At 63.6% G+C, this 44,239-nt stretch carries 42 protein-coding genes and 2 pseudogenes; 18 read left to right on the top strand and 26 right to left on the bottom strand.

The window, feature by feature from the left end; all coding sequences use genetic code 11:
- Window positions 1-132 precede the first annotated feature (132 nt).
- On the top strand, window positions 133-780 hold the full coding sequence (locus ACTWP6_RS24310; protein WP_270720512.1) for a YHS domain-containing protein: 648 nt from the start codon (window positions 133-135) through the stop codon (window positions 778-780).
- A gap of 103 nt (window positions 781-883) precedes the next feature.
- On the opposite strand, the gene ACTWP6_RS24305 is transcribed toward ACTWP6_RS24310, so the two are convergent.
- The gene (locus tag ACTWP6_RS24305; protein WP_443189001.1) at window positions 884-2,263 is read right to left on the bottom strand and encodes an MBL fold metallo-hydrolase; all 1,380 of its coding nucleotides are present in this window, start codon (window positions 2,261-2,263) and stop codon (window positions 884-886) included.
- A gap of 240 nt (window positions 2,264-2,503) precedes the next feature.
- Here ACTWP6_RS24305 and ACTWP6_RS24300 point away from each other — a divergent pair, with 240 nt between their 5' ends.
- Together ACTWP6_RS24300 and ACTWP6_RS24295 are read left to right on the top strand one after the other, a co-directional pair.
- Entirely contained in the window at window positions 2,504-3,376 is an 873-nt protein-coding gene (locus tag ACTWP6_RS24300; protein ID WP_443189000.1) for a sulfite exporter TauE/SafE family protein, read from the top strand.
- A 75-nt stretch (window positions 3,377-3,451) separates the two neighbouring features.
- The gene (locus tag ACTWP6_RS24295) at window positions 3,452-3,721 is read left to right on the top strand and encodes a metal-sensitive transcriptional regulator (protein WP_112744675.1); all 270 of its coding nucleotides are present in this window, start codon (window positions 3,452-3,454) and stop codon (window positions 3,719-3,721) included.
- A 14-nt stretch (window positions 3,722-3,735) separates the two neighbouring features.
- Here ACTWP6_RS24295 and ACTWP6_RS24290 read toward each other — a convergent pair whose 3' ends face one another.
- Complete coding sequence (locus tag ACTWP6_RS24290; RefSeq protein WP_112744676.1) at window positions 3,736-4,698, bottom strand: sterol desaturase family protein; 963 nt, start codon at window positions 4,696-4,698, stop codon at window positions 3,736-3,738.
- A gap of 48 nt (window positions 4,699-4,746) precedes the next feature.
- Complete coding sequence (locus ACTWP6_RS24285; RefSeq protein ID WP_237674051.1) at window positions 4,747-5,520, bottom strand: helix-turn-helix domain-containing protein; 774 nt, start codon at window positions 5,518-5,520, stop codon at window positions 4,747-4,749.
- A gap of 532 nt (window positions 5,521-6,052) precedes the next feature.
- On the opposite strand from ACTWP6_RS24285, the pseudogene ACTWP6_RS24280 reads away from it, so the two are divergent.
- Both ACTWP6_RS24280 and ripB read left to right on the top strand, forming a co-directional pair.
- Window positions 6,053-7,275 (top strand): annotated as a pseudogene (locus ACTWP6_RS24280) (L,D-transpeptidase).
- A gap of 479 nt (window positions 7,276-7,754) precedes the next feature.
- Entirely contained in the window at window positions 7,755-8,501 is a 747-nt protein-coding gene (ripB, locus tag ACTWP6_RS24275; protein WP_024444601.1) for an NlpC/P60 family peptidoglycan endopeptidase RipB, read from the top strand.
- Window positions 8,502-8,559: 58 nt separating this feature from the next.
- Here the strand turns inward: ripB and ACTWP6_RS24270 are convergent, their stop codons facing one another.
- From ACTWP6_RS24270 to ACTWP6_RS24245, 6 genes are all read right to left on the bottom strand, one after another.
- Window positions 8,560-9,174, bottom strand: coding sequence for a winged helix-turn-helix domain-containing protein (locus ACTWP6_RS24270; protein ID WP_051226468.1), 615 nt, complete (start codon window positions 9,172-9,174; stop codon window positions 8,560-8,562).
- Between the two features lie 242 nt (window positions 9,175-9,416).
- Window positions 9,417-10,682: an MDR family MFS transporter gene (locus tag ACTWP6_RS24265; protein WP_024444603.1), complete on the bottom strand. Its 1,266-nt coding sequence runs from the start codon at window positions 10,680-10,682 to the stop codon at window positions 9,417-9,419.
- Window positions 10,679-11,797, bottom strand: coding sequence for a PLP-dependent cysteine synthase family protein (locus tag ACTWP6_RS24260; RefSeq protein WP_024444604.1), 1,119 nt, complete (start codon window positions 11,795-11,797; stop codon window positions 10,679-10,681). Before ACTWP6_RS24260 ends, ACTWP6_RS24265 begins: the two co-directional genes overlap by 4 nt.
- 102 nt (window positions 11,798-11,899) lie before the next feature.
- Window positions 11,900-12,316, bottom strand: coding sequence for a hypothetical protein (locus tag ACTWP6_RS24255; RefSeq protein WP_024444605.1), 417 nt, complete (start codon window positions 12,314-12,316; stop codon window positions 11,900-11,902).
- Between the two features lie 332 nt (window positions 12,317-12,648).
- Window positions 12,649-13,569, bottom strand: a complete 921-nt coding sequence (locus tag ACTWP6_RS24250) for a M56 family metallopeptidase (RefSeq protein WP_024444606.1) — start codon at window positions 13,567-13,569, stop codon at window positions 12,649-12,651.
- Window positions 13,569-13,931 (bottom strand): BlaI/MecI/CopY family transcriptional regulator, encoded by a 363-nt coding sequence (locus ACTWP6_RS24245; RefSeq protein WP_024444607.1) that lies wholly within the window; start codon window positions 13,929-13,931, stop codon window positions 13,569-13,571. Before ACTWP6_RS24245 ends, ACTWP6_RS24250 begins: the two co-directional genes overlap by 1 nt.
- 342 nt (window positions 13,932-14,273) lie before the next feature.
- On the opposite strand from ACTWP6_RS24245, the gene ripA reads away from it, so the two are divergent.
- The 3 genes from ripA to ACTWP6_RS24230 all read left to right on the top strand — a co-directional run bounded on the left by ripA (window position 14,274) and on the right by ACTWP6_RS24230 (window position 17,974).
- Window positions 14,274-15,677: an NlpC/P60 family peptidoglycan endopeptidase RipA gene (ripA, locus tag ACTWP6_RS24240; RefSeq protein ID WP_024444608.1), complete on the top strand. Its 1,404-nt coding sequence runs from the start codon at window positions 14,274-14,276 to the stop codon at window positions 15,675-15,677.
- Window positions 15,678-16,046: 369 nt separating this feature from the next.
- Window positions 16,047-16,793, top strand: coding sequence for a response regulator transcription factor (locus ACTWP6_RS24235; protein WP_011856861.1), 747 nt, complete (start codon window positions 16,047-16,049; stop codon window positions 16,791-16,793).
- Window positions 16,790-17,974 carry a sensor histidine kinase gene (locus tag ACTWP6_RS24230; protein WP_024444610.1) on the top strand — a complete coding sequence of 395 codons (1,185 nt, stop codon included), beginning with the start codon at window positions 16,790-16,792 and terminating at the stop codon, window positions 17,972-17,974. The genes ACTWP6_RS24235 and ACTWP6_RS24230 overlap by 4 nt, the downstream gene beginning before the upstream one ends.
- 17 nt (window positions 17,975-17,991) lie before the next feature.
- On the opposite strand, the gene ACTWP6_RS24225 is transcribed toward ACTWP6_RS24230, so the two are convergent.
- From ACTWP6_RS24225 to ACTWP6_RS24195, 7 genes are all read right to left on the bottom strand, one after another.
- Window positions 17,992-18,684, bottom strand: a complete 693-nt coding sequence (locus tag ACTWP6_RS24225; protein WP_024444611.1) for a DUF305 domain-containing protein — start codon at window positions 18,682-18,684, stop codon at window positions 17,992-17,994.
- Window positions 18,685-19,216: 532 nt separating this feature from the next.
- The gene (locus tag ACTWP6_RS24220) at window positions 19,217-19,870 is read right to left on the bottom strand and encodes a DsbA family protein (RefSeq protein WP_024444612.1); all 654 of its coding nucleotides are present in this window, start codon (window positions 19,868-19,870) and stop codon (window positions 19,217-19,219) included.
- 84 nt (window positions 19,871-19,954) lie between these two features.
- Window positions 19,955-20,416: an HXXEE domain-containing protein gene (locus ACTWP6_RS24215; RefSeq protein WP_051226470.1), complete on the bottom strand. Its 462-nt coding sequence runs from the start codon at window positions 20,414-20,416 to the stop codon at window positions 19,955-19,957.
- Window positions 20,417-20,505: 89 nt separating this feature from the next.
- Window positions 20,506-20,898, bottom strand: a complete 393-nt coding sequence (locus tag ACTWP6_RS24210; protein ID WP_024444614.1) for a DUF3703 domain-containing protein — start codon at window positions 20,896-20,898, stop codon at window positions 20,506-20,508.
- A gap of 53 nt (window positions 20,899-20,951) precedes the next feature.
- Window positions 20,952-21,638, bottom strand: coding sequence for a class I SAM-dependent methyltransferase (locus ACTWP6_RS24205; RefSeq protein WP_234788711.1), 687 nt, complete (start codon window positions 21,636-21,638; stop codon window positions 20,952-20,954).
- Between the two features lie 37 nt (window positions 21,639-21,675).
- A complete protein-coding gene (gene resB / locus ACTWP6_RS24200; protein WP_024444616.1) occupies window positions 21,676-23,265 on the bottom strand; it encodes a cytochrome c biogenesis protein ResB in 1,590 nt (529 codons plus the stop codon).
- Entirely contained in the window at window positions 23,262-24,032 is a 771-nt protein-coding gene (locus ACTWP6_RS24195) for a cytochrome c biogenesis CcdA family protein (protein ID WP_024444617.1), read from the bottom strand. The genes resB and ACTWP6_RS24195 overlap by 4 nt, the downstream gene beginning before the upstream one ends.
- 236 nt (window positions 24,033-24,268) lie before the next feature.
- Here ACTWP6_RS24195 and ACTWP6_RS24190 point away from each other — a divergent pair, with 236 nt between their 5' ends.
- Genes ACTWP6_RS24190 through ACTWP6_RS24175 form a run of 4 tightly spaced genes read left to right on the top strand, consistent with a single transcriptional unit; the run spans window position 24,269 to window position 29,350 of the window.
- The gene (locus tag ACTWP6_RS24190; protein WP_024444618.1) at window positions 24,269-25,246 is read left to right on the top strand and encodes a cytochrome c oxidase assembly protein; all 978 of its coding nucleotides are present in this window, start codon (window positions 24,269-24,271) and stop codon (window positions 25,244-25,246) included.
- 32 nt (window positions 25,247-25,278) lie between these two features.
- Window positions 25,279-25,653, top strand: a complete 375-nt coding sequence (locus tag ACTWP6_RS24185; protein ID WP_024444619.1) for an ArsR/SmtB family transcription factor — start codon at window positions 25,279-25,281, stop codon at window positions 25,651-25,653.
- Complete coding sequence (locus tag ACTWP6_RS24180) at window positions 25,646-27,781, top strand: heavy metal translocating P-type ATPase (RefSeq protein ID WP_024444620.1); 2,136 nt, start codon at window positions 25,646-25,648, stop codon at window positions 27,779-27,781. Before ACTWP6_RS24185 ends, ACTWP6_RS24180 begins: the two co-directional genes overlap by 8 nt.
- A 24-nt stretch (window positions 27,782-27,805) precedes the next feature.
- Window positions 27,806-29,350 carry a fused MFS/spermidine synthase gene (locus tag ACTWP6_RS24175; RefSeq protein WP_064280687.1) on the top strand — a complete coding sequence of 515 codons (1,545 nt, stop codon included), beginning with the start codon at window positions 27,806-27,808 and terminating at the stop codon, window positions 29,348-29,350.
- Window positions 29,351-29,381: 31 nt separating this feature from the next.
- On the opposite strand, the gene ACTWP6_RS24170 is transcribed toward ACTWP6_RS24175, so the two are convergent.
- The gene (locus ACTWP6_RS24170) at window positions 29,382-30,179 is read right to left on the bottom strand and encodes a serine hydrolase (protein ID WP_370476083.1); all 798 of its coding nucleotides are present in this window, start codon (window positions 30,177-30,179) and stop codon (window positions 29,382-29,384) included.
- 509 nt (window positions 30,180-30,688) lie between these two features.
- Between ACTWP6_RS24170 and ACTWP6_RS24165 the strand changes: the two genes are divergently transcribed.
- Entirely contained in the window at window positions 30,689-31,000 is a 312-nt protein-coding gene (locus ACTWP6_RS24165) for a hypothetical protein (RefSeq protein ID WP_234814211.1), read from the top strand.
- Between the two features lie 171 nt (window positions 31,001-31,171).
- On the opposite strand, the gene ctaD is transcribed toward ACTWP6_RS24165, so the two are convergent.
- Window positions 31,172-32,917 (bottom strand): aa3-type cytochrome oxidase subunit I, encoded by a 1,746-nt coding sequence (gene ctaD, locus ACTWP6_RS24160; RefSeq protein ID WP_024444624.1) that lies wholly within the window; start codon window positions 32,915-32,917, stop codon window positions 31,172-31,174.
- Between the two features lie 114 nt (window positions 32,918-33,031).
- On the opposite strand from ctaD, the gene ACTWP6_RS24155 reads away from it, so the two are divergent.
- On the top strand, window positions 33,032-33,628 hold the full coding sequence (locus tag ACTWP6_RS24155; protein WP_024444625.1) for a TlpA family protein disulfide reductase: 597 nt from the start codon (window positions 33,032-33,034) through the stop codon (window positions 33,626-33,628).
- Here the strand turns inward: ACTWP6_RS24155 and ACTWP6_RS24150 are convergent.
- A complete protein-coding gene (locus ACTWP6_RS24150; protein ID WP_064280689.1) occupies window positions 33,599-34,129 on the bottom strand; it encodes a hypothetical protein in 531 nt (176 codons plus the stop codon). The genes ACTWP6_RS24155 and ACTWP6_RS24150 overlap by 30 nt on opposite strands.
- A 94-nt stretch (window positions 34,130-34,223) precedes the next feature.
- On the opposite strand from ACTWP6_RS24150, the gene ctaE reads away from it, so the two are divergent.
- A complete protein-coding gene (gene ctaE / locus ACTWP6_RS24145) occupies window positions 34,224-34,817 on the top strand; it encodes an aa3-type cytochrome oxidase subunit III (RefSeq protein WP_024444627.1) in 594 nt (197 codons plus the stop codon).
- Between the two features lie 250 nt (window positions 34,818-35,067).
- Here ctaE and ACTWP6_RS24140 read toward each other — a convergent pair whose 3' ends face one another.
- Together ACTWP6_RS24140 and ACTWP6_RS24135 are read right to left on the bottom strand one after the other, a co-directional pair.
- Entirely contained in the window at window positions 35,068-35,985 is a 918-nt protein-coding gene (locus ACTWP6_RS24140; protein WP_024444629.1) for a M56 family metallopeptidase, read from the bottom strand.
- Window positions 35,982-36,359, bottom strand: coding sequence for a BlaI/MecI/CopY family transcriptional regulator (locus ACTWP6_RS24135; RefSeq protein ID WP_024444630.1), 378 nt, complete (start codon window positions 36,357-36,359; stop codon window positions 35,982-35,984). The genes ACTWP6_RS24140 and ACTWP6_RS24135 overlap by 4 nt, the downstream gene beginning before the upstream one ends.
- Window positions 36,360-36,723: 364 nt before the next feature.
- Between ACTWP6_RS24135 and ACTWP6_RS24130 the strand changes: the two genes are divergently transcribed.
- Window positions 36,724-37,299 (top strand): class I SAM-dependent methyltransferase, encoded by a 576-nt coding sequence (locus tag ACTWP6_RS24130; RefSeq protein ID WP_443188999.1) that lies wholly within the window; start codon window positions 36,724-36,726, stop codon window positions 37,297-37,299.
- 33 nt (window positions 37,300-37,332) lie between these two features.
- On the opposite strand, the gene ACTWP6_RS24125 is transcribed toward ACTWP6_RS24130, so the two are convergent.
- Entirely contained in the window at window positions 37,333-38,253 is a 921-nt protein-coding gene (locus ACTWP6_RS24125; protein ID WP_024444632.1) for a M56 family metallopeptidase, read from the bottom strand.
- A complete protein-coding gene (locus ACTWP6_RS24120; protein ID WP_024444633.1) occupies window positions 38,250-38,624 on the bottom strand; it encodes a BlaI/MecI/CopY family transcriptional regulator in 375 nt (124 codons plus the stop codon). Before ACTWP6_RS24120 ends, ACTWP6_RS24125 begins: the two co-directional genes overlap by 4 nt.
- A gap of 802 nt (window positions 38,625-39,426) precedes the next feature.
- Between ACTWP6_RS24120 and ACTWP6_RS24115 the strand changes: the two genes are divergently transcribed.
- The gene (locus ACTWP6_RS24115; protein WP_064280690.1) at window positions 39,427-40,197 is read left to right on the top strand and encodes an NlpC/P60 family protein; all 771 of its coding nucleotides are present in this window, start codon (window positions 39,427-39,429) and stop codon (window positions 40,195-40,197) included.
- A 7-nt stretch (window positions 40,198-40,204) separates the two neighbouring features.
- Here the strand turns inward: ACTWP6_RS24115 and ACTWP6_RS24110 are convergent, their stop codons facing one another.
- The 3 genes and pseudogenes from ACTWP6_RS24110 to ACTWP6_RS24100 all read right to left on the bottom strand — a co-directional run.
- Window positions 40,205-41,473, bottom strand: coding sequence for a L,D-transpeptidase (locus tag ACTWP6_RS24110; protein ID WP_112744673.1), 1,269 nt, complete (start codon window positions 41,471-41,473; stop codon window positions 40,205-40,207).
- Between the two features lie 114 nt (window positions 41,474-41,587).
- Window positions 41,588-42,682 carry a peptidoglycan hydrolase RipC gene (gene ripC, locus ACTWP6_RS24105; RefSeq protein ID WP_207548301.1) on the bottom strand — a complete coding sequence of 365 codons (1,095 nt, stop codon included), beginning with the start codon at window positions 42,680-42,682 and terminating at the stop codon, window positions 41,588-41,590.
- Window positions 42,683-42,951: 269 nt separating this feature from the next.
- Window positions 42,952-43,803: pseudogene (locus tag ACTWP6_RS24100) on the bottom strand (hypothetical protein); the annotation flags it as partial.
- A 102-nt stretch (window positions 43,804-43,905) separates the two neighbouring features.
- Between ACTWP6_RS24100 and ACTWP6_RS24095 the strand changes: the two are divergent.
- The coding region (locus ACTWP6_RS24095) for a helix-turn-helix domain-containing protein (protein WP_443188998.1) at window positions 43,906-44,239 on the top strand (334 nt) is incomplete at its 3' end.

The following is a 44,239-nucleotide window of genomic DNA, read 5'->3' as shown; positions in this document are numbered from 1 at the left end:
CCGGGCGGCCAGTCCTTTCAAGCCGCACCACCAGGGCCGGCTACGACCATGCAGCCTCACCCGACCCACCCGGGTCACAGCCCAACGTAACAACACGAAGTAACTGCAACTACGAACTTAAGGACGATCAAAGTGACCGAATGTGAAAGTTTCCAAGCGACGTTCGCGTTCGTCGACCTGTCCGGATTCAGCGTCCTGACGGAAATGTGCGGGGATGAACAAGCCGCCAGTATGGCGGGCCGTCTGCTTGCCGTGGCCCGTGAGTCGCTCGGACCGGACGTCACCATCGTCAAGACGATGGGTGATGCGGTCATGCTGCGAGCCAGCGAGACCGAGCCGATGGTGGCGACCATCCTACGACTCGCTGACCGCGCCGCCGAGGAGGACGGATTTCTTGCGCTGCGGGCCGGCATTCACCGCGGCAGTGCGGTCCAGCGCGACACCGACTACTTCGGACACGGTGTGAATGTGGCCGCGCGCCTCACAGCGCTGGCCGGCGCCGGGCAGGCTCTCTTCACCGAAGAAGTTCGCCGGGCCTGCGCGCAGCGCGGCCTCTCGCTAGAGCCATTAGGAGTCAAGCGACTTCGCAACATTGCGACACCGATAAAGGTCTACGCGGTGGGACTGGCGGCGGCCCGCTATCCCACCGACCCGGTGTGCCGGGTGCGCGTCGATCCCGCCACGGCGGCCAGCCATCTGCGTCACTCAGGTCATGACTGGTATTTCTGCTCACCGCAGTGCGCTCAACGATTCGTCGCCGCACCAACGCAGTACGCGTAGGCAAAAGCAATCAGCACTCGCCACCCGCGGGGAATCACTCAAGGACTGAGCACAGATCGGGGTCGTCTGCGGGCGGGCTCAAATCGATCGGCGCTGTAGTCCTTCACGCAGCGTCCTGGGCCTGCGCCCATGCGGTGTAACCGCCGATCAGATCACTAACGTTGGCGAATCCGTCGGCCCGCATCATTGAGGCGGCCACGCTGGAGCGCCAGCCGCCTGCGCAATGCACCACGATCGGCTTGCCCCTAGGAACTTCTGCGCACTGGGTGCGCAGCTGGGCCAGTGGGATGTGCACCGCGCCGGGAATCGTGCCGACGTCGCGTTCGCCGGGATTGCGGATGTCGATCACGGTGACCGCATTCTCGGCCCGCAGCCGGTCGAGCTCAGCGGCGCTGACCCGTGGCGCCGGTTGAACGAGATCGGTCAGCTCAGCCGGGAAGGCACCGTCAGTGCCGACGGTGAGATAACCCACCACGTTGTCCGAGCCGATGCGGGCCAGCCGCATGGCCGCGGTCTGCTCGTCACCGGGGTAGGTGATCAGCGCGATGTTGGCGCCCACCTCGGCGACCATGCCGACGGTTTCAGCGAAGCGGCCGTCGAAGCCGACGTTGACCGATCCGCGGAGATGACCGGCCGCGAAGTCGTCGACCGACCGCGCATCCACGACCCGAACGCTGGTCTGCAGACCGGCCCGTAGCTGAGCCGCGGCCATTGGGGGAATCCTGCGGCGCTGATCCAGCAGTGGGTGAACCCGCTTGTTCATCGCCGCGTCCATCGAGAAGTACGCGGGTGCCGCGGGCTGGCCGTGGGTGACCAGCTCGACGAAGTCGGCCTCGGTCATCGGCTGCACCGACGGGTTGGTGCGGCGCTGCTCGCCGATCGTGGAGGTCAGCTCGGCCGAGAGGTTTTTTCCGCACGATGAACCCGCGCCGTGGGCGGGCATCACCGTGACATCATCGGGCAGCGCCAGCAGCTTGTCGTGGATGCTGTAATACATCGCCCGAGCTAGGTCGGCAGTCGAACCGTCACCCAGATTGGCCAGGTCCGGACGACCCACATCGCCGATGAACAATGCGTCACCGGTCAGCACCGCGACGGGCTCTACGTCGGGACGTTCACGCACCAGGACGCTGATCGATTCCCAGGTGTGCCCCGGGGTCGAGAGGATCTCCAGATCGACCTCGCCGAGCGAGAGGTGCTGCCCGTCAGACAACCGGCGGATCGGATAGTCAGTCTGGGCGGCCGCGCCGAAGCCGATCCACCCGCCGGTGGCCTCCACCAGCTCCAGGTGGCCCGAGACGAAGTCCGCGTGAAAGTGGGTGTTAATGACGCCTTCGATCGTCAACCCGTGCCTGGCGGTGTCGTCGAGGTATTCGGTGATGTCGCGGCGCGGGTCGACAACCACTGCGCGCCCGCTGCTTTCGTCTCCAATCAGATACGACGCGTGCGACAGGCACTCGATGTAGTACTGCTCCAGAATCATCGTCTTTCCTTCTCTAGATAGGCCCTGCTGCCTCCACTTCGGGCCCTCACATCCCAACACAACAATACCCCCGTGGGTATATTATTCCGTGATCGCAATACCTAGTGGGGTATTTCTAGTATGGTTCTAATATACCCCCGGTGGTATCGCGCGCACAGGCGGCGGCTACGACGTCAACTGGGAGGACGACATGACGGTGTCGAACACCGCGATGTGCGGTTTCGCTGCGAGGCCGCCGACGTGACGGCCTTGACCGTCGTCCTGGCCGTGGTCGTGGGAGTCTCGCTGGGACTGTTGGGCGGGGGTGGCTCAATCCTGACCGTCCCGCTACTGACCTACGTCGCAGGACTGGACGTCAAGGAGGCGATCGCAAGTTCGCTTCTGGTCGTCGGCGTCACCAGCATGGTCGGCGTCATCGCTCATATGCGGGCCGGGCGCGTGCGGTGGCGCGTCGCACTACGGTTCGGCGCAGCGGCTATGACCGGGGCTTTCTGCGGCGGCCTACTGGCCGGCGTCATCCCCGAAACGGTGCTGCTAGTCACCTTCGCAGTGATCATGATCGCCTCCGGGATCGCGATGCTGCGCGACCGCAAGACAACTTCCGGCGACGAGGCCCCGCAGGTTCAGGTGGCCAAGGTGGCCGTAATCGGTGGCGTCGTCGGTGCGTTGGGCGGTCTCGTCGGCGCGGGTGGCGGCTTCCTGCTGGTACCTGCGCTGGTCCTGCTGGCCGGACTTCCGATGCCCGCCGCGATCGGTACCTCGTTAGTGGTGGTCGCAATGCAATCGTTGGCCGGTCTAGCCGGACACCTGACCGGTGTACGGATCGACTGGAGCCTGGCAGCGATGGTCACGGCCGCTGCAGTGGTGGGCGGTTTGATCGGCGGACGGCTAACTGGCAGGGTCGACCCCGAAACGCTGCGCAAGCTGTTCGGCTGGTTCGTTTTGCTGATGGCGGCGGTGATCCTCGCGCTGGAGACAACACCAGTGGTCGGTGCCGCGTCGTTAGCCCTGACCGTCATCGGCGTAGGCGTCTATTTCACCTGCAGCCGTACCAGGTACTGCCCGTTGCGTTGGATCCTCCTCGCTCACATGAAGCCGGCTGCGGCGCGGTGACCGCTATGAGCGCGCGGGAAGCATACCCCCACGGGTACTGTTGAAATTGGTGAAACCGCAGGAAAGGAAGCCACGATGGTTGGCGACGAAGACAGCATCGCCGCAGTATTAAATCGGCTGCGACGCGCTCAAGGACAGCTCGCCGGCGTGATTGCGATGATCGAGCAGGGACGCGACTGCAAAGACGTTGTTACCCAACTCGCCGCTGTCTCGCGAGCCCTCGACCGGGCGGGATTCAAGATTGTTGCGACCGGCCTGCGCGAATGCATCACCGGCGACGGCAGCGAGAGCGCCAAGCCGATGACCGAAGCCGAACTCGAGAAGCTCTTCTTGGCACTCGCCTGACCTCCCAAGTCCACTTACGTCACCGATCCCTTAATGCTGCTTGCCGAACCACGGTGGGGGTCAGATTGGGCCGATCCGAGGTGGCAGCCGCCGGAACCGGTGAACGGGTAGAGCAGTTGGGCAAGGTATCCGGTGGGATAGTCGGGTTTGGCGGCCATGCCGAGCTGGGTGGAGTCGAAGCGGCGGGCGGGGTCATAGGAGAAGGTACGCATCAGGTGGTCCCACACCAGGGTGAACAACCCGAAGTTGACGTCACCGATGCCGGCCCATTTGAGGTGGTGGAAGCGGTGTCCTTCATTGAGGGCCAGGACGTATTTGGCGGGGCCGATGCGGTAGTCGGCGTTGGAGTGCTGCAGCAGCAGCTGTATCGCCACCGCCAGGGCCAGCGCTGAGGCCACGTTGACGGGCAGCCCGATCAGGATCAGGGGTGCGACCCCGGCGGCCATCTCCACGGTTTGGTGCAGCGGGTGTTTCATCAGGCCGTTGAGGCCATAGAAGCGGCTGATGCTGTGGTGCACCGCGTGAAAGCGCCAGAGCACCCCGATCTTGTGACTGGCCAAATGAACCACGGTGATCCCGAAGTCCGCGACCAGGATCGCGGCGAGGACCTGTGCGACGAATGGCCAGCTGTGCGGCCACAACTGGGGCGCGGGGACGATCGCGGCCAGCAGCGGGATGGCGGCGACGCTGGCCAGGATGAGGGTTTCGTTGACCGCGACGTGGATGCGGTCGCGGGTGCTGTCGGCGCGGTCGTGGTTCCACTGCGGGTCATAGGGGATGATCCGCTCCACCACGAACGCCGTCGCGATCGCGGCCGCCAGAATGATCAGCAGCCAGTACTTGGGTGCGCCTGCGGCGGCGACGGCGATGCCCGCACCGTTGAGGCCGATCAGCATGAACGGCACGTAGCCGTAGCGGGCCACCGCCTGGACCGCAGTTATCACCCTCGTCGAAGGCGGAGAAGAAGTCGTACTCATGCCCTGAATCGTCGCGGTCACCGCCGCGACGAGGCTTGAATGATTCGGCTACCCGCTGTCGAGATCCCAGGAGACGTGGCGGCTGAGCACCGAGGGTGGCAGGCCGAACATCTCACGGGTGGTACGGGTCAGGTGAGCGCTATCGGCGAACCCCGCACCGTGCGCCGCGCCGGTCAGATCATCTCCGGCCTGCACCCGGGTGATCGCGGCCCGCAGCCGTGACCACAACACGTACCGCCGCAGCGGGATGCCTACCTGCTCGGTGAACAGATGCGTCAGTCGGCTCGCCGAAAGGCCGACCAGCCCCGCGAGTTCGGTGCCGCTGACCGGTCCCGCCGCCACCAGGTCGGGCAGCAGCCGCAGTGCGTCATCGATGGCGGGATGCCGCCCCCCGGTGGCGTTGTCGGCCGTGGCGGGCGCCAGGTGCGCGATCAGCTCGTCGACCACCGCGGCCAAGGCTCGTCGCCGGGTGAAGGTCAGGACTGGGGAGACGGTCCACCCGGAGCGGACGGCGCGGGAGTGTGCGGCGTGCCCCGGCGCGGATTCCGGCTCCAGGAACACCACCGTGCCCTCCTGGGCGCCGACCTCGATCCGGTGCGGCGCGTCGGCGGGCACGACGACCTTCGTGCCCCGATGCCGGTCGCCGTGCTCGTCGAGCACCGTCAAGGCCGTCGTCGCGGTGACGATCTGAACGGCGTGATGCGCGTGGACATCAGTGGGGCCGATCGATCCGGTGAAGGCCAACACCCCCGGCCGCAGCAGCGCCGCCCCGCCCCAGCGCGACGCGGCAGCGGCATCGCCGCCAGGACTATCGTTCGCCACAAGCGATGATAGCGTTTGGCATCGATCGTTGCCTGGTGCTGCCTCCCCGGAACACGCTGCACTGGTCACCGCGCGCCTGTTTGGGTGGGTGCGCAAACCCATCTTCTCCGCGAGGCTGGTGGCTTGCCTCGCCCCTAGCGCTCATGGTCCCCAATCTCCTCGCTCTCATCGGCTGGGGCCGCCCGTAGCCAGCATCCAGACGTAGACACGGCTGACCGAAGAGCCCACCTGTGCAGTGTTCACGGCGAACCAAAGACCGCTCCGTCGCTACGATCGGACGCTTACCGCTTGGGACGACTGCGCGCCCTGGCGCCCCACGAGCGCGAAGACGTGCCATCGACCAAGCCGGTGAAACTCACCCAGTCGGGCTTTATCGAATCTTCATAGAAGGACTACGAAAGCCAAACGACTGACGAGAAGACTTCACGTCGTGAACGGTCCACCGTCGCCCGCGTCCGGCCGGTGCGGCGCGCACACCGCGGTGCTCAGCCCGTTAGCCGGTCACAACAAACCGATTCGGAGAATCTCATACATGCCGCAGACAGGCCGCCTACCCATGTTTCGAGCCACGGCGCAGTGGCTGCGGACGGCCGTCCTGGCGATGGCGGTGCTGCTGATCGCGGCCGCGTGCAGCTCGTCGCCGGCCGCCGCGCCCCAGCCCGAGGTCATCACTGATAAAGGCACCCCATTCGCCGACCTGCTAGTCCCCAAATTGCAGGCGTCGGTGACCGACGGAGCGATCGGCGTCGCGGTGGACTCCCCTGTTACCGTGTCCGCCGGTGACGGCGTTCTCGGCCAAGTCTCGTTGACCAACGAAGCCGGCGAACTCGTCGACGGACAGCTCAGCCCCGATGGCGTGTCCTGGTCGTCTGCCGAGCCGCTGGGCTACAACAAGCAGTACACCCTTGATGCCCAGGCCCTTGGACTGGGCGGCGCGACCACTACGACAGCGACCTTCGAAACCCACTCGCCCGACAACTTAACGATGCCCTACGTCCTGCCCAACGACGGGGAGACGGTTGGCGTCGGCCAACCCATCGCGATCCGCTTCGATGAAAACATCACCGACCGGATTGCGGCGCAGCAAGCGATCAACGTGACCACCAACCCCCCGGTCGAGGGAGCCTTCTACTGGCTCACAATCGCGAAGTACGTTGGCGCCCAGCCGAATACTGGAAACCGGGAACAACAGTAGAGGTGTCGGTCAACGCCTACGGCGTCAACTTCGGTGACGGGCTATTCGGTCAGGATGACGTCACTACCCAGTTCACCATCGGTGACGAGGTCATCGCCACCGCCGATGACGCCACCAAAACGATGACTGTGCGGCGCAATGGTCAGACCGTCAAGACCATGCCCATCTCCATGGGCAAAGCCAAGACCCCGACCGATAACGGCGCCTACATCATCGGAGATCGTTACTCGTTTCTGGTGATGGATTCGTCCACCTACGGAGTTCCAGTCAACTCTCCCGACGGATACCGCACCGAGGTGGAGTGGGCGACCCAGATGTCCTACAGCGGGATCTACGTGCACTCTGCACCGTGGTCGGTGGGCAGCCAAGGCATCGCCAATGTCAGCCACGGATGCCTCAACGTCAATCCGGCCAACGCCCGATGGTTCTACGACAACACCCGACGCGGCGACATCGTTGAGGTCATCAACACCACCGGCCCCACGCTGTCGGGAACAGACGGTTTAGGTGACTGGAACATCCCTTGGGATCAGTGGAAAGTCGGCAACGCCAACCTCTGAAATCAGATCAGAAGCGGAGACTCACAACCGCCGCCTCCCAGTCACCTCGTGGCACCAGTTACGCGTGTCAGCAGGACGTTCGCATCCACCGAACCGGGTTTCGCATGCCGAGTGTCACCCAAGCATCGCGCGCCGTGGGGCCCACGCCGCACAGGTAGCGCAGCCCTTTCCGCTACGACACCTTTGGTTTGCCGCCCCCAGGTAACGGCGTTTTCACATGTCCGGACCACCGCTACTTCGTAGTCCCGCCATCGACGATCGACTCTTTCAGGCACCCATCGCAAAACACCATTCGCAATTTCAGCCGAAATTCCAGCATTGTAATTATGTTGCTGATGTTACTAATGAGGCATATGTGAGTTAGGCTGATCTACGTATTTGCTACGTATATCGTTGCTGCGCAGTATGGAACGCTCTGTTTCGCCTTTGTTGGCGAAACCAATCACCGGCGCTCCGACAGCCGAAAGAAAGAACGCCATATGGAACCGATGGCCCGATGCGTCCGCCCGGAGGAAGGCCGCGTATCTGCGTTCGGCTTTCGCCTGACTGGGGTGATCGTTGCCGTCGTCGCGACGGTACTTCTGGCGTGCACGCCAGCAGCCTCCGCCGAGCCGACAGGCGGTCCGTGGGATCCACTCCTGCCCAAGATCCCGAGTGCGGGAGCGCCCGGCGATCCGGTTGCCATCGCCAACGCGTCCTTGCAGGCGACGGCCGTTGCCACCCAGACTGCGATGGATTTGGGGCGTAGCTTCCTGAGCAGTCTCGGACTCGTCAGTCCCGCGGCAAGCCCCCAAACGAGCGTCCGCGGCAACCGCCTCTACGGTGCCCAGGCGATCGAATACGTTATCCGCAGGGCAGGAACGCAGATCGGCGTTCCCTACTCCTGGGGAGGGGGCAGCCTCACCGGCCCTAGTCGCGGTGTCGACCAAGGCGCAGGCACCGTCGGTTTCGACTGCTCAGGACTGACACGATTCGCCTTCGCCGGCGTCGGAGTACTGTTGCCGCGATGGTCCGGCGACCAGTACAACGCTGGCCGCAAGGTACCTCCCGCGCAAGCTAAACGCGGTGACCTCCTGTTCTGGGGGCCCGGCGGAAGCCAACACGAAGCGATCTACCTGGGCAACGGAAAAATGATCGAAGCGCAACAAACCGGCGTTCCCATCAAGGTTTCACCGGTGCGTACCGCCGGGATGACACCCTACGTCGTACGGATTATCGAGACCTGACCGAACGCTTTCGCCACAGCTCCTCCCACCAAAAGCCTTGTCCGCACCGGGTAACGGTTCAGCCGGCCAGACAGTAGCCGATGCCGCGGACCGTCCGGACATAGCGCGGACAAGACGGGGCGTCACCGAGCTTGCGACGAAGATTGCCGATGTGCACACCCAGTGCCGACCGCCCGCCGGGCTGCGTTGCCCCCCAAAGGGCTTCCTGAAGTCGTCGGCACGTAACGGGCTCCCCTGGATCATCGGACAAAACCCGGAGGATCGCGAACTCCGTTCGAGTCAGCGATATGACGTTGCCGCGCTGATAGACCCGCCGGACCCCCACGTCGATCACCAGATCGTCGACGTGGCGTCGCTGCGCGCCGCCGTCCTCGCTGCGTTGGTGAGAATGCCTGAGTGTCCGCCGTATTCGCGTGCTGAGCATGTCGCGGGAGCCGATGGGAACCACTCCGACGCGCGATACCAGAGGCGCCACCTCTGTGTCGGCGAGCGCGACGACGCCGCACTGGGCAGCCTGGCGAACACGGTCAAGGACGACGGCGCCGTGCGCGGATGATCCCAGGCACACCACCACCACGTCGGGGTCATCGTCGCGCACCGCGGTGAGCGCTGCAGCGTGTGAGCGTGCGACGTCGACGGCGAACTCTTCGGCGCGCAGGGTGCGGGCCAACATGTCGGCGTAGATGCGCCGAGGTTCAACCAGCAGAACGCGAATGCGCCCAGCAGCTATCGCCGGAGAGGCAACGCTGCCCGAAGCGGGGTGCGGCTCGATGGTCGTGGCAGTCTCCTTGCCAGCGTGGGCCATTCACGGCGTGAAGGTGTTCGCGCGGATGCTGGAACCAGCATATCGCCATCTACGTAGTTATTACGTAGATGGCGATATGGGGTGTCGGGCATGTTCGCGTCTTCGGGTGTTCAGCGGGGGGTTTGCGGGCCAGAGGATGTCAGCTGTTCGGGTTGAAGTCGGCCGCGTCGGTCCAGCCGGAACAAGGCCGCTGCGGAGGCCAGCCCGATTGCCGACAGCAGAACCCACAGCAGCCAGGGTTGCCCGAGATCTCGGGCGGCCTGCATCAGCGAGCCGGTGGCCAGATTGCCGACAAGAATGCCGACTCCGACGATAGTGTTGTAGAAGCCATAGTGCGTTCCGATGAGACGGTTGTTGGCCAATGAGACGACGGTGTCCATCTCGAACGGGAAGACGGCCGCCGACCCGACCGCCAGCACCGCCGTGGCGACGAGTAGCGCGGTCGCGGCGGCGACTCTGCCTGCCCTGGTGTCATCGGGCAGCACGATCAGCGGCAAAAACGACGCCGCGAGGATCAGCATGCCGATCACCAGGGAGCGGCCGGCGCCCCAGCGGTGGGCGAACCATCGGGTGATCCGCATCTGGCCGAGGACGGCAACCAGACCCGAGACCACGAAGATCATGGCGGTGACAACGGAATCGTTGCGCGGAAACAGGTCTCGCGCCTGAAGCGGCAATGCCAGATAGACCTGGAATGACAAAACATACGACCCGATCATGGCCGCGGCGAAGAGCAGAAAGGAGCGGTTGGCCGCTACTGTTCGCCAGTCCTGCAGCACCGATGTCTTCTCATCAGGCGTCCCCGCGGCGCGGTGGGGCAATGCTAAGAGTTGGGCCACGGTCAGCGCTGCGAACACGACCGCTGCGGCGGCTGCTGTCATTCGGAAATCGACGAACATCAAGGCCAGCCCGACAAGGGGTCCGGCCAGGATGCCCGCCTGATAGAACACGTTGAACACCGCGAAGGCTTCCACGCGCCGTGGGCCCGCGTCGGCCGCCAGATAGGCGCGCACCGCAGGATTGAACAGGGCGCCGGCGAAGCCGGTTGCTGCCGAGGCGATCAGGACCGCCGGCAGCGATTCGGCGAAGACGAGCAGGCCGAATCCTGCTGTCCGTAGGACACATCCGCAAACGATGAGCGGTTTGTAGCCCAGCCGGTCTGCCAGAGTGCCGCCGATGAGAAACATGCCTTGCTGGGAGAAGTTACGTACACCCAGCACCAGGCCGATGGCCCACGCGGCCAGCCCCAACGGGCCGGCGAGGTAGCCGGCCAGGTAAGGCATGAGCATGTAGAAGCCCAGGTTGATGCCGAATTGGTTGATCATCAGCATCCGGCTGGGCCAACCAAAACTGCGGAAGGCTGACAGCAGGGTCATCGTGGCTGCACCTCGGTGGGGTCGACAACGGTGGTGCATCGCGTCCACGCCGTGACTGTCTGGGTCATCGGGTCCTCAATGGTGGCGGGATGCCGTGGGGGCGCTGCGTCGAGCAGGCCGTGGGCGCGGCAGTAGTCGTCGTTGTAGATGGTGTCGAAGTAGCGTTGCGGACCGTCCGGGAAGATCGCTGCGACAGTGGCTCCGGCAGGGCTATTGCGTGCGACCCAGCCTGCAACCAGGGCGACCGCACCGACGCTCCAGCCGCCACTGGCGTAGTGGGTGGCCGCCAGGGTGCGGCATGCCCACACCGACTCCGCGGGGGCAACCCAATGCACTTCGTTGAACGCTTGGTAGTCGACGTTGCCGGGATAGATGCTCGATCCCAGGCCGCGCATGAGCCGAGAAGCCGCGGGCTGGCCGAAGATCGTCGAGCCCACCGTGTCGACGCCGATCAGCCGCAGCTGCGGGTTGAATTCACGAAGGACGCGTGCGACGCCGGCCGAGTGGCCTCCGGTGCCCACCGAGCACACCAGGACATCAACGGCGCCGAGTTGTTCGTTCAGTTCCACTGCCAGGCCGCGGTAGGCCTCGACGTTATCGGGGTTGCTGTATTGATCGGGATGCCAGGCGCGTGGGTCGGTGGCCAAGATCTTCTGCACGCGGTCACGGCGGGCCTGCTGCCAGCCTCCCTGTGGGTGCGGTTCAGTGACCAATTCGATGTCGGCGCCGAACGCGGCGAGCATATTCTGGATGATCGGCTCCATCCCGGGGTCGGTGACCAACGTGACGGGGTGCCCGTAGACCGTTCCGGCTAGTGCGAGACCCAATCCCAGTGTGCCGCTCGTGGATTCGACGATGCGGGCGCCGGGGGCAAGTGCCCCGCGGGAGCGGGCGCGTTCGACCATGTGTAGCGCGGGTCGGTCTTTCATTCCTCCCGGGTTGAAGCCTTCGAGTTTGGCCCAAAAGCCCCGCTCTTCTGACGTGAACGGTGCGCTGATTCTCAAGACAGGGGTCTGGCCGACCATGGTGGCCGGCCGCTCGTTGCGGCCGCGTTGTGGCTGTGCCGATCGGGTGTGGGAAGTGCGTGCATGGCGGATTGGCAGGGCAGGATTCATCGATGAATGTCGCTTCTGTGAGGCCGCGACGATGCGCGGCGACTGACGGCAGGTAGCGGTCACCGGCCACCGTCGAAGACGACGGGGCCTGACGCTAGCCGATCAGCGGCGCGCGATACACAGGTGGGCGAGCACGTCGCGGCCGGTGCGCAGGGCGCGGGCGTTCCGTGGTGGACCGCGGATAGGCGCCTTCGCCGCCTGGCACCACAGCAGCGGAAGCACAGCCACGACGAGGCCCAACGCGAGCGCGATCAGGGAGACCGTTCCCCGCGGCAGGATCGCTTCGGCCAGGGTGTCGGGCGTGCACTCGGCGTCGGGTTGGGAGACGTGGGGGTGGTCGAGCTCGACAGACATCGGCGCGCCGACCGCACTGGCGGCCAGTGTGTGCGGTCCGTGCGCAGGTGCCGCATTCACGCCGGGCAGTGCCCACTCGGCTCCGACGATGACGGTCCAGAACGCGATCAACGCCGCGACGATGGCGCGGCGGCGTTGCTCAGAGTTCGCGTCGAAGTACTTCACGATGTTGCCGACTGTAGCAGCGGATCGGCGAATTCAGGCTCGGCCCCTGAGCCGATGCCGGGTTGTGATCAGACAGCGACCGCCGTTGCGCCGAGCCAACCGGCCGTTCCGTCGCATGATCGACTTCGCCCGATGCCCCTGCGAATACGCCCTTTTGAGGTTCCGCGAAGGAGATGCAATAGACCAGTGCGCTGCCTGTACCGCAGATCATCTACGGTTTTACTACGTAGATAATCTGCTCTCTATCGGCCCGCGCGCCAAGCGGTGTTTCCTTTGCTGACGGCCTACGCGCATTGGCTTCACCTGCGGAACGTGCGGCGGGCGTTGAGGCGCTAGTGGTGGCAGAGCACCTGAATGAGAGCGGGTGTGGCGAGCATGGCGGTGATCGCGGCTGTCAGGCAGATGCGGTGGCGCCATCGCACGTGCCGACGTGTCGGGGTGAGCAGGCGCTGCGCTCGCGCGATGACCGCTGTTCCCGCCGCGGCGAGGCCTTCCCGTGCAGGCGGGTGTTCTCCGGCCAGAGCAGATAATCCAGCCAACAGCGGATGCGTGCCGACGCGGCGCACGGCGGTGTCGTCAGCGCACATCTCCAGCAGTTCACCCACACGATGAGGGGCCGTCGCGAAAAGCGGAAGCCACGGCAGTGTGCCCCCCAAAGCGCGGAGCGCCATGAGGATGTGGTGGTGGCGCCCCGAGATGTGCGCGTTTTCATGCGCCAGAACCGCTTTGAGCTGTGATCGGTTCAACGACTTCATCGCCGCGGAGGTAACGATGATGGCGTTCGGGCGTCCGACCACGCAGTAGGCAGCAGGCCGGTCGGCCTCCACGACCACCACATTGGGATGGTCGGTGGGTCGGCCGACGATCCGCGCGGCATGCGCGTGCTCGTGACTTCGCGCCCGCAGCCGCGACAAGCAGCGACCGATCCGCATGACGACGAACCCTGATGTCAGGGTTCCTACCGCGATGAGAACAACAGAACCGATTCGTCCGGCCATGGGTGTGTGCTCGGAGAAGCCAAACAGCTCCAGGCACAGCGTCACGACCGCGCCCGTACGAATACTATCCGTCGTTGCGCCGATGACCAAGATCAGCGCGACGAGCCACGCCGCCAACGTCGCGGCGACGGTGGCCAGCCAGGCGGCCACTCCCATATGGGGGCTGATGCCGTGACTGGTCATCCGCCTCAGAACCGGTGGCGCCCACCAGGCCAGCGCGCTGCCATAGACGAGCAGCCACAGCGCGGCGGTCATCACCGACGCCCCTTGCGCAGAGCCGCCTTCAATTGAGCGGACTGCTCGGCGTTCATCTGCTCAACAAAGAAGGCCAGCACCGCATCGGTATCCCCGCCGGCGTCGAACGCGGCCTTCATCAAACGCGCGGAACGCTCCTCGCGGCTCATGGACGCCTGATACACGTACGCTTTCCCATCGCGCTGACGTTGCAACCAGCGCTTGCGGTACAGGTTGTCCATCGTCGACATCACGGTGGTGTACGCGATCTGGCGCCGTTGAGAGATCTCGTCGAAAACCTCACGCACCGTGACAGGCTCGGCGTAATCCCACACGCAATCCATGACCACCGCTTCGAGGTCGCCGAATCCTCGCTGTTCCATTTGCGCCTCTCCCGCTCTCCGCGACGAGCTGGCCTCCTCGCGCCCCGAGCCCCTTCAGCCCCCAATGTAGCCGCCGAGCTGGCAAAAGCCGCGATACGCCTCACCTCGACCGCATAGGCCAGCATCTCTGCACTACCGGCCGCGGCGCGTGAAACTAGCGCCCGTGGCGCACAGTCGTAACCGATCTGAGACTGTGACAGACGTTCCTCCTGATACCAAAGTGATGTACGTTCCGACTGAGTACTATCGTGCTACGTACTCAGCTCGATAGTAGAAGTGCCGCGGGCGCCGTTCGGCTTAGGTGCGCGGCTCGACAACGCTCACCCCAGCTGAGGAGATTCGATGCTGCGCCTCACTTCTTTTCTGAGTCTCTGCGCACTGACGCCGGCACTGGTAATCAGCGCCCCGGGTACCGCTGTTGCCGGTCACGACGGCACCCCCGACCGCGACGACGTTCCCTCATTGGTTGCAGCGGTCGCCGACGCGAACCAGCGGATGGCCGACGTCGGTAGCGACATTCAGATCAAGCAGGAGGGCGTCAACCGTGCCCTGGTCGAGGTCGCGGCCGCCCGCGACACCCTCGCGCAGGCCCGGCGCGACGTTGTTGCCAGCGACCAAGCCCTGACCGACAGCCAACACGCAATCGAGGCCGCGCAAGAGCGCTTCGACCGCTTCGCCGCGTCGACCTATATGAACGGGCCGTCGGGTGCGTTGCCGCTGGCGCAAAGTCCCGAGGAGATCCTGGCCGGGGCATCGACCCAGCAGACCCTCACTATCAGCTTTCAGCGGGTCCGCAACAACCTCCTGCGCCGGCAGACCGATCAGGCCAACAAGCTTTCTGCTGCGACGGCAGCGCGGGCGCGCGCCGAGAGCGCCGCCGCGGACGCCCAACGCCGCCAAGACGACGCGGTAGCCGCACTCCGGGACGCCCAACAGACGTTTACCGCACAGCAACGCGAGGTCGAACGGCTCGCTACCGAACGCGACTCCGCTCAAGCTCGACTGGAAGCCGCCCGACCGGTGGCGGCGACAGCCGCCGCGCCCAGTGCCGCGCAACCCGGCACTGTGCCGGCATCCGGTGCTCCGTGGGACCGCGGCACCACGTCGCCGGGGGGCGCCACCAAGGGGGGCCTGTGGGACACCACGTTGCCGATGGTGCCCAGCGCTAACGTGGCCGGCGACCCGGTGGCCATCATCAATGCCGTCCTCAAGATCATGGCGACCTCGGCGCAGCTGACGGCCGACATGGGCCGCAAGTTCCTCACCAAACTCGGCATTCTGTCTCCTGTCACCGCCGCCGCAGATCCCGGCATCACCAACGGACGCATCCCCCGCCTCTACGGCCGCCAGGCCTCAGAGTTCGTGATTCGCCGCGCCATGTCACAACTGGGGGTGCCTTACTCCTGGGGCGGCGGCAACGCCAACGGCCCGTCACGAGGCATCGACCAGGGCGCCAACACCGTGGGTTTCGACTGTTCGGGCCTGATGCTGTATGCCTTCGCCGGCGTCGGCATCAAACTCGACCACTACTCCGGGTCGCAATACAACGCAGGCCGCAAAATTCCCTCGTCACAGATGCAGCGCGGTGACCTTATCTTTTATGGCCCCAACGCCAGCCAGCACGAAGCGATGTATCTGGGCGACGGCATGATGATCGAAGCCCCCTACACCGGGTCGGTCGTCAAGATCTCGCCCGTGCGCACCTCCGGCATGACGCCCTACGTCACCCGCTTGATCGAATATTGACATCGCCGCGATGTCGAGCCGGTGGACCGGTCAGTGCGCCGCGGTGCGGCCGCTGCGGATCGGCCTCCTCGGGCACGTCAGGCCGCCCCGAACGACGCGGCCAGCGAGACGCATTGAATAGCGCCGTCGCGCCGGCGATCGCAGCCGCCCACAGCACCACGACCACGGCACACAGGATCAGCCACGCTTGCCACCCGAGACCGTTCGGGCACACGTCCATCAGCCAACGCATGTCAGGCCCTCCTCCACAGTGAGCCTCACCCCACCGCAGGAGGAAAACGGTATGAGTCCTGTGAAGATCTGCTGAAGATCGAGCCGCTCGGGCAGCCACGCCTCGTTACGGGCGCACCAGCAGGCACCATATGGGACATGCAGCACCACCACCTGGGCGCGCCTGAGAGCGCGAAGGGATACCGCGCGCTGGTCGTCGACGACGAACTCCCCCTAGCCGAAGTGGTAGCCAGCTACCTCGAACGCGAGCAGTTCGAAGCCGTCGTCGCCGGCAACGGTGTCGACGCAATCGCCGTCGCACGCGACCTGGATCCCGATGTCGTCATCCTCGACCTCGGCCTACCCGGCATCGACGGACTCGAGGTCTGCCGGCAATTGCGGACCTTCTCCGACGCCTACGTCGTCATGCTCACCGCCCGTGACACCGAACTCGATACCGTGCTCGGCCTCACCGTCGGCGCCGACGACTACATCACCAAACCCTTCAGTCCCCGCGAGCTGGTAGCGCGCATCCGCGCCATGCTGCGGCGACCCCGCATCCTGCAAACAGCCGCCGCACCCGCCGAACGAGAGACAGCCCCGCCGCGCCGCTTCGGCGCACTGAGCATCGACGTCGCCGCCCGTGAGGTACATATCGACGACGAACTAATCCTGTTGACCCGCACCGAATTCGACATTCTCGAAGCCCTGTCCGCGCGGCCAGGAATCGTGCTGAGCCGCCGACAACTTCTCGAAATAATCCGCGACGAACCCTGGGTCGGCAACGAACACCTCGTCGACGTCCACATCGGACACTTACGACGCAAACTCGGCGACGACGCCGCACGCCCCCGCTACATCGCCACGGTTCGAGGTGTCGGATACCGGATGGGAACCGGACAGTGACTCCCCCACCTACGTCGACCCCTCGCCGGCGTCGACGGCCGGGCCGTCCCGGTATCGGCCTGCGACTCCTGGCGGCCCAAGCCATCGTGCTGGCGGCCGGAACGGCGACGACCGCGGTGGTCGCTGCCGTGGTCGGCCCACCGCTGTTCCGCGAACACCTCCACCGCGCCGGTGTCCCGATGGACTCCCTGGAAGAAGTCCACGCCGAAGAGGCCTACGGCTACGCAACGGTCATCTCCATCGGAGGCGCCCTAGCGGTGTCAGCACTGGCCGCCCTCGCGGTCAGCTTCTACGTCAGTCGACGCCTCCAACGCTCCGTCACCGAAGTCGCCGCCGCGGCCACCGATGTCGCTGAAGGGAACTACGACATCCGCGTGTCACCGCCGCGCCTCGGCGATGACTTCGACGCCCTCGCAACCGCATTCAACCAAATGGCCTCCCGGCTTCAAGCCGTCGATTCGACACGGCAGCAACTGTTCGGAGACCTCGCGCACGAGATCCGCACACCCGTGGCAGTACTCGAGGCCTACATCGAGGCACTCGAAGACGGTGTGCGCTCCTTGACACCCCAGACAGCAGCCATGCTGCGCGACCAAACCCGTCGGCTGGTGCGATTCTCCGATGACGTCGCCGCGCTGGCGAAGGCGGAGGAAAGTGCGGTGTCTATGTCCTACGCCTCCCTCGACGTGGACCGCCTAACCCGCCAGTGCGTCGCAGCAGCACAAGAACGCTATGACACCAAGGGGGTCAGACTGCACGTACACCTCCAGCAACCGCTGCCGCCGCTGTGGGCCGACGAACAACGACTGTCTCAAGTGTTGGGGAACCTGTTGGAGAACGCGCTACGGCACACACCGCCCGGCGGGTCGGTACACCTTCATTGTCTTCGTGACGGCGACCGAGTAAAAATCGCTGTCGCTGACACCGGAGAAGGGATCCCCGCCAAGCACGTCACCCGAGTGTTCGAACGGTTCTACCGGGCAGACACCGCCCGCGACCGCGAGCACGGCGGCGCCGGATTAGGTCTCGCCATCGCCAAAGCGCTCATCGAAGCCCACGGCGGATCCATCTCGGTAGCCAGCGCTGGACCCGGCGCCGGCGCAACATTCACCATCGCCCTGCCCATCACCCCGATACGCAGCGAGCACCACCCTGCGACGGCTGACTCAACGCGTCCCTGACGAGTGCCCCCTCCGCGCTACTTGTCCAACATTCCCTGCATCGTGTCGATCTCCGCTTGCTGAGAAGACACGATGTTGCGCGCCATCTCGACCGCCGCCGGGAACTTGCCGTTGTCAACTTCCTGCTGCGCCATCATGATCGCGCCCTTGTGATGCTCGATCATCTGCGTCAAAAAGAGTCGGCTTGCCTCAGCGCCTTGCGCGTTCTGAAGTGCAGCCATATCGGCCTCCGACATCATGCCCATACCCCCGCCGCTCATGCCCGGCATGTCACCCGCGTCTCCGCTGGGCATTTGATGGCCGGGCATGTCATGGCCGGGCATTGCGGCGGTGGTGGAAGCAGTTGTCGACGAGGAGGCTCCCCAGTCCTGCAGCCAGCCCTGCATCTGTTCGATCTCAGGACCCTGAGCGTTCTTAATCTCGTTGGCGAGTGACACTACGGCAGGATCAACTCCCTGCTTGCCGAGCAGCATGTCGCTCATCTCGATCGCCTGCTGATGGTGCGGGATCATGCCCTGAGCGAACGTCACGTCAGCATCGTTATGGGCAGCGTCGCGGCTAGCAGTACTGGGCGAAGCCGACGCCGACGCTGCTGCCGAGGTGCTGCTCATCGATGACGGAGACTCGTTTCCCGCATTCGAACAGCCGCTGATAAACAGGGCCGACACCGCAAGCGCCGCAACCCCGAATCCAAAACGCTTGTGCTGCATCGCACATCCTTCCTCGAACATCGTCGTGACACCGTGCCTCAACGGCACGCCCTCGCGCCGCCGCACTCAAGCGTCGGCAAGCCGGGTATGGGTCGGCTCGTGATCCGATGAAGATTTGATGAAGACGTTTCCAGCTGCGAAGAAGTGTTCGAGCTACCCACTGCCGCGTCACGCGGTAGCCGAAAACCGCCCCTCTATTATTGACTTACGTAGCCTGAACCTCGGGTTGTTACTGGAATGGTGCACATCCACGGCCTTGACATCAACCCGTCGAACGGCAGCTTTACGTGGCAACTCAATACTGCCCCTACACCCCTGAGCAAAATAAGGCGCCGCAGCTACTGCACCAGGCGGATCTTCCTCAATTACCGACAGACGGACGTCAGCGGGTCGACGGTCGTCATCCCTAGGAGGCTGCGCAGCGCCGGGCATGCTAGCTCTCTAAGCGTCGCGGCATCAGAAAGGTGTTCCACGGCATTCCCACGGTGGCGCGGACCAGCTGATCACGCGTGAACTGCATCCCGAGCTGGTTCTATTTAGAGAGTGCCTCCTTGATCGCGGTGCCGAGGTCTGCATAAGTTTGGATCTGCAGTTGCTCGCCGTTGAGGAAGAAGGTGGGTGTGCCCTGGACGCCGAGTGCCGTGCCGTCTGCGACATCCTCTTGGATCCGATCGAGCGTGGCCTGCGCGTTGTAGGCTTCGTCCCACGCGGCCATGTCGAGGCCGAGTTCCGTTGCGAATCCGCGAAATACGTCGTCAGCCGGTACCTGCTTCTCGCCCCACTGGTCTTGCGTCTCGAACATCTTCTTGTACATAGCCTCAAACTGGCCCTGCTGGGCGGCCGCCTCGACTGCGCGGGCTGCTCGCTCTCCGTTGAAATGGCCGGGCATCGGGAAGTAGCGCGCAACGAAGTTGACTTGCTGGCCATATTGGGTGCGCAGTTGTTCAACGGCAGGGAAGGCTGCGCGGCAGCCTTCACACTCGAAGTCGAGGAACTCGACAAACGTCACATCGCTGTCCGGAGCCGAGCTCAGGCGATGGCTATTCTCGCGGACCACCTGCGGCCCGCCTTCTGCCTGCGACGTCGGTGCAGATCCCCCGTCCCGGGTCGAGAAGTACACACCCGCGCCAATGGCGACCGTTATGGCGAGGAAGGCGGTCAGCAAAATTCGCGTCATTGGGTTCATGGTGCGTTTCCTTTCGCTCCGTAGCACTTCGCACGCGGAGCGATCTACGGTGTATCTACGTAGATAGTTCTACCATGGTGACGATCATCGGCGTCCGAGCGCCAGTCGCTTCATGCCCCACCAAGCGACCGGAGCAAGCACGATTACCGTCCACATGCCAGGAACATAGGCGAACACGCGATCGTTCAACCACGGAAAGACGAGGTAATGGGCCAACTCGGTGATGCCCATGGAAGTGAAGAACGTCCACGCGAGATAAGTTCCGAATGGGCTCTCGCGCTTCATCAACGGCGGGATCAATGACCACGCGCCGACCGAAACGATCACCAACGCAAGGACCGTCGGCGACAGTGTCGAAGGTTTGCTGGCCCCAGTGACATTCGATAGGAAGTCGAAGAAGCCGAACTGTTTCTCCTCGACGCGGTGGAGGACAAACAAGAACAACGCGATCCAGTATGGCGCCTTCACATCGGCCCAGTTTCCGTTGGATGGTGTCACCAGCCATAACACCAACCCGCCGGCGAATCCCACAGTGAAGATCAGCATGGTCAATGGTCCGAATGCCACCAAACCCAGCACCAGCGTTCCGGCACTGAGGCAGACCGCGAATAGAACCGAACTCAAAGACGCCTTACCTAACGGTTGCTTGGCGGCTCCAACGCCGTTGCCGGATGGCGGTTCGTCGCTCGTCCCGATAGTTCCGCCATCAGGTCGGGCGGAATCGCCATGGGAGTCATCAGGCCGACGGTGGCCCGGCCGGTGTTTCCCGGAGGATAGCGCCCGCTCAGCGAGCCTGGCGCCGCCACGGTCACCCGGAGCAGTTGTCCGAGTGCTTCGCGCCTATCCCGCTGGCACACCGCGAGATACAGCATCGCAGCGTGGTTGCGCGTGTGAAGCCAGGGGTAGGGCTGCGACACGATGTGAGCACGTTCTAGGTGCAGCCAGCGGTCATCGGTTGAAGCCGCTGCTCTGGCCGAGCCCATCTCTCGGTCATACAGTTCACGAACGTGAGCTGAGGGTCGAATCATGGTGTCTGCCGCCTTTCGGTGAAAGTCGCTTGCTTGCCATTCCTCTGTACGACTCAATTCATTCGCGGGTCGCGAAGTTCGGCGCGGACGATCTGAAACGGCACGGACCAGCTGCTGGCAGGGTGATGGTTAGTGACGACGAGGCGATGGTCGACGAACAGATCCGCAAGGCCGCTCCCCAGAACCTCTCGCGCATGCGCGCGCTCAATCAGTCCGATGTACGCCCGATAAGCCCGGCCAAGTTTGGGCGGCGCGTCGTGATCGATCGCGATAATGGCGCCACCGGGTCGAAGCACCCGAACGGACTCCTTGACTGCCTCGCGGCGGGTATCCGTGGGTAATTCATGCCAGCCGAAGACACTCATCACCACGTCGAAGGTGTTGTCGGGGAATGGGAGTATCGCAGCATCTCCTCGGTGAAGTGTGACGTTGCCAACTCCGCTGCGCCGCAGTTGAGAGCGGCCGACGGCGAGCATTTCCGGCGAGATGTCAATCGAATCAATTCTTGTATTGGGCCTGAGCTCGGCGACCAACCGTGACGCGTAGCCGGTACCGCCACAAAGCTCGAGCACTCTGCGCGGCCGCTCGGCCGCGACCTCCTGGGCGAGGCGCTGGTGCGGGCGACCGAGCATGAACCGATTGCCGGCCTCCAGCAATGGCCCGGCGAGGAGAAACTTCAGTCTGTTCCGCGTCCACCGTGACGACGTGCTCATGCTGTTTTGCCCTTCCGTGTTCACCACACCATACATAGTGACATTCGCATATGTCTATATGTTTCTACGTCAGCGAGCGTCGCTCAGCGACTGCAGGAGTGCGGGTATCCGCCGGCATGGCCGTCACCCGTTCCACGAGTCGATCGAATTCCTCGCCCCAGCCCGCGTTGTCGGTGCGCGCCAATCCCCCCATCTCGACCTCGGCGTGCTCCGAATCCAGTCCCTGCCGGATCTTGATCCACAATCGTCGGCGTCTGACGACCAGCGACACCAGAAGTCCCCCCATCATCGTGATGGCGAAGACCAGCACCCAAACCTGCGCCGGGTCGTAGGAGACCTGGAGGCTCACGAAATCTGTGACGGCGTCGAATCTGATGATGGTGCCATCGTCGAGTCGCGTTTGCTCTCCGAGACTCAGATTGACGCGCGCCATCCGGACGAGGCGGCCCTGGTCGATCATGCGTCTGTCGAGCGCGAAGATTGATTGCGGCCTACCGGTGTCGAGCCCCGTGTCACCTTTGTAAATGTCGATAGCCACTGCGGGGTCATTCGCGGCCGGGAATGCTGACGACAAGAGCGTGCCGTCGCGCTGCTGCGTAGGCGCGAGAAGCCCTTCAATCGCGATCTGGTTCTTGCGTCGCTCGCCAGGATCAGGGAACGTACCGGCCGGAGGATCGAATCTCAGTGCGCCCGCGGACAACAGCGTCTGCAGCTCTTCGGGCTGCCATTGCAATGTCTGGGTTCGTTCTTGCCCGTCGGGGAAGACGACCGTGAAGGTTGGCGCGTAGCCATGCCCCAGGAGGTAGACACGAACGTCGCCGACCCGAAGGGGGTAGTTGACCCGTAGCGGGTAGGACCGCCAGGTGCCGTTGATAAGGTCTTCGTCCGCCTGATACTCGACGTCCGCGGAAAATGAGGTCGCCTGACCGCTGGGTTGAAACTCGGCGTCGAAGTTGTTGACTCTCAGACAGATCGGATAGAGCGATGTGCCGTCAACGGTAGTTCCTGGCCGGAACGCGTCGAACGCGGCGGGCGACGCTGAGCACAACCCGGGCCGTCCGTCAGCGATCACGATGGCGTTTCCCTCGTAGGCAAAGAGTTTGCCCGCTGCCATCGCGACCAGGAGGCCGATCAGCGAGAAATGAAAGACGAGGTTCCCCGCTTCGCGCAGATAGCCGCGTTCCGCGGATAGCTCTAGAACATCGCCGTCTCTGCGTAAGACGGTGCGCCACCCGCGGAGTCGGCGCGACATCTCGTCGGCGACCGTCTGCGGATCCCCTATAACAGCGGGGTTCTGATGTTTGGGGAGTCGGCTGAGGTTGCGCGGAGCGCGCACGGGCGTGGCGCGAAGACTGCGCGCGTGATCGATTAACCGCGGCACCAGGCAGCCGATTAGCGATACGAAGAGCAGGACATAGATCGAGGTGAACCACACGCTGGAGAACACGTCGAAGATCTGCAAGCGGTCAAGCCATGGGGCGAGATTCGGATTGTCAGCGATGTAGCGGTCTACGGTCGTCGGGCTGACGGGGCGCTGCGGCCACAACGCCCCGGGAATCGCTGCAAGAGCCAACAAAAACAGCAGGGCCAGTGCGGTACCCATCGAGGTGAGTGTGCGCCACGTATTACGCACCAAGGCGCGAGCGCGTTTCATATCGGCAACGTCGTGTTCGTGACGAATGCGTCTCGGACCCACGTGACGAATTCATTCCACAGTCCGGTCACCAACGCGGCACCGACCGCGACGAGCATCACTCCCCCGACGATCTGGATGGTGCGCGTGTGGTCGCGCAGCCAACTCAGAGCGTGTATTGCACTCGCAGAACCCAAGGCGAGCAAGAGAAATGGGATGCCGAGCCCCATGCAGTAGGCGATGACGAGCACCATTCCGCGAGCAATGTTCGCGCCTTGGGTCGCCGACGCTACGGCGATGACACCGGTGAGCGTCGGCCCCAGACAGGGTGTCCACCCCAAACCGAAGACTGCTCCGAGCAGAGGGGCACCGCCGACCGTGGACAAGGATCGAGGGGTGAATCTGATGTCCCGTTGGAAAGTGGGGACGAACCCCATGAACACCAATCCCATGAGGATGGTGACGACGCCGCCGATACGTTGCAGCAGAATCTGATTGGCGATGACGGACGTCGTCAGCCCGAGAATCGCGATCGTTCCGAGCAGGAAGACGGCGGTGAATCCCGCAACGAACAGCGCGGCCGCCCCCGCCACGCGGAGTCGAGCGCTTCTGGACGCGCGGTCGGCCGACCGGTCATCGACGCCGACCACCGCGGCCAAGTACGAGAGGTAGCCCGGCACCAACGGCACGACACACGGCGATGCGAACGACACTAACCCCGCCAATACAGACACCAGGAGGGCGAGCGCCACCGGCCCAGTGGTGGCGATCTCGGTGAAATCGTTCACTGCCGCCTCCAACACGTCACGCCGTGACTGCGAACGCCCAAAGAGTGTCCTCACCAGAATGTCTACGTATCTACTACGTAGGTTAGTAACATTACGAACACTGGCAAGTTCTTGTCCAACACCGCAGTGCGACATCCCAGCGCAGACAGGTACCGTCTGTCCTACGTACTTCGTTAGTAGATTGCGATCGGGAGGCTGCAGCGTGGCCGATTCCACGTCCTCCGGCTTCGCCGCGCATGTTTGACGGCCTTGGCACGCTCCCGTTAGAGCCGCCCACACTCGGCACGTTGATCGGTTGGTACCCGACCGCCGTCCCGCTGTTCCCGGCGCTGGCCGCCCTGGCAGCCACCCTTTACCTTGTTGGTGTACTTCGCTTGCACAGGCTGGAGCGGCCGTGGCCCTGGCCGCGCACGGTGAGCTTCCTCTGCGGATGCCTCGCCCTGGCGGCGGTCACCGGGCTGGCGATCGAGGGATACGGATTTCGGCTTTTCAGCGCCTTCATGTTTCAGCACCTGACGCTGTCGATCCTGGTGCCGCCGCTGCTCGTGCTGGGCAGCCCGGGGGCCTTGCTGCTCAGGTCGACGCCCCATCACGGTGTTGGCCGGTTCGCACTCATCGTCGCCCTCGGCGCATTGCGCAGCCGAGCTGCGCGGATCCTGCTACACCCCGGCGTCACGATCCCGCTATTCCTGTTCAGCTACTACGGCCTGTACTTATCGAGCCTTTTCGACGTCGTGGCGTCGTCGTGGATCGGCCACACTGCCCTGGAAGCGTTCTTCCTCGCTTCCGGAATCTTGTTCATCGTGCCAATCCTGTCTGCGGATCCACTTCCGGTGCGGCAGTCGAACCTGGGCAGATTTTTCGACATCTTCCTGGAGATGCCGCTGCACGTGTTCATCGGCGTGATCTTGATGATGGCGCCACGGGCATTGACGACTACCTTCGCTTCGCCGCCTCCGGAATGGGGCATCGATCCCGTCGCAGACCAGGCCGTCGCCGGGGCCCTCGCCTGGTCATACGGGGAGCCCATCGCACTGTTGACGGTCCTGATCTTCGCCATTCGATGGCGGCGGGACGAGGAGAAGACGGCAGTGCGGCACGACATCGAAGGCGGAACCCATGATGAAGACCTGGCGGCGTACAACGCCTTTCTGCAACGTCTGCACAATCCTTCAGCCACTGACCCGGATTCCTCGTCGGACCGCACACCCTAGAAAGTCATTACAACGTCCGTTAGTATGTCGAGATGACCGAGTCAATGGACAGTTGCGATCTCCTCTGCCTCGATCTGCCTCACGCGGAATCAATCCGCGCATCACTCCCCAACCTGGCGGCGGTCGAGTCCGCCGCCGCGGCGTCCCGCGCCCTGGGCGATCCCACACGTCTGTCCATTGCGACCGCGTTGAGCAACGGGGACGAGCTGTGCGTCTGCGACATGGCATGGGTAGTCGGGTTGGCACAGAATCTCGTCTCCCACCATCTGAGGCAGTTGAAGATCGCCGGCCTGGTCTCCTCGCGGCGCAGCGGCAAGCTGGTGATGTACCGGCTGACCGAACGTGGCCGCCAGCTCGCCGCGGCAGTACTGGCTCCGATACGCGCCGAGGAGGTTGATCATGTCTGATGCATGCTGCGCGACCGACGTGAAGGATCCAGAGTCAGGGCCCGAACGGCTCTGGCGGGTCCGCGAACTGCAAATGTCAGCCGCCGCGGCGGCGCTGCTCGCCGTCGGCTGGCTGATCGGGCCCGCCGGCTATGAGCGCATAGCGTTGGCGACCGAGCTGATCGCCGCGGTCGTCGCGGCATCGACGTTTGTCCCCGACGCGATTCGAAACGCATGGCACCGCCGCATCGGGGTCGGGACACTGATGACCATTGCCGCGATCGGCGCCATTGCTCTCGGCCAGATTGCAGAAGCGGCCCTCTTGGGCATCTTGTTCTCGATCGCCGAGGGGCTGGAGCACTACGCCGTTACCCGTACCCGCCGGGGTCTTCGCGCGCTGTTGTCACTAGTGCCTCCGCAGGCCTCTGTCATCCGCGACGGTCACGAAGTGGTGGTGTCGCCGGAGGACCTCGTCGTTGGTGATGTCATGGTCCTGCGTCCGGGCGAACGCGCCGCCACCGACGGAACGATCACTACAGGCCGGACCAGCCTCGATCTGTCAGCCATCACCGGTGAATCCGTCCCTGTGGAGGCTGGCCCGGGCAGCGATGTCTACGCAGGTGCGATCAACGGAGGTGGAGCGATCGAGGTCAAGGTCACCGCCTTGGCCGCCGACAGTTCTCTTGCCCGCATCGTTCATATCGTCGAGGAAGCGCAGGAGCGCAAGGGCGTCGGGCAACGACTGGCGGATCGGATCGCACGCCCCCTGGTTCCGGCCATCATGGCGCTGGCCGCAGCCATCGCGGCCCTCGGGGCGCTACTGGGTGACCCGATGCTGTGGATCGAGCGGGCGCTGGTGGTTCTGGTCGCCGCCTCACCGTGTGCGCTCGCCATTGCGGTTCCTCTCACGGTGGTGGCGGCCATCGGTGCCGCCAGCCGCCAGGGGGCCCTTGTCAAGGGTGGCGCCGCGGTCGAAGAACTTGGGCGCATCAAAGTCGTCGCCCTGGACAAAACCGGGACGTTGACGCGGAACAAGCCTCAAGTGGTGGAGGTCGTCACCGTCGAAGGGACGACCGCATCGGAGGCTTTGCGGGCAGCTGCAGCCCTCGAATCACGCAGCGAACACCCTCTCGCACAAGCGATTTTGGCTGCCACAACCAACGTGCCGCCCGCTTCCGACGTCACCGCGATCGCCGGCCACGGCATCGAGGGCCGCATCGACGGAGCGCAACTGCGACTCGGTAAACCCAGCTGGGTAGCCCCGCTCTCCCTCGCCGATGACGTCGCCCGCATGCAGGGTGCCGGCGCGACCGTGGTGGTGCTCGAACGGGACGGCCGAACGCAGGCTGCGATCGCCGTACGCGACGAGCTTCGCCCCGAAGCTCCCGAGGCGGTGAGACTGCTGAGCAAGATCGGTATCGAGGTGGCGATGCTCACCGGCGACAATGCGCTGACCGCCAAGGCGCTTGCGAGGGATGCGGGGATCACGAGAGTCGAGTCTGAGCTCCTGCCGGAGGACAAGGCGCGAATGCTCGGCGAATTGTCGCGCGGTCGCCCCATCGCCATGGTCGGAGATGGCGTCAATGACGCCCCAGCTTTGGCCACTGCCGATATCGGGATCGCGATGGGGGCGATGGGCACTGACGTCGCCATCGAGACCGCTGATGTCGCGCTGATGGGTGAGGACCTGCGCCACCTCCCGCAGGTCCTGGCCCATTCCCGCCGTGCACGGCGAATCATGGTGCAGAACATCGGCTTTTCGATGGCAATCATCGGGTCTTTGATTCCGTTGGCGGCGTTCGGCGTGCTCGGACTAGCAACCGTGGTGTTCATCCATGAGGCTGCCGAAATTCTGGTGATCCTAAACGCAATTCGAGCTGCACGCACCCCATCATTGCCCGGGTTGACAGCGGCGCCCGTTAACAACTCGGCAGCGCATCACCTCAATATCGGTCAGGCGCCTACCCCCATTGACGCGTGCTGCGGTCCTGCCGTCGTCGCACCGCAACGCTCATCGCTGCCGTTGACCCTGATCGAACCTGCCCCTCAGGGCTCGCCAGATGACGGGTGTGACTGCTGCTCCGCGGTTGAATCCTCAGCGCCACAACAGCTAGAGATCAGCAACAGCGAACGGCGCGATCAGCGTTGACGAAAAAATGCCGACGTTGACGCCGTGAACGATCCCGACCCCGATCGCGCTAACCTTCCTTCCTCTGCGGCACTACCCGGCATCGGTGCGCGGACTGCGGCGGTCCTTGTATTCGCCTCGTCGGCCGCGGTGCTCGTCGTCGAGATCACCGCGCTGCGGTTGCTGGCGCCCTACCTGGGGCTGACGCTGGAGACCAGCACACTGGTTATCGGGATCGCTTTGGCAGCAATTGCTCTCGGCTCCTGGGCAGGAGGACGGCTTGCTGACCGCGGCGATCCTCGCCGCTACCTCGGGTTGTCTCTGGGAGTATCCGGCGCCGTGGTGGCGTTCACGCCGGCCGGAATTCGGATGGCGGCCGAATGGGCGCCTCCGACGCTGCTGCTCGTCGCTGCGCTGGCGATCCTGGTGCCCGGCGCTCTGCTGTCCGCGGTGACTCCGATGGTGACCAAGATGCGCCTGCTCACCCTGGCGCAGACCGGGACCGTCGTGGGACAACTCTCCGGACTAGGCACGATGGGCGCTATCGCGGGCACCGTCCTCACGGGGTTCGTGTTCATTTCGCGAGTGCCAGTCAGTGTCATTCTCATCGGGCTCGGCCTCCTGCTGGTTCTCGGTGGCATTCTCATCGAATGGCGCCTACGCCGCTGGAACACCAGGACCGCCATCGTGCTCACCATCGCTGTCTTCGGCGCCGGACTGGCCGGCTATACGGCTCCTGGCGGATGCGATGTGGAGACCAAATACCATTGCGCCCGGGTTCTTTCCGACTCCGAACGAAACACTGGCCGCACGCTCGTCCTCGACGGTGCGCGTCACTCCTACGTCGATGTACTGGACCCGACACTGTTGAAGTTCCTGTACATCCGCGCCTTCGCAGCGGTTGTCGACGGGGCCTTCCCGGCAGGCGAGCCGCTTCAGGCCCACCACCTCGGTGGGGGCGGGTTAACATTCCCGCGGTACCTCGCCGACTCACGGCCGGGAACCCAGAGCCTCGTCTCGGAAATCGACGGTGGTGTGGTGAACATCGATCGCGAACAGCTGGGATTGGTTTCCGACTCGGGTATTGAGGTCCGCGTCGAGGACGGTAGGCGCGGGCTGGCACAACTTGCCGACGACAGCCGCGATCTGATCGTCGGTGACGCCTTCGGCGGCGTCAGTGTGCCGTGGCATCTGACTACTGTGGAGGCGCTTGCCGACGTACGCCGGGTCCTCAAGCAGGATGGCATCTACGTCGCAAACCTTATCGACTACGGCAGCATGGCATTCGCCCGCGCTGAAGTTGCCACACTCACAGAGGTTTTCGACCATGTCGTCCTCAGCGGTGAACCCAACGACATCGGCATGAATTCGGCGGAACCCAACGGCGGGAATGTGGTCGTAGTGGCCTCTGATCGCCCCGTGGACCGTCGCGCGATACAGAGCATCTTGGACACCCGCCAGACGCAGTGGATCACGACAGCTGGTGCCGAACTCTCGACGTGGATCGGTAATGCCCGGGTGCTCACCGATGACTATGCGCCAGTAGACCAACTCCTTGATCCCTATCGGCGGGAACTGAGCGGGTCGTAGTCGGCGCTATGGCGGCGCCCGTCTGATCCGTTTAAAGACTCAAGAGAATTCGGCTGAGTTCGGTGGTCGTAGTGACCCCGTCCTCGTATCCGCCCTCGCCGCCGAGTGAGTTCATGATGGCCAACGTGTATCGCTGCTGTGGTCCGGCGAAGCCAACGGAGTTGACGACCCATCCACCTTCCTCCTGGGACCAGCCGTTCTTACTCCCGGGATTCATGGCCTTTCCCGCTCCCCACACTCCCCACTGCTGATCACCGACGACGCGTTGCATCTCGGCGACGACGGCGGCTGCGTTCGCCGGTGTGAGCTTGGTCAGGACGTAGTTCATCAGTCCGTCGAAATCGTCGGCAGTTGCCTTCTGATATCCCCAGTACGGATAGACATCACCAAAACCAGGCTGTGGTCGCACGTTTGGCATGCCATAGCGCGCGAAATTGGTGTTGAACACCTGTATCGAACCACCGTAGCGAGACCACAGCGCGTCAGCCGCAGCGTTATCAGAACTGCGCAGCATGTCGGCCATCTGCTGCCGGTCGGCGGCGGGCAGGCGAAGGGCACCAGCCTGTTCGCGCGAAAGAAGGTCAGCGACCATCGCAAGCTTGATCGTCGACGCGGTCCAGATCGGCGTGCCGGCCTCGGCATTGCGATATCGAGCCCCCGTCGCGCGATCCCGGAGGACAAATCCTACTGTTCCTGGCCGGGTGGCGATGTATCGCTCAGCGGCGGCGAAGCGATCACGCAACACACATTGGACATCAACGGAGGCACAGGACGAGCTCGTGTCGGGCTGAGCCTGGACACCGGCGGTCACGGTCAGGGATCCACTCACGGCGACGACGGTCGCCAACAACCTCCAGCAGAACGATTGAGCCACTACACCACTCGATTCCAGCCGCGACGCCACCGACCTGTCATCGCTTCTACTGCTTCAGTACGTAGGTAGGTGTAGCACGGACAACACCGTGAGCGGCGGCGCAACCGCGGTGTGTCGATAAGATCAGCGGTGTTTCAGCAACACGGAGATTCGGCGTTGTCACGCAGGGCCGAGACGGCAGCTCCCTCGGGCACATACGTTTGCGGCCGCCGGACAAACTGCTCAGCACAGAGCGGGGAACAGAACCAGTACAAGCGGTCCTCATGCGTCGCCGCTGAATGCCTGGCGTCAGCCGAAAGGTGTACGCGGCAGACCGGGTCGACGTGATCTTGGTGGCTGGACCCTGAGTCGATGATGACGACATCGACGGGCGCACGCACATTACGGATGGTGGTCGAGCCGATGTCCCTCACGAGGTCAGCAGGCACACAGGCACGCGAGGCGACGTCGCGTGTCGTCGCGACTTGTCCGCCGTGGGCGAGTCCAGCCAAGCGCGCTGCGGTATTCACCGTGGCACCAAAGATGTCACCGCGGCGCCAAATCACCGGGCCTTCGCTGAGGCCGGCACGTACCAACGGGAAGCCGGGAGTGCGACGGGCCGCCTCGCCGAGACGAGTGAGATAGGCAAGAGCCGCGTGGGCATCCGGCGCTGTCACCATGACGGCATCGCCGATGGTTTTGATGAGAGCATCGCCAGGGCCCAGGACTTCCGTCGCGATGGAGCCGAATTGATCTGCCAGTTCCGCAGCGCGGTGATCCCCATGGACCTCGGTTGAGTGCGGTGTAGCCTGACATGTCGGCGAAAATGACGACGGCCTTCGCGTCTGCATGCTCGAAGCCGCTCACCCGACACCTCCCGTCACGGTCACCGAACCCACAATACATGCATATATGCGCATATGTCTATGCGCTCGTTAGCGGGGCACACGCCTGTTTGTCCGACCCGGTCAGCTTCGGACTTCGACGTCGTCGATCCTCGTCACGTCGCCGTCTTCGGGTCCGTGGGCACGGCCGACGTGCGCTTCTCGACGCATCCGCTCGATCATGTGCGGGTAGTGCAGCTCAAATGCCGGACGCTCCGAACGGATCCGGGGCAGCTCGGTGAAGTTGTGCCGCGGCGGTGGGCAGCTGGTGGCCCACTCCAGCGAGTTGCCGAAGCCCCAGGGGTCGTCGACCGTGACGACCTCGCCGTAGCGCCAGCTCTTGAACACATTCCACAGGAACGGCAGCGTCGACGCACCCAGGATGAAAGCACCGATCGTCGAGATGATGTTCAGCGTGGTGAACCCATCGGTGGGCAGGTAGTCCGCATAGCGCCGGGGCATCCCCTCATTGCCGAGCCAGTGCTGCACCAGGAACGTGGTGTGGAAGCCGATGAACGTCAGCCAGAAGTGCACCTTGCCCAGGCGTTCGTCGAGCAGCCGGCCCGTCATCTTCGGGAACCAGAAGTAGATGCCCGCATAGGTGGCGAACACGATGGTGCCGAAGAGCACGTAATGAAAATGGGCCACAACGAAATACGAATCCGTCACCTGGAAATCCAACGGCGGACTCGCCAGCAGCACGCCGGACAGACCGCCCAACAAGAAGGTGATGATGAAGCCGACCGAGAACAGCATCGGTGTCTCGAACGTCAACTGCCCCTTCCACATCGTGCCTATCCAGTTAAAGAACTTGATACCCGTGGGCACGGCGATCAGGAACGTCATGAACGAAAAGAACGGCAACAGCACCGCACCGGTGGCGTACATGTGGTGCGCCCACACCGCCACCGACAGCGCCGCGATGCCCAGCGTCGCGTAGATCAGCGTCGTGTAGCCGAAGATCGGCTTGCGGCTGAACACCGGGAAGATCTCACTCACGATGCCGAAGAACGGCAACGCGATGATGTACACCTCGGGGTGCCCGAAGAACCAGAACAAGTGCTGCCACAACAGCACACCGCCATTGGCGGGGTCATAGACGTGGGCGCCGAGATGGCGGTCGGCGGCCAGGCCAAATAAGGCCGCCGTCAAGATGGGAAAGGCCAACAGCACCAGGATCGACGTCACCAGGATGTTCCAGGTGAAGATCGGCATCCGGAACATCGTCATACCGGGAGCCCGCATGCAGACCACGGTCGTGATCATGTTCACCGCCCCGAGGATGGTGCCCAGACCACCGACGGCCAGACCCATGATCCACAGGTCAGCACCCGCACCCGGCGAGTGGATCGCGTCCGTCAGCGGCGAGTAGGCGGTCCAGCCGAAGTCGGCAGCACCACCAGGGGTGACGAAGCCCGCGGTGGCGATCAACGCACCGAACAGGAACAGCCAGAACGAGAAGGCGTTCAGCCGCGGGAACGCCACGTCCGGAGCGCCGATCTGCAGCGGCAACACCAGGTTCGCGAACCCGAACACGATCGGGGTGGCATAGAACAGCAGCATCACCGTGCCGTGCATCGTGAACAACTGGTTGAACTGCTCGTTCGACAAGAACTGCAAGCCGGGAGAAGCGAGCTCCGTGCGCATGAACAGCGCCATCAACCCACCGATGAGGAAGAACGCAAAGCACGCGACGCAATACATCATGCCGATCAGCTTGTGATCGGTGGTCGTGATCAGCTTGTAGATCAAGTTGCCCTTGGGGCCGATCCGCGCCGGGAACGGACGCCGGGCCTCAAGCTCACCGATAGCGGAGACATCCAGTGCCACACCGACCTCCAGAGCTACGGGCCGGGTATTCACAGCCCGTCCATCTACTATCGAGCTTAGTAGATAAACGTCTGGGGTTGAAAGCCCCTATCGTCAGATGGATACAGGAGATGGATGCTCTCGCTTCCACGCCCATTCCGAACCCTCTTCGCCGCGGCTGTCACCACCGTGGTGCTTGCCGCGTGCACGGAGTCCGGACAGACATCGCCGGGTAGCGGAAGCTTCGACTTCGTCTCGCCCGGCGGAAAAACCGTGTTGTTCTACGACCCGCCGACGGACCGTGGATCCATTGGCGCAATGTCCGGTCCCGACTTGATGAACGACGCCACTGTCAGCGTGGCCGACTTCGCCGGCGACATCGTCGTGATCAACGTGTGGGGGTCGTGGTGCGCACCCTGCCGCACGGAGACACCGGAACTGGAGACCGTCCACGCCGAGTTCCAGAGACGTGGCGTTCAATTTCTCGGGATCAATGTTCGCGACAACCGTGAATCGGCACGCGATTTCGTCACCGATCGCAATGTGACGTACCCATCGATATTCGATCCCGAGATGCGCTCACTCATCGCGTTTGGGCGCCGCTATCCGACCAGCGTCGTGCCGACCACCGTCGTCCTCGACAGACAACATCGGGTGGCTGCGGTGTACTTGACGGCGGTACTTGCCGAGGATCTGCGGCCCTTACTCCAACGCCTCACCGCGGAGTCCTGAGTCGTCCGAAGATGGCCTGCGCCAGCCGTCGAGCAGATATCCAAATCCACTAGAAACGAGATCGGCGCGCAGTGCCGGACTTGGCCTGTGAGCACCAAGCCATTGACGTAAGACCTCTGCCTGCTTGCCGTGCGGCGCGTCCGCGGCGCCGGCGTCATCGAGGATGAAATAGCACAACGTTTCCCGCCCATAGCCCCCGAGTTCCATCGTGTAGTCGGCACAGCGCAGGTCCATTGCGGCCAGGTGGAGCTCCAACCACACGGGCATCCACGGGTCGCACGGATCCAATGGCGGCGAAGTAACGAACCACTCGTGAAACTCGTCAAATAGATTCCGCGGCAGCGGTATCCGACACCGCACCAAGGCGCGCACTGACGCGAGAATGACATGGACCGACTCCGAAGCGTTGAGTGCCACACACATCGTTGAACGCTCGGTATCCGATAGACATGAGTCAGCGACCTCCCACATCAATTCGGCGAGTGCAAACTCCTCGCGCATTCAGCCTCCGGCAGACCCGCTAGCACCAATGCCTTACTATCTCAGATAGTACTGAGTTAGTACGTAGATAAGCTGATCGAGCAAGAGGCGGACGATGGCAACTGGTACTGCGATCACCTCGCGGGTGCACTCGCTCAATCGTCCCAACATGGTGAGCATCGGCACCATCGTGTGGCTTTCGAGCGAGTTGATGTTCTTTGCCGGCTTGTTCGCGATGTACTTCACCGCCAGGGCTCAGGCCGAGGAGTGGCCACCGCCTCCGACTGAGTTGAACCTCACTCTGGCAGTGCCGGTGACTCTCGTTCTGATCGCCTCGTCGTTCACCTGTCAGATGGGGGTATTCGCAGCCGAGCGAGGCGACGTCTTCGGATTACGCCGGTGGTACACGGTCACATTCTTCATGGGCCTGTTCTTCGTGCTCGGCCAAGGCTACGAGTACTTCAAGCTCGTCGAAGAGGGCACGACAATCGCGAGCAGCGCCTACGGGTCAGTCTTTTATCTGACCACCGGTTTCCACGGTCTCCACGTCATCGGCGGTCTGATCGCCTTCGTCATGCTGCTGGCGCGCACCAAGATGAGCAAATTCACGCCCGCCCAGGCGACGTCAGCGATCGTCGTGTCCTACTACTGGCATTTCGTGGACGTCGTGTGGATCGCCCTTTTCGCTGTCATCTACTTCGTGAGATGAGATTCCAGCGTTGGCTGGCGGCCGCCGCCGCAGTCGCATGCCTAGCCATCAGCGTGCCATCAATCGCAGTAGCGCAGACCTCGCAGCCCGCCGCTCCGACAACTCATTCCTACGACGACTCCCATACGTCGGAGAACCGCAGCGAATCGCTGCCGGCGTTGTGGATCTTCGTCGGCGCCGTCGGGGGGCTCGCGCTCATCGCCACACTCCTCATTCGGCATAACGCCTCTGGCGGGCGCCATTCGACCACTCAGGAATGACAGATGACGGCGATGAGCACTGGGGCGAGGACCACCGCCGCCAGGGCTGAGATCGTTGCGATTCGCTCGCGCAGGAGGGCGCCGGCTACGGCCGGCACGGCGAGACGCTCAGCCCTGGCTAGCACGGCAGTGTCGGCCGCTCCGAGCGCGCCGTCTGCAGTTCGAGGGGCTCCCGCGAGAGCAATCAAGCCATCCAGAACAGTCTCACGTCCGTGACGGCGCGCCGCCGTATCGTCGGCACACATCTCGAGCAACCGACCTACCACTGCAACGGCGTTGGGAAGCAACGGGAATCTCGGCATCGAGGTTGCCAATGCTCGTAATGCCATCATGAGCTGAGGATGACGGCCCGCCAGGTGGGCACGCTCGTGGGCCAGCACTGCCGCCAGCTCTGCCTCGTTCAGTGTCGACATCGCTGCGCTGGTCACTACGATCGCGTCCGGACGTCCCACGACGCAATATGCGGCCGCGCTTCGCTCCTGGAGCACGACAACTCCCGGATGTGTCGACGGCGACCCGAGGATGTGCGCGGCGTGCGCATGCTCCCGGCTGCGCCGCCAGAATCGACGGACCGCGACCAGCGACCGGCGCGCCACCACTGACGTCGCGATCAATGCGGCAGCGCAGGCCACGATGATGGCAACGTGGCCGGCCCACCCCAGATGGTTGAGCGCCAGCAGTGCGTCCATGCAATAGCGCAAAGGGCCGGCGGGGTGGGGGCCAAAAACTTCAGCAAGCATGCCGACCGCGCCAACGAGCCACGCGGCAATAGCGATCACAATGGTCACCAACCACAGCACGACCGACAACCGAGGCGCTCCACCACCGCGTGACAGCCAGGAAAGAAGTCGCGGCCCCATCCACACCAGTGCTGCCCCATAGACCAGCAGGCAGAGTGCCGCGCTCATGATTTACGAGAGCGACGACTGACTTTGCGCAACGCCGCACGGAGTCGCTCCGACTCGTCGTCGTTCATCTGGCGCAGAAAGTAGCTCAAGACGACGTCGACGTCTCCCCCGTGCTGAAACGCGTCACGCATGAGTTGAGCGGACCGTTCTTCGCGGGTCATTGCCGCCCAGTAGCTATAAGCTTTGCCAACCCGTCGACGCTCCAACCAGCCTTTACGGTGGAGGTTGTCCATGGTGGACATCACGGTTGTGTAAGCGATATCCCGTTCAGCAGCCATGTCATCGAAGATCTCCCGTACGGTGACCTCTTCGCCGTAGCCCCACACGTGATCCATCACCGCCGACTCCAGGTCGCCGAATCCCCGCTGCTGCACCGCCCTGGCTCCTACCCGTCGGACAATATCTGCACCTTATGTTAGCTGCCAGCCTCGTCGAAGTGCGTCAAGCGACAAGCCGCCAAAGGCGGAGTCCCCGCGCATGCCAACGACCGAGCGCCTGATCCACCTGCACAACGCGGCTGCACGAGCGATCGATCCCCGACGGGAGCACCTTGCCCCGCCCACAGCATCATCTACTATCCGCCTACGTACTATTGTACTTAGTAGCCGGTGGCCTCGGCCACGACCCATTGCGCGCGGACATCAAGAGGAGACTTGCGGAGTGTCACTTTCGCATCGAATGCTCGGCAGCCAACCCGGACATCACGCGGGGATAATCCACAACCCACGCACGTACGAGATGCTCGCCAACCTGCAATTCCTCGGCAAGCGGCGACGGATATGGAGACAGTTCGCAACAGCATCTCGCGCCACCCTCGGCGAGAAAGTCATCGACATCGGTTGCGGGACCGGCTACTTCGCCGCGACACTCGCACCCATCGTGGGTAGCGGCGGTTTCGTCGTCGGTATTGATCCGTCCGCGCAGCTCATCCAGTACGCCGACGATCACACTCCCGTGAACTGCGGCTTCACCGTGACGGGCGCTGAGAATCTACCGTTCCCGGACGCAGCTTTCGACCTGGCCGTGTCAAGCCTCGCATTCCACCACATTCCCGAAGAACTCTGGCCCCAGGCCCTCAGTGAGATATTTCGCGTTCTACGACCAAGTGGCCGACTGTTCCTGGCCGACTACCGTCCGCCCGAGCGCCGCTGGGCGCAGAAGTTATTGAAATCTGTCGGAGGCGAGCAAGCCACGCACGACTCTCGGCCAGACCTCAAATCCGCGATTTTGACAGCCGCTTTCGCCATTTCCGACGTAGGCACATATCCTCGCATGCACCACATCGTGGCCTTCAAGACACAGACGGCTGCATGAGGTAGCACTCACGCCACCTCCACCCACCCACTTTCACGTTTGGCAGAGCGCGATGACCACGGCTGGTGCCGAGATGATGAGCGCCATCAATGCCAGCAGCACAACACGGTTGAGGGTTTCGCCGACTCCTCCGCCAGAGGTGCTGAGTCGGCTGGCACGCAAGGTAAACCCCTGGTCGGCGACTCCCAGAGCGCCGCCGGGCGACAGTCGATACGGCGCGGTGAAAACCAGCAGACTGTCCAACAGAGCATCGCGACCATGGCTACGGGCGGCGCGGTCGTCGGCACACATTTCGACCAAGAACTCGACGGTAGCCGCAGCAGCCCGGAATAGCGGTACTCGCGGCACTGATGACGCCAGTGCACGCAGAGTCATCTTGATTTGAGGGTGACGGCTCGATAGATGAGCACTTTCGTGAGCCAAGACAGCGGCAAGCTCGGTCTCCTTCAAACGCGCCACCGCGCCGGTGCTGACCACCACGGCATGCGGGGGCCCTGCTACGCAATATGCCGCGGGCTGATCGGCCTGGATGAGAAAGACTCCCGGATGCTCGGTTACTGATCCGAGAATCCTTGCTTCTCTAGAGATCTCACTGCTTCGCTCCCGAAATCGCCGTAACGTCAGGAAGACACGTTTGGCGATCAAGATGGACACTCCCAGGACAAGAAGCGCGGAAGCGACAAAGACGACGTGCCCACGCCAACCGAAGTGATTGAGCGCGAGAAACATATCCACACAGAGTTGCGCGGGCAGTGCCGCGTGTTTGATCAGGAGCTCGGCCATGACATTGACGCTGGCCGCCATCCAGGCGGCGAGGGCACAACCCACGGCAGTGAGCCAGACCGCCACGGACAGGCGCGGATTGCGTCCACTACGAGTCACCTTCTCAAGGACCGGCGGCAATAGCCAGGCCAGAACGAAGCCGTAGAGCAGAATGCAGAGGGCGAAATTCATGACGCCCGGTGCCGAGGCGCCTTGCGCACCGCAACCCGAAGTCGTTCCGACTCCTCGTCATTCATCTGACGCAGAAAGAAATTCAACACCTGATCGGCGTCGCCTCCGGAATGCAGCGCATGCGCCATCAGGTGAGCCGACCTCTCCTCGCGCGTCATCGTCGGCCAATAGCTATAGGCCTTCCCGATCCGCTTCCGCGCGAGCCACCCTTTCCGATGCAGGTTGTCCATCGTCGACATCACCGTGGTATACGCGATGTCTCGGCTCGCGACCAAATCATCGAACACTGTGCGGACCAACACGGGGCCCCCCGTTGCCCAGACCCGATCCATCACCGCCGACTCCAGGTCTCCAAAGCCCCGCTCCTGCACCGTCACTCCTACCGCGAATGTCGTCACAACGATGATTCCTTCAATATGCCCGCCGCTAACAAGTTAACCGCACGGGGACCACTTACGTACAGCGTCACCGCATTCAATTGGCCACTAAACCCCCGCGTCGAGGTCCCAGGTCTGTGACAAACGTGAATTGAGAGACCAAAGTGATATACGTTGCGTCCACGTACGTAGCTGCGTAGTAGATTGGCTCACCGCGGAGGCGAAAGGTATATCCCAATGGATCCGGCGCAAAGACCGGCACGATGGGTGCTAGCGCTGTCCATGGCTTCAAAGCTGGCGTTCAATTGGGTCGGCACCGCCACTGCAGAACCCGGCTCAGCGCAGGACAATTCCATCGCGCGACTGGGCGGAGATGTTGCGCGCGCCGATCAACGCCTCGCCGATCTGCAGGCCTCTGTCCACAGCCAGTCATGAGAGCGCTCGTCCAGGTCGAAAGCGCCCGCGCCGACAAGACTTCTGTCCAGACTGCCCGCAGCCGGGCCCAAGACGCCACCACCCGGATGGAAGACGCCCAGCGTCGGTCGACGAGTTCACCGCCACGCAGTACATGAGTGGACCCGCGGAGAACACGATCTGGGCCCCAAGCCGAGAAGAGGTCGTTTCCGTCGCGCGAACACAGCAGACGCTCGCGTTGGCCTTCACTCGAAGCCCGTAACGAGCTGAAAGCAGCGAGAACCGAACACACGAATCTCGAATCCGCGGCTCGTCGAGCTCAATCCGACGCGAGATCGCAGAACGTCTGGCGCAGAGTCGCTACGACGAAGCTGTCGACGCTGTGCGCGCCTCCGAGGATGCCTTTATCGCGCCACGGAGCGAAATCGACTCTGCCACCGACGAAGCGCGGACGGCGCGGGGGCGACTCGAGAAGGCCCGCAGTACCCCACCACCGTCCGAGCCGGGTAGCTGGGATTCTGCGCCCGACACCCAGGTCACTGGCACAGAGTGGGACACCGCCGTGCCGGCGGTTCCCGCCGCGGACCTCTCGGATCCGGTGGCGATTGTCAACTCGGTGCTGCAGATCTCGGCAGCGTCCGCACAAGTCACAGCCAGCCTCGGGCGGCAGTTCCTTGTCAAGCTTGGCTTGATAGCCGAACCCTCGCCCTCTGTTGCCGCCGTTCCTGGGCAGATTCCGCGCGTATACGGCCAGCAGGCAGTGGAATTCGTCATTCGGCGAGGCATGACCCAGCTCGGTGTCCCGTATTCCTGGGGCGGCGGGAACGCCAGCGGGGCCACCCGTGGCGTCGATCGAGGTGCTGGCACAGTCGGTTTCGACTGTTCCGGGCTCATGGTCTTCGCCTTTGCCGGGGTTGGCATCAGCCTTCCGAAATACTCTGGCGCGCAGTATGAAAAGGACCGCCGGGTGCCTGTGGGAGAAATGCGTCGAGGTGATCTGATTTTCTACGGCCCCAACGGCAGTCAGCACGTTGCGATCTATCTGGGTCAGGGCCAGATGCTGGAGTCACCGTTCACAGGCTCCCAAGTGCGGATCGCTCCTGTCCGCACCAGCGGGATGACCTCGCACGTCGTGCGACTCATCGACTACTGACAGTCGGTCAGCGCAGGGCGCTTCCGCTGATCCACTTCTCCCAAGGCACGGACCAGTCTCCGTTCTGCCACTGTTCCAGCGGTGCGCCGCCGGTATTGCGAATCTCCACCACGTCACCCGGGTTGGCAAACTCGTAGTACCACTCGGCGTTCTCTGCACTGAGATTCAGGCAGCCCGCTGACACGTTTGTGTTGCCCTGCGCCCAGACTGTTGCCTCACGCTCGTGGAGGTAGATGCCGTCGGGGCTGATCCGAACCGCGTGCGGGACGCTGATCTTGTATCCGGACGCGGAATCCACCGGTAGCCCGTACGTCGACGAGTCCATCAGGACGGGATTCTGCTTCTCCATCACGGTGTACACACCGGGTTGCGTCCAGAACGCAATAGTCTTGCCGCCGACGGTTTCCGTGCCGCCCCTGCCCATCGACGTCGGCATCGTCCGTATGAGGACGCCGTCTTCGTAGACGCTCACCTGCTTGGTGGTGTCGTCGGCGATCGCGATCCGCGATTGCCCGATCCGGAAACTGACCTGCTTGTCCTCTTCACCGAAAAGGCCATCCCCCAGGGGGGTGCCGTAGAGACCGGCCTTGACCGTCACTTCGGTGCCGGAGGGGAAGTATTCGCGCGGGCGCCAGTGTGCCTTTCGGTCGTTGATCCACGTCCAGGCACCCTCGATCTTGGGCGCCGTGGTGACCTGAAGTCGACGCTCGGCGGCAGCCTTGTCCGATATTGCCCTGTCGAATGTCGCCACGATGACAGTTCCGACGCCATAGACGCCGCCCTCCGAAAGGGAAGCGCCATTGGTCATCCCGAGTGTGACGCCGACTTGCGCCTGTGGCGAGACGGTGGAGAACTCCGAGACAGTGGTCACTGTGGTGGCGCCGCTGCCCTGGCCGGTTGCGCTGAGGGTGTATGTCCGTCCATACCCAAGCGGCTCGTCGGGCTGCCAGGCGCGGCCGCCCGCCGTCAACCGACCCGTGACTACTCGACCGCGTTCGTTCTGCATGCGCACGTCGGTCAGCGTGCCTGATGTCGCGGTCACCTTTACCGCGCCGACAGGCACAACATCGCTCGCGCCAGTTCGCGGAAGAATGTCGACCGCGGGCGGTTCGGGCACGGCCTTGGGCTTCTGTTCAGCCTCCAGAGCGCTGGGAGCCACCACTGCGTCAGACAGCCGAGACTTGAGCGCGCTTGTCTGCGATGCGGTCACAAGCACGCCGACCACGGCGAATACGCTCAGCGCAACTATCTTTCGGTGTCCAGCCAACACTTTCATCACAACTATCCGTCGGGGTGGTACCTCGTCAAATTACGTATCCACATAGTAGTTGGTCGATGCGGTGAAGGTGCGACGGCGCGACGACCAGCCGGAACGAGTCGCCACACAGGTTCAGTACCGACGCGCGTTGTAGATCGGCGCCATCGTGATAGGGGCGACTTTGACAGGAGTCCCGTAGGTGGATGCGTGCACCATCATGCCGTCGCCGATGTAGATGCCGGCGTGGGAGGCGTCGCTGTAGAAGGTCACGATGTCGCCTGGAAGCAGGGCTTCCAGCGCCACAGGCTGGCCGCCACTGGCCAATGCCTGGCTGGAGCGGGGTAACGATTTGCCTTGCTGCAGGAATGACCACTTGATGAGTCCCGAGCAGTCGAATGCGTTGGGCCCATTCCCGCCCCACACATACGGGGAGCCCACTCGACTCAAGGCCGTCTGCACTACTGCAGCTCCGCCGCCGGTTCCTGCCGGCGGCCCCGGGACGGCGCCGTCAGGGTTCGGCATCGCGACGATATCGGACGGCGGTGGCGGTGCGGCCCCAGAAGGCGGGGGCGGTCCGGGCGCAGCGAGAACGGCGCGCTGCTCCGTGGTCAGAGCCGCATATTGTGCTTCGACACTTGAGATCTGAGTGCGCAGATCACCCTGCCGACGTTGAATGTCGGCGCGCACTTTCGCGGTGGCATCGGTCGCTGCACGCGCCTGCGCGGCAGCGACACGAGACTCGTCTTCGGCCGCGGCAGCACGGGTGCGCGCTGCGCTGAACTGAGTCATCGCGTCTCTCATCTGCCCGGACATCACTCGCTGCACAGACAGCCGGTCGAGCAGCTCCTGGGGTGAGCCGGCACCCAGCGTCGCAGAGATATTTCCGGAAGGTCCACTGACGTACTCGGCGACAGCGACGCGGTCAACAGCAGCTTGATAACTACGCAGATCCGCCGAGGCGGCCTCCGCTCGACCAAGATCCTCCGCCAGTTTCTCCTCAGCGGCTCGCTGCGCCTCGACTTTGAGGTCGAGATCCAATTCAGCCGAATACAACTCTTCGCTGGCTTGTTCGGCTTGTCGCGAGAGCTCCGCCATTCGCGCGAGCGCGTCCGCGGCAGGGTCTGCGCTGACCACGCCCGCGACGCTGGAGGCACCCACCGTCAAGACTGCAAGGGTAAGTAGAGCGATGACGCTTCGCAAAATCTGCGGCGGGCGCCCGTGTCTCAAAGCGACTGTCCTCCGGTGACCTTGATCTACGTAGTTGGTACGTAGATAACGGATCACACTAGAGAACGCTCACACTTTTGTCCAAACAATCAGCCCGCAGAGCATAGGCAAGGCCCGACCCGGGATGACTATGGCGGAATCCCCCGACAGGATTCCGCCATAGCGCCTTCGCCGGGATCAGCCCATACGCGGCGCCGCTCCCGACGTCTGGATAATCTACTATTCAACTTAGTAGATGGTTTGACGTTCTGCTTACGGACGCGTGATCCTCAACCGCCGAAGAGCAGGTACAACCCTGCGAACGTGTAGCCGACCATTGTCAGCATCATCGCCACTTGGCCGGTGATCTGATGATCCCGCGGCAACAGTCGCAGAGCGCGATCATGTGCAGACACCACCGCAACCATGTGTCCCACGACCACGCACGAGACCTTGATCGTCCAGAGCACCGAGGGATGCTGAGACAAGATGTAGCTGACGTCGTCCTGCGTAAGCCCGAGGAGCTGCCAGCCCAGCCCGAAAGGATCTGCTAGGCGCACGATCGTCTCTTGCCCGCGTGCAACGAGGTACGACAAGTAATGGGCGAAGATGTAGCCGACGACGATCGGAATAAGTGAATGCGCCAACTGTCCCGGAAGTTGCTGTCGCTGCTGTGGATTGATGCCCCCCGTCGCCCGAGCGGCGCCACAGAACGTCAGTCCGACGACGGCGACGAACACGAACAGTATCGCCGTCCGCAACGCTGTCGCGCCGCCGGCATCCCCCACGAGTGGAACTGCCGCCGCCGCGCGATCGACGAAGTTCCGAAATGTCGGGGACTGGGAGAAGCTGTCGAACGCCGTGGAGCCCAGCAATACCGCCAGAACTGCCACCGTTCCAGGTCGGACCGGCAGCGTCGGCAGGTGGTCGAGCGGATTGACCCACTCCACGCGTCCGGTGCCTCGGGCACGTCGGAAAGGCGACATCCGCGACACGGCCATGCTGTACACCTCGAAGGGGTCAGCGCGTGCGAACCACCGAGCGCCGAAGACCCAGGCACCGATCCCCACCACCGCCGCGTAGATCAATAGCCACAGCTTGATGGCCGTCAGCGAACCGGGGTCCGGGCTTGCTAGGTGTACTGACCACGGACGTTGGTGACGGCGTGGTGAGGTGACAAGACGAAGACCTCCGAGTGAAGTGCGAACTGCCTAGGAACGCACCAACTCACTTCGGAGGTCTTCGTGTCTCACCGTAATGCCCCTTTGTCCGAAACCGGTCGCCTGCGGCTGGCTCGTTGCGTCGTCGATGATGGCTGGTCTTTGCGTCGGGCTGCCGAACGTTTCCAGGTGTCGGTGTCCACGGCCTCGCGGTGGGCGGGCCGCTATCGCGAGCAGGGTGAGTCGGGGATGGCCGACCGCAGCTCACGCCCACACCACAGCCCCAATCGCACACCTACACGCACTGAGCGGCGCATCATTGGCGTGCGCGTCACCCGGCGGTGGGGGCCAGCCCGTATCGGCTATCTGCTCGGGATTCATCCCTCAACGGTGCATCGGGTGCTGAGCCGCTACCGGA

The organism is Mycobacterium sp. 4D054 (genome assembly GCF_052245755.1).
Lineage (GTDB): Bacteria > Actinomycetota > Actinomycetes > Mycobacteriales > Mycobacteriaceae > Mycobacterium.
The sequence above is the reverse complement of the archived record's forward strand: the minus strand, read 5'-3'. Positions and strand labels throughout refer to the sequence as shown.

Excerpts from the sequence above, each read along its gene's own strand:
- ACTWP6_RS24110 (WP_112744673.1), bottom strand. The coding sequence starts at position 41,473 with ATGAAAGTGTTGGCTGGACACCGAAAGATAGTTGCGCTGAGCGTATTC.
- ACTWP6_RS24180 (WP_024444620.1), top strand. The coding sequence starts at position 25,646 with ATGTCTGATGCATGCTGCGCGACCGACGTGAAGGATCCAGAGTCAGGG.
- ACTWP6_RS24305 (WP_443189001.1), bottom strand. The coding sequence starts at position 2,263 with ATGATTCTGGAGCAGTACTACATCGAGTGCCTGTCGCACGCGTCGTAT.
- ACTWP6_RS24225 (WP_024444611.1), bottom strand. The coding sequence starts at position 18,684 with ATGCAGCACAAGCGTTTTGGATTCGGGGTTGCGGCGCTTGCGGTGTCG.
- ACTWP6_RS24190 (WP_024444618.1), top strand. The coding sequence starts at position 24,269 with ATGTTTGACGGCCTTGGCACGCTCCCGTTAGAGCCGCCCACACTCGGC.
- ACTWP6_RS24295 (WP_112744675.1), top strand. The coding sequence starts at position 3,452 with ATGGTTGGCGACGAAGACAGCATCGCCGCAGTATTAAATCGGCTGCGA.
- ACTWP6_RS24245 (WP_024444607.1), bottom strand. The coding sequence starts at position 13,931 with ATGGAACAGCGAGGATTCGGCGACCTCGAAGCGGTGGTCATGGATTGC.
- ACTWP6_RS24265 (WP_024444603.1), bottom strand. The coding sequence starts at position 10,682 with ATGACCCTGCTGTCAGCCTTCCGCAGTTTTGGTTGGCCCAGCCGGATG.
- ripA (WP_024444608.1), top strand. The coding sequence starts at position 14,274 with ATGCTGCGCCTCACTTCTTTTCTGAGTCTCTGCGCACTGACGCCGGCA.
- ACTWP6_RS24185 (WP_024444619.1), top strand. The coding sequence starts at position 25,279 with ATGACCGAGTCAATGGACAGTTGCGATCTCCTCTGCCTCGATCTGCCT.
- ACTWP6_RS24235 (WP_011856861.1), top strand. The coding sequence starts at position 16,047 with ATGCAGCACCACCACCTGGGCGCGCCTGAGAGCGCGAAGGGATACCGC.
- ACTWP6_RS24155 (WP_024444625.1), top strand. The coding sequence starts at position 33,032 with ATGCTCTCGCTTCCACGCCCATTCCGAACCCTCTTCGCCGCGGCTGTC.
- ACTWP6_RS24270 (WP_051226468.1), bottom strand. The coding sequence starts at position 9,174 with ATGTTGGCCCGCACCCTGCGCGCCGAAGAGTTCGCCGTCGACGTCGCA.
- ACTWP6_RS24220 (WP_024444612.1), bottom strand. The coding sequence starts at position 19,870 with ATGAACCCAATGACGCGAATTTTGCTGACCGCCTTCCTCGCCATAACG.
- ACTWP6_RS24210 (WP_024444614.1), bottom strand. The coding sequence starts at position 20,898 with ATGATTCGACCCTCAGCTCACGTTCGTGAACTGTATGACCGAGAGATG.
- resB (WP_024444616.1), bottom strand. The coding sequence starts at position 23,265 with ATGAAACGCGCTCGCGCCTTGGTGCGTAATACGTGGCGCACACTCACC.
- ACTWP6_RS24130 (WP_443188999.1), top strand. The coding sequence starts at position 36,724 with ATGCTCGCCAACCTGCAATTCCTCGGCAAGCGGCGACGGATATGGAGA.
- ACTWP6_RS24125 (WP_024444632.1), bottom strand. The coding sequence starts at position 38,253 with ATGAATTTCGCCCTCTGCATTCTGCTCTACGGCTTCGTTCTGGCCTGG.
- ACTWP6_RS24250 (WP_024444606.1), bottom strand. The coding sequence starts at position 13,569 with ATGACCGCCGCGCTGTGGCTGCTCGTCTATGGCAGCGCGCTGGCCTGG.
- ctaE (WP_024444627.1), top strand. The coding sequence starts at position 34,224 with ATGGCAACTGGTACTGCGATCACCTCGCGGGTGCACTCGCTCAATCGT.
- ACTWP6_RS24290 (WP_112744676.1), bottom strand. The coding sequence starts at position 4,698 with ATGAGTACGACTTCTTCTCCGCCTTCGACGAGGGTGATAACTGCGGTC.
- ACTWP6_RS24150 (WP_064280689.1), bottom strand. The coding sequence starts at position 34,129 with ATGCGCGAGGAGTTTGCACTCGCCGAATTGATGTGGGAGGTCGCTGAC.
- ripB (WP_024444601.1), top strand. The coding sequence starts at position 7,755 with ATGGAACCGATGGCCCGATGCGTCCGCCCGGAGGAAGGCCGCGTATCT.
- ACTWP6_RS24215 (WP_051226470.1), bottom strand. The coding sequence starts at position 20,416 with ATGCTGATCTTCACTGTGGGATTCGCCGGCGGGTTGGTGTTATGGCTG.
- ACTWP6_RS24140 (WP_024444629.1), bottom strand. The coding sequence starts at position 35,985 with ATGAGCGCGGCACTCTGCCTGCTGGTCTATGGGGCAGCACTGGTGTGG.
- ACTWP6_RS24260 (WP_024444604.1), bottom strand. The coding sequence starts at position 11,797 with ATGAATCCTGCCCTGCCAATCCGCCATGCACGCACTTCCCACACCCGA.